The 57,671-nt window shown below is 68.9% G+C and carries 42 protein-coding genes, 1 tRNA gene and 3 rRNA genes (2 of these 46 running past the window's edge); 16 read left to right on the plus strand and 30 right to left on the minus strand.

What is annotated here, in order from left to right:
• On the minus strand, positions 1–343 hold the 5' end (the start) of the coding sequence (locus GTY58_RS13005; protein ID WP_010983920.1) for a response regulator transcription factor. The gene continues 344 nt to the left of window position 1, outside the view; only the first 343 of its 687 coding nucleotides appear in the window; its start codon is at positions 341–343; its stop codon lies beyond the left edge, outside the window.
• A gap of 312 nt (positions 344–655) precedes the next feature.
• Between GTY58_RS13005 and GTY58_RS13010 the strand changes: the two genes are divergently transcribed.
• The 8 genes from GTY58_RS13010 to GTY58_RS13040 all read left to right on the plus strand — a co-directional run bounded on the left by GTY58_RS13010 (position 656) and on the right by GTY58_RS13040 (position 7,335).
• Positions 656–1,432 carry an amino acid ABC transporter ATP-binding protein gene (locus GTY58_RS13010; RefSeq protein ID WP_010983921.1) on the plus strand — a complete coding sequence of 259 codons (777 nt, stop codon included), beginning with the start codon at positions 656–658 and terminating at the stop codon, positions 1,430–1,432.
• A gap of 116 nt (positions 1,433–1,548) precedes the next feature.
• Positions 1,549–2,382, plus strand: a complete 834-nt coding sequence (locus tag GTY58_RS13015; protein ID WP_010983922.1) for a glutamate ABC transporter substrate-binding protein — start codon at positions 1,549–1,551, stop codon at positions 2,380–2,382.
• A gap of 85 nt (positions 2,383–2,467) precedes the next feature.
• Positions 2,468–3,133 carry an amino acid ABC transporter permease gene (locus GTY58_RS13020; protein ID WP_010983923.1) on the plus strand — a complete coding sequence of 222 codons (666 nt, stop codon included), beginning with the start codon at positions 2,468–2,470 and terminating at the stop codon, positions 3,131–3,133.
• A complete protein-coding gene (locus tag GTY58_RS13025; RefSeq protein WP_010983924.1) occupies positions 3,130–4,035 on the plus strand; it encodes an amino acid ABC transporter permease in 906 nt (301 codons plus the stop codon). The genes GTY58_RS13020 and GTY58_RS13025 overlap by 4 nt, the downstream gene beginning before the upstream one ends.
• A 200-nt stretch (positions 4,036–4,235) precedes the next feature.
• The gene (locus tag GTY58_RS13030; RefSeq protein WP_010983925.1) at positions 4,236–6,101 is read left to right on the plus strand and encodes an FAD-dependent monooxygenase; all 1,866 of its coding nucleotides are present in this window, start codon (positions 4,236–4,238) and stop codon (positions 6,099–6,101) included.
• Positions 6,102–6,246: 145 nt separating this feature from the next.
• Entirely contained in the window at positions 6,247–6,318 is a 72-nt protein-coding gene (locus GTY58_RS41615) for a putative leader peptide (protein ID WP_324617296.1), read from the plus strand.
• Between the two features lie 73 nt (positions 6,319–6,391).
• Positions 6,392–6,937 (plus strand): cysteine dioxygenase, encoded by a 546-nt coding sequence (locus tag GTY58_RS13035; RefSeq protein WP_010983926.1) that lies wholly within the window; start codon positions 6,392–6,394, stop codon positions 6,935–6,937.
• On the plus strand, positions 6,934–7,335 hold the full coding sequence (locus GTY58_RS13040) for a rhodanese-like domain-containing protein (RefSeq protein WP_010983927.1): 402 nt from the start codon (positions 6,934–6,936) through the stop codon (positions 7,333–7,335). The genes GTY58_RS13035 and GTY58_RS13040 overlap by 4 nt, the downstream gene beginning before the upstream one ends.
• Before the next feature lie 137 nt (positions 7,336–7,472).
• Here the strand turns inward: GTY58_RS13040 and recX are convergent, their stop codons facing one another.
• A complete protein-coding gene (gene recX / locus GTY58_RS13045) occupies positions 7,473–8,420 on the minus strand; it encodes a recombination regulator RecX (protein ID WP_078234464.1) in 948 nt (315 codons plus the stop codon).
• Positions 8,421–8,423: 3 nt separating this feature from the next.
• Positions 8,424–9,557 carry a recombinase RecA gene (recA, locus tag GTY58_RS13050; RefSeq protein WP_010983929.1) on the minus strand — a complete coding sequence of 378 codons (1,134 nt, stop codon included), beginning with the start codon at positions 9,555–9,557 and terminating at the stop codon, positions 8,424–8,426.
• Between the two features lie 686 nt (positions 9,558–10,243).
• On the opposite strand from recA, the gene GTY58_RS13060 reads away from it, so the two are divergent.
• Complete coding sequence (locus tag GTY58_RS13060) at positions 10,244–11,053, plus strand: hypothetical protein (protein WP_237528781.1); 810 nt, start codon at positions 10,244–10,246, stop codon at positions 11,051–11,053.
• A 42-nt stretch (positions 11,054–11,095) separates the two neighbouring features.
• Here the strand turns inward: GTY58_RS13060 and GTY58_RS13065 are convergent, their stop codons facing one another.
• On the minus strand, positions 11,096–12,355 hold the full coding sequence (locus GTY58_RS13065; RefSeq protein ID WP_078234496.1) for an AI-2E family transporter: 1,260 nt from the start codon (positions 12,353–12,355) through the stop codon (positions 11,096–11,098).
• Between the two features lie 103 nt (positions 12,356–12,458).
• Positions 12,459–12,653 (minus strand): DUF3046 domain-containing protein, encoded by a 195-nt coding sequence (locus tag GTY58_RS13070; protein WP_010983932.1) that lies wholly within the window; start codon positions 12,651–12,653, stop codon positions 12,459–12,461.
• Between the two features lie 80 nt (positions 12,654–12,733).
• Between GTY58_RS13070 and GTY58_RS13075 the strand changes: the two genes are divergently transcribed.
• The gene (locus tag GTY58_RS13075; RefSeq protein WP_010983933.1) at positions 12,734–13,678 is read left to right on the plus strand and encodes a hypothetical protein; all 945 of its coding nucleotides are present in this window, start codon (positions 12,734–12,736) and stop codon (positions 13,676–13,678) included.
• Between the two features lie 33 nt (positions 13,679–13,711).
• On the opposite strand, the gene GTY58_RS13080 is transcribed toward GTY58_RS13075, so the two are convergent.
• From GTY58_RS13080 to GTY58_RS13090, 3 genes are all read right to left on the minus strand, one after another.
• The gene (locus GTY58_RS13080; protein WP_010983934.1) at positions 13,712–14,020 is read right to left on the minus strand and encodes an AzlD domain-containing protein; all 309 of its coding nucleotides are present in this window, start codon (positions 14,018–14,020) and stop codon (positions 13,712–13,714) included.
• The gene (locus GTY58_RS13085; protein WP_042493001.1) at positions 14,017–14,781 is read right to left on the minus strand and encodes an AzlC family ABC transporter permease; all 765 of its coding nucleotides are present in this window, start codon (positions 14,779–14,781) and stop codon (positions 14,017–14,019) included. Before GTY58_RS13085 ends, GTY58_RS13080 begins: the two co-directional genes overlap by 4 nt.
• 91 nt (positions 14,782–14,872) lie before the next feature.
• Complete coding sequence (locus tag GTY58_RS13090) at positions 14,873–15,769, minus strand: AraC family transcriptional regulator (protein ID WP_010983936.1); 897 nt, start codon at positions 15,767–15,769, stop codon at positions 14,873–14,875.
• A 214-nt stretch (positions 15,770–15,983) separates the two neighbouring features.
• On the opposite strand from GTY58_RS13090, the gene GTY58_RS13095 reads away from it, so the two are divergent.
• The 3 genes from GTY58_RS13095 (at position 15,984) to GTY58_RS13105 (ending at position 22,804) form a co-directional block, all read left to right on the plus strand.
• Entirely contained in the window at positions 15,984–20,960 is a 4,977-nt protein-coding gene (locus GTY58_RS13095) for an ATP-dependent helicase (RefSeq protein ID WP_010983937.1), read from the plus strand.
• Between the two features lie 203 nt (positions 20,961–21,163).
• On the plus strand, positions 21,164–22,006 hold the full coding sequence (locus GTY58_RS13100; protein WP_010983938.1) for a DNA-formamidopyrimidine glycosylase family protein: 843 nt from the start codon (positions 21,164–21,166) through the stop codon (positions 22,004–22,006).
• A 33-nt stretch (positions 22,007–22,039) separates the two neighbouring features.
• The gene (locus tag GTY58_RS13105) at positions 22,040–22,804 is read left to right on the plus strand and encodes an SDR family oxidoreductase (protein WP_010983939.1); all 765 of its coding nucleotides are present in this window, start codon (positions 22,040–22,042) and stop codon (positions 22,802–22,804) included.
• A gap of 192 nt (positions 22,805–22,996) precedes the next feature.
• Here GTY58_RS13105 and GTY58_RS13110 read toward each other — a convergent pair whose 3' ends face one another.
• The 10 genes from GTY58_RS13110 to GTY58_RS13155 form a co-directional block, all read right to left on the minus strand.
• Positions 22,997–23,275: a hypothetical protein gene (locus GTY58_RS13110; RefSeq protein WP_010983940.1), complete on the minus strand. Its 279-nt coding sequence runs from the start codon at positions 23,273–23,275 to the stop codon at positions 22,997–22,999.
• 201 nt (positions 23,276–23,476) lie between these two features.
• Positions 23,477–23,947 (minus strand): DNA starvation/stationary phase protection protein, encoded by a 471-nt coding sequence (locus tag GTY58_RS13115; protein ID WP_010983941.1) that lies wholly within the window; start codon positions 23,945–23,947, stop codon positions 23,477–23,479.
• A gap of 244 nt (positions 23,948–24,191) precedes the next feature.
• Complete coding sequence (locus GTY58_RS13120; RefSeq protein ID WP_010983942.1) at positions 24,192–24,569, minus strand: helix-turn-helix transcriptional regulator; 378 nt, start codon at positions 24,567–24,569, stop codon at positions 24,192–24,194.
• A gap of 109 nt (positions 24,570–24,678) precedes the next feature.
• Complete coding sequence (locus GTY58_RS13125) at positions 24,679–25,224, minus strand: CinA family protein (RefSeq protein WP_010983943.1); 546 nt, start codon at positions 25,222–25,224, stop codon at positions 24,679–24,681.
• A complete protein-coding gene (pgsA, locus tag GTY58_RS13130; RefSeq protein ID WP_010983944.1) occupies positions 25,221–26,069 on the minus strand; it encodes a CDP-diacylglycerol--glycerol-3-phosphate 3-phosphatidyltransferase in 849 nt (282 codons plus the stop codon). The genes GTY58_RS13125 and pgsA overlap by 4 nt, the downstream gene beginning before the upstream one ends.
• Positions 26,066–27,553 carry a 30S ribosomal protein S12 methylthiotransferase RimO gene (rimO, locus tag GTY58_RS13135; RefSeq protein ID WP_010983945.1) on the minus strand — a complete coding sequence of 496 codons (1,488 nt, stop codon included), beginning with the start codon at positions 27,551–27,553 and terminating at the stop codon, positions 26,066–26,068. The genes pgsA and rimO overlap by 4 nt, the downstream gene beginning before the upstream one ends.
• Before the next feature lie 111 nt (positions 27,554–27,664).
• Positions 27,665–28,534, minus strand: coding sequence for a helix-turn-helix domain-containing protein (locus GTY58_RS13140; protein ID WP_037650093.1), 870 nt, complete (start codon positions 28,532–28,534; stop codon positions 27,665–27,667).
• A gap of 264 nt (positions 28,535–28,798) precedes the next feature.
• Complete coding sequence (locus GTY58_RS13145; RefSeq protein WP_052082383.1) at positions 28,799–31,516, minus strand: DNA translocase FtsK; 2,718 nt, start codon at positions 31,514–31,516, stop codon at positions 28,799–28,801.
• 143 nt (positions 31,517–31,659) lie between these two features.
• Positions 31,660–32,346 carry a response regulator gene (locus GTY58_RS13150; RefSeq protein WP_010983948.1) on the minus strand — a complete coding sequence of 229 codons (687 nt, stop codon included), beginning with the start codon at positions 32,344–32,346 and terminating at the stop codon, positions 31,660–31,662.
• A gap of 274 nt (positions 32,347–32,620) precedes the next feature.
• Positions 32,621–38,110, minus strand: coding sequence for a HAMP domain-containing protein (locus GTY58_RS13155; protein ID WP_010983949.1), 5,490 nt, complete (start codon positions 38,108–38,110; stop codon positions 32,621–32,623).
• A gap of 388 nt (positions 38,111–38,498) precedes the next feature.
• Here GTY58_RS13155 and GTY58_RS13160 point away from each other — a divergent pair, with 388 nt between their 5' ends.
• Positions 38,499–41,246: a SpoIIE family protein phosphatase gene (locus GTY58_RS13160; protein WP_010983950.1), complete on the plus strand. Its 2,748-nt coding sequence runs from the start codon at positions 38,499–38,501 to the stop codon at positions 41,244–41,246.
• A 58-nt stretch (positions 41,247–41,304) separates the two neighbouring features.
• Here GTY58_RS13160 and GTY58_RS13165 read toward each other — a convergent pair.
• From GTY58_RS13165 to thyX, 8 genes are all read right to left on the minus strand, one after another.
• Positions 41,305–41,380, minus strand: a tRNA-Thr gene (locus GTY58_RS13165).
• Between the two features lie 83 nt (positions 41,381–41,463).
• Positions 41,464–42,126: a DegT/DnrJ/EryC1/StrS family aminotransferase gene (locus tag GTY58_RS13170; protein WP_037650087.1), complete on the minus strand. Its 663-nt coding sequence runs from the start codon at positions 42,124–42,126 to the stop codon at positions 41,464–41,466.
• 114 nt (positions 42,127–42,240) lie between these two features.
• Positions 42,241–42,357: ribosomal RNA gene (gene rrf, locus GTY58_RS13175) — 5S ribosomal RNA — on the minus strand.
• Between the two features lie 89 nt (positions 42,358–42,446).
• A 23S ribosomal RNA gene (locus GTY58_RS13180) occupies positions 42,447–45,570 on the minus strand.
• A gap of 312 nt (positions 45,571–45,882) precedes the next feature.
• Positions 45,883–47,408, minus strand: a 16S ribosomal RNA gene (locus GTY58_RS13185).
• Together the 16S, 23S and 5S rRNA genes form the textbook arrangement of a ribosomal RNA operon.
• A 615-nt stretch (positions 47,409–48,023) precedes the next feature.
• On the minus strand, positions 48,024–49,709 hold the full coding sequence (locus GTY58_RS13190; protein ID WP_010983952.1) for a ribonuclease J: 1,686 nt from the start codon (positions 49,707–49,709) through the stop codon (positions 48,024–48,026).
• Between the two features lie 128 nt (positions 49,710–49,837).
• Positions 49,838–50,737 (minus strand): 4-hydroxy-tetrahydrodipicolinate synthase, encoded by a 900-nt coding sequence (dapA, locus tag GTY58_RS13195; protein WP_010983953.1) that lies wholly within the window; start codon positions 50,735–50,737, stop codon positions 49,838–49,840.
• Between the two features lie 230 nt (positions 50,738–50,967).
• On the minus strand, positions 50,968–51,708 hold the full coding sequence (thyX, locus tag GTY58_RS13200) for an FAD-dependent thymidylate synthase (RefSeq protein ID WP_010983954.1): 741 nt from the start codon (positions 51,706–51,708) through the stop codon (positions 50,968–50,970).
• A 203-nt stretch (positions 51,709–51,911) separates the two neighbouring features.
• Here thyX and GTY58_RS13205 point away from each other — a divergent pair, with 203 nt between their 5' ends.
• Both GTY58_RS13205 and GTY58_RS13210 read left to right on the plus strand, forming a co-directional pair.
• Positions 51,912–52,151, plus strand: coding sequence for a hypothetical protein (locus GTY58_RS13205; protein WP_010983955.1), 240 nt, complete (start codon positions 51,912–51,914; stop codon positions 52,149–52,151).
• A 125-nt stretch (positions 52,152–52,276) separates the two neighbouring features.
• Positions 52,277–52,834: a hypothetical protein gene (locus tag GTY58_RS13210; protein WP_010983956.1), complete on the plus strand. Its 558-nt coding sequence runs from the start codon at positions 52,277–52,279 to the stop codon at positions 52,832–52,834.
• A 77-nt stretch (positions 52,835–52,911) separates the two neighbouring features.
• Here the strand turns inward: GTY58_RS13210 and GTY58_RS13215 are convergent, their stop codons facing one another.
• The 4 genes in view from GTY58_RS13215 to GTY58_RS13230 are tightly spaced (at most 24 nt apart) and all read right to left on the minus strand, a layout consistent with a single transcriptional unit that may run on beyond the window.
• Complete coding sequence (locus GTY58_RS13215; RefSeq protein ID WP_010983957.1) at positions 52,912–53,364, minus strand: hypothetical protein; 453 nt, start codon at positions 53,362–53,364, stop codon at positions 52,912–52,914.
• 5 nt (positions 53,365–53,369) lie between these two features.
• The gene (dapB, locus tag GTY58_RS13220) at positions 53,370–54,122 is read right to left on the minus strand and encodes a 4-hydroxy-tetrahydrodipicolinate reductase (protein WP_010983958.1); all 753 of its coding nucleotides are present in this window, start codon (positions 54,120–54,122) and stop codon (positions 53,370–53,372) included.
• 24 nt (positions 54,123–54,146) lie between these two features.
• Positions 54,147–55,526 (minus strand): pitrilysin family protein, encoded by a 1,380-nt coding sequence (locus GTY58_RS13225; protein WP_010983959.1) that lies wholly within the window; start codon positions 55,524–55,526, stop codon positions 54,147–54,149.
• Positions 55,523–57,671, minus strand: partial view of a polyribonucleotide nucleotidyltransferase gene (locus GTY58_RS13230; RefSeq protein ID WP_010983960.1) — the 3' portion only. The gene runs 68 nt beyond the window's last position; only the last 2,149 of its 2,217 coding nucleotides appear in the window; the start codon falls outside the window, past its right edge; its stop codon occupies positions 55,523–55,525. Before GTY58_RS13230 ends, GTY58_RS13225 begins: the two co-directional genes overlap by 4 nt.

The following is a 57,671-nucleotide window of genomic DNA, read 5'->3' on the forward strand; positions in this document are numbered from 1 at the left end:
CGTGGATACGGGCGAGCAGTTCTCCGGTGTCGTACGGCTTGACCACGTAGTCGTCGGCGCCGAGGTTGAGGCCGTGGATGCGGGAGCGTACGTCGGAGCGCGCGGTGACCATGATCACCGGGGTGCTGGTGCGCTTGCGTATCTTGCCGCAGACCTCGTAGCCGTCCTGGTCGGGCAGGCCGAGGTCGAGCAGGACGACGCCGAAGCCGGAGCTCTCGGGGACGAGCGCCTGAAGGGCCTCCTCGCCGTTGCGGGCGTGCGTGACGGCGAAGCCGTGCCGCGCCAGCACCGCGGACAGGGCGGCGGCGACATGGTTGTCGTCCTCTACGAGGAGCAGTCGCATCCCGGCCCCCTCCGGTTCATCGGTCGTACGGTCTCTGCTTGCACTCTGATAGCTCGGGTTCTGTACAAAAAGCGCGCACACGCGCGTGTGCACCATGGCAGTGACGCCGATGAATCAGGACGGCGTCAAGAGGGTTCTGGTTGCGGACGGCTTCCGTTATCCAGCCGGTACGCACCCTGAGCACACCCCTGCTACGACACGTGTCCGATTGCTACCGGATCGTGATGCTCAAGTTCCCCTCAGATGTAATGACGCTGGTCGTACGGCGTTACTACTGTCCTCCGAAACCGAGGAGGACGGAGCCAGTTAGCGATGACCGAAGTATCGGTGGCCAAGGACGCCGTGGCCGCGACCGACGAACTGGTCGTCCTGAAGAGCGTCAACAAGCACTTCGGCGCGTTGCACGTGCTCCAGGACATCGATCTGACCATCACCCGTGGTGAGGTCGTCGTGGTCATCGGGCCCTCCGGGTCCGGGAAGTCCACCCTGTGCCGCACCATCAACCGCCTGGAGACGATCGATTCGGGCGACATCAGGATCGACGGCAAGGCGCTGCCCCAGGAAGGCAAGGAGCTCGCCCGGCTGCGCGCCGATGTCGGGATGGTGTTCCAGTCCTTCAACCTCTTCGCGCACAAGACGGTGCTCGAGAACGTGATGCTGGGCCAGGTCAAGGTCCGCAAGGCCGACCGGAAGAAGGCCGAGGAGAAGGCGCGCGGTCTGCTCGACCGCGTCGGCGTGGGCACGCAGTCCGACAAGTACCCCGCGCAGCTCTCCGGCGGTCAGCAGCAGCGTGTCGCCATTGCCCGCGCACTGGCGATGGACCCCAAGGTCATGCTCTTCGACGAGCCGACCTCGGCGCTGGACCCCGAGATGATCAACGAGGTCCTCGAGGTCATGCAGCAGCTCGCGCGCGACGGCATGACCATGGTCGTCGTCACCCACGAGATGGGCTTCGCTCGTTCGGCTGCCAACCGAGTCGTCTTCATGGCCGACGGCCGGATCGTCGAAGAGGCTGTGCCGGATCAGTTCTTCAGCAATCCCCGCAGCGATCGGGCCAAGGACTTCCTGTCGAAGATCCTTCACCACTGAGGGCCTGCTCGAAGAGCCTTCACCACTGACGATCTGCGCCACCCGCCCCGCTCGTGCGGTGCGCGCCACCGGCGGCCCACCGCCGGTCTCTCTTCACCACACAAAGGATGTTCACCATGAAGCTCCGCAAGGTCACCGCAGCCTCGGCCGCCGTGCTCGCCCTCGCCGTCACGGCCACGGCCTGCGGCTCCGACGACAAGGACAGCAGCTCCTCCGGCGGCGACAAGAAGATCACCATCGGCATCAAGTTCGACCAGCCCGGCATCGGCCAGAAGACGCCGCAGGGCTACTCCGGCTTCGACGTGGACGTCGCCACGTACATCGCCAAGCAGCTCGGTTACAAGGCGGACCAGATCGAGTGGAAGGAGTCGAAGAGCGCCGACCGCGAGACCATGCTCCAGCGCGGTGACGTCAAATTCATCGCCGCCTCGTACTCGATCACCCCGGAGCGCCAGGAGAAGGTCGACTTCGCGGGCCCGTACCTGCTGGCCCACCAGGACGTCCTGGTCCGTGCCGACGACAACTCCATCAAGTCGCCGTCGGACCTCAACTCCAAGAAGCTGTGTTCGGTGACGGGCTCGACCTCGGCGCAGAACGTCAAGGACAAGCTCGCCCCGAAGGCCAACCTCCTGAAGTACCCGACCTACTCGGCGTGCCTGACCGGTCTGCAGAACAAGGCCATCGACGGGCTGACCACCGACGACTCGATCCTCGCCGGTTACGCCGCGCAGGCCAGCTTCAAGGGCAAGTTCAAGCTCGCCGGCTTCAAGATGACGAACGAGAACTACGGCATCGGCGTCAAGAAGGGCAGCGATCTCAAGGCGAAGATCAACACCGCCCTGGAGAAGATGGTCTCGGACGGTGCCTGGGAGAAGGCCGTGACGGCCAACTTCGGCCCGGCGAACTACAAGAACGAGCCCGCCCCGAAGATCGGCGACATCAAGAAGTGACGTAGGGCCCCAGGGGTGCGCCGTCCTCGGGGGACGGCGCACCCCCTCGCAAGGTCCCTCCACACACGCGGAAGCGCGGGAGATCGTGTTCGACTTTCTTGAAGGTTACGACCTGCTGGGAGCGTTCTGGGTGACGGTGAAGCTCACCGTCTTCGCAGGCGTCGGCTCCCTGATCTGGGGCACTCTGCTGGCCGCGATGCGGGTCGGTCCGGTGCCGCTGATGCGCGGTTTCGGGACCGCCTACGTGAACATCGTGCGGAACATCCCGCTGACCGTGATCATTCTGTTCACCTCGCTGGGCCTGAGCCAGACGCTGGGTGTCAATCTCGGCGCGGACACGTTCGAGACCATCAACTTCCGGCTCTCCGTGCTCGGTCTGATCGCCTACACCTCCGCGTTCGTGTGCGAGGCGCTGCGGTCCGGCATCAACACGGTGCCCGTCGGCCAGGCCGAGGCGGCGCGGGCCATCGGTCTGAACTTCACCCAGGTCCTCACTCTGATCGTGCTGCCCCAGGCGTTCCGTTCGGTCGTCGGCCCGCTGACGAACGTACTGATCGCACTGACGAAGAACACCACGGTGGCGGCCGCGATCGGTGTCGCGGAAGCGGCGGCGCTGATGAAGGAGATGATCGAGAACGAGGCTCAACTCATTCTGATCTCCGCGGTCTTCGCGTTCGGCTTCGTGTGCCTGACGCTGCCGACCGGTCTGATCCTCGGCTGGGTGAGCAAGAAGGTGGCGGTGAAGCGATGAGCTCGGTCCTGTACGACGCCCAGGGCCCGCGGGCCAAGCGGCGAAACGTTCTCTTCACCGTGGTGTTCCTGGTCGCGGCCGCCGCCGTCCTGTGGTGGGTGATCACCAGTCTCAACGACAAGGACCAGCTGGCCTGGGAGAAGTGGAAGCCCTTCTTCTCGAGCACCGAGGCCTGGACCACGTACCTCTGGCCGGGGCTGCAGAACACGCTCAAGGCCGCGGCCCTCTCCATGGTCATCGCGATGCCGCTCGGCGCGGTCCTCGGTATAGCCCGGCTCTCGGACCACAGGTGGGTACGTGTTCCGGTCTCGATCGTGGTGGAGTTCTTCCGGGCCATCCCGGTGCTGATCCTCATGATCTTCGGCGTCGCCCTGTATTCCGAGTACACGAACGTCAGCTCGGACGACCGTCCGCTGTACGCGGTCGTCACCGGACTCGTGCTCTACAACGCCTCGGTGCTCGCGGAGATCGTCCGGGCCGGCATCCTGTCGCTGCCCAAGGGCCAGTCCGAGGCCGCGATGGCGATCGGCCTGCGCAAGAACCAGGTCATGCGGTTCATTCTGCTGCCGCAGGCCGTCACGGTGATGCTTCCGGCGATCGTCAGCCAGCTCGTCGTGATCGTGAAGGACACGGCGCTCGGCGGCGCGGTCCTCACCTTCTCCGAGCTGCTCGCCTCGGTCGGCCCGATGAGCGGCTACTACGGCGCGAACACCATCGCCAGCTTCACGATCGTGGCCCTGATCTACATCGCGATCAACTTCTCCCTCACGACCTTCGCGAGCTGGCTGGAGGGGCGGCTGCGGCGCGGCAAGAAGTCGACGGGCGCCGTGCTCCCGCCGGCCGCGGTCGGCGGGGCCGAATCGACCGGCGCGGGCGGGGCCGGCGGGGGCATCGGCCTCTGACCGGTGGCCCAGGGAAGCCGCCTGACAACTGGTCAGGCATTTGACCCACACGGAGGCAGGTGGCGCGCTCGCCACTGCCTCCGTCGCTTGACGCAAGCACCGGCAATAGGTTGCATACGTTCTGTGATCGCGCACCCCGTTCCAACTGCCTGTTTCCCTAGGTCCCTCAGGACACCACTCCGGGCAGGGGGCAGCGCGCCGTGGACCCGGTGATCATCGTCGGAGCGGGGCCCGTGGGGCTGGCGCTCGCCCTTGCGCTGGCGCGCCAGGAGGTTCCGTCCGTGGTCCTCGACGAGGGTCCGGGCAACGACGAACAGCGGCCCGCGCGAACCGTCGTTCTGCGCGAGGACACCGCCGCGCTCATGGAACGGCTGACGGGTCTCCCGCTCGACGAGGCCGGGTTCCGTTGGGCCGGATGGCGGTCGATGCGGCGCAAGCAGGTGATGAGTGAGATCACGTTCGACGCGGACGGGTCCGGGGGGTCGGTGTACGGCTCTGCGGGCGTCGCCTACGGCTCCGGCGGTGCGGGGTACGGCTCGGCGGGCGCCGCGGGTGTCTCGGATCGCTCCATGGGCGGCTCCAGGAGGCCTGTGGACGACTCACGGGGGGCCGTCGGCGGCTCCAAGGGGTCCGCGGGCGACAACAGGGGGCCCGTGGGCGGCCCCAGGGGGCCCGTGGTCGGCTCTGGGCGTACCGCTGAAGGCGCTGAAGGGCCCGCCCCGCTGCACATCGCCCAGCACGTGCTGACGGGCGCGCTGCGGGCGGCCATCGCGACCGAGCGACTGGTCAAGGTCGCGGTGCGGAGCCGGCTGGACGCGATCGAGCAGGAGGCGTCCGGCCTCACGGCGCACACACGCGACCCGAAGGGGACCTGGTGGCGGGGCAGTTACCTGGTCGGCTGCGACGGACCGCGCTCGACGGTGCGCAAGCTCCTGGACATCCGCTTCCCGGGCCGTACCGCCGTTGAGCGACACGCCGTGGCGGCGCTGCATGCGGAACTTCCCTGGCCCGGTGAGGCGTTGTTGCACCGGATGCCGCCGTGGCGGACGTCGGGCCCCTCGGCCGGGGAGGTGACCGCACGCCCGCTGCCCGACGGCGTGTGGCGCCTGGACTGGCTGTTGCCGCCGGGCAAGGATCTGGTCACGCCCGAGCTGCTGGTGACCCGCGTCCGGGAGACGCTCGCGGGCTGGAGCGGAGGTCCCACACCTCCGTACGAGCTGCTCGACACGGGCGTGCACACCGTCCACCACCGGCTCGCCCGCCGCTGGCGGGCCGGCCGGGTCTTCCTCGCCGGTGACGCCGCGCACCTGCTCGGTGCGCTCGGCACACAGGGTCTCGACGAGGGCCTCAGGGACGCCGACAACCTCGCCTGGAAGCTGGCGCTGGCCTGGCATCACGGCCCGCACGAGCCGCTGCTCGACAGCTATCAGGCGGAGCGCCGTGCGGTCGTCGCGGCCCGACTGCGCGCCGCCGACCAGGCGCTGCCGGTGGTGCGCGGCGGCGGAGGGCTGCGCGCGTACGTGCCCGGCTCGGCCCGCGGACACGACGCGCTGCTCACGGACGGTCACCTGGGGCGCGGGGCACTGGGTACGCCGGGGTCGTACACCGATTCGCCGCTCGCGCCTGAGCGCGCGGACTCGACGGCCCCTGTGGACACGGCACCGGGTGCGCCGGTCGTCGATGTACGGGTGACGGCCGAGGACGGCTCCTTCGTACGGCTGCGGGACCGGCTCGGGCGGGGCGCGCTGCTCGTGGTATTGATCGCGCCGGGTACGGGTGTGTGGGAGCGCAAGCACTGGGTGTCGGCCGGGATCATGCCCCGGCTCGCGGCGGCGGTGACCGCGTTGCCGCATCCCGCCGAGCTGCTGGTCGCGGAGGGTTACCCGGGCGCGGCCGCGCACACCGTGCTCCTGGTACGGCCCGACGGGCACCTGGTCACGGCGCTGAGCGGGGTGCGGCCGGCCGACCTGTACGCGGCGGCGGAGGCGACGCTGGGCGGGCCTGCGGGGTCGGGGAGCAAGGCGGGGACCGAGACGAGGGCGGAGCGGGCGGCGACCGGGGGGTGACCGTGGCGCCGCCTCCGCGGGGGCCGCGGTTCATCTGGGCCCGCTCGCAGTGGGGACGCACGGTCACCGTGGGGTCCACATAGTGACTGTGAGTTTGACCGGCCTCTGCCGTCGTGGTGTACTCCGGATCGTGACCGACACCTGTGTGCGCCTGTGGCGGAGGGTCCATATGGACCTCGTCCGCTATGCGGGCTGCGTGTGTCGTCCGTCCAGCTGAATTCGCATCTTTACTTCCCGCGCGCCTCTCGTGTGCTGCCGCGCGCCCCTACGCGAACGCATGGACGGTACCCGTGTCTGTCTCTCCCTCCACCCCTGCCCCTGCCTCCGTCTCCGTCTCCGCTCAGGTCCCCACCCAGGCCGAGCTTCTCGACTTCGTACGCCGTTCCGCGGCCGACGCCGAGCTGATCGCCTCGCTTCCGCTGGATCCCGAGGGTCGCACCTGGGTGCGTCTGGAGGGCCCCGGCGGCAGCGAGGCCTGGCTGATCGGCTGGCCGCCCGGCACCGGCACCGGCTGGCACGACCACGCCGACTCGGTCGGTGCCTTCACCACGGCAGCGGGCGAGCTCAAGGAGAACTCCCTCGCCGTCCGGCTGCCCTCCGACGGCTGGAGGACGCTGGAACTCACCGAAGGGGTGGACCGTGAACGGCGGCTGCCGGCCGGCAAGGGCCGCTCCTTCGGCAACCACCACGTGCACGAGGTGCTCAACGACTCCACCGAGGAGCACGCGGTCTCGGTCCACGCCTACTATCCGCCCCTGCCGCAGATCCGCCGCTACAGCCGTACCGGTCAGGTGCTGCGCCTGGAGCACGTCGAGCGTCCGGAGGACTGGCAGTGAGCTCTTCCCATGAACGTCCCATAGGTATCGACGAGTTGCTGGAACAGGTCCGGAAGGGTCTCGACCGGGTGGAGGCGGCGGACGCGTACGAGGCCGCGCTGGCCGGCGATGCCCTGCTGGTCGACATCCGGTACGCGGCCCTGCGCGACCGCGACGGTCTGATCCCCGGCGCGCTGGTCGTCGAACGCAACGAACTGGAGTGGCGCCTCGACCCCCAGGGCAGCCACCGCGCCGCCGAGGCCACCGGCCACGACCTGCGCGTCGTGGTCGTCTGCAATGAGGGCTACGCGTCGAGCCTGGCCGCCGCGTCCCTGCGCCAGTTGGGCCTGCACCGGGCAACGGACCTGGTGGGCGGCTTCCAGGCATGGAAGTCGGCCGGGTTCCCGGTGACGGCCTAGCCCGAAGAGCGCCAGGGCATCGACGTCATGGGCCATGGGCGCGCTGGGTAGACATCGCGACGGGGGCCCTCTATCGGGGGGCCCTCTTCAGTAAGGGGCGTCCGCCTTCCCCTTCTCGCCCCCTTTGGCCCCCAGCGTCAGAACCCCTCGTCCCCCAAGCCTTCCGTGTCCTCCCCCTCTTCCTCCAGCGCCTGCCGAACCACCCGCAGAGCCATGCCCTCGGAGTAGCCCTTGCGGGCGAGCATGCCGGCGAGGCGACGCAGCCGCTTGTCGCGGTCGAGGCCGCGCGTGGAGCGGAGCTTGCGGGCGACGAGTTCGCGCGCGGTCGCCTCTTCCTGCTCGGAGTCGAGCTGCCCCACGGCCTCGTCGATCAGTGTGGAGTCCACGCCCTTTGTGCGCAGCTCTCGCGCGAGCGCCCGTCGGGCCAGGCCCCGGCCGTGGTGCCGGGACTCCACCCAGGCGTCCGCGAAGGCGCTGTCATTGATCAGGCCGACCTCCTCGAACCGCGACAGAACCTCGTCCGCCACGTCCTCGGGGATCTCGCGCTTGCGCAAGGCGTCCGCGAGCTGCTTGCGCGTGCGCGGGGTCCCGGTGAGCAGGCGCAGACAGATCGCCCGCGCCCGCTCAGCCGGGTCCCCTGGGGGCTCCCCCTTCTCGGCCCTCGACGAGGCAGGGGCGCCTCCGTCCTGTGGGTCACCGGCCGGCTCGCCGAACCCGCGCCGCCGGCCGCGCCCTCGTCCTCCTTGCGCACCGCCGCCATCGCGTGATGCGCCTTCGCCGCGGTCACCACGGAAGCCGCCGTCACCATGCCGACCGCCACGGCGGGACCGCGAACCGCGACTCTGCGAACCGTCGCCGTCCGCATCCCCGCCGTACGTACCACCGGCGCCGTATGCCTCCCGGGTCGTCCCGGATACCCCGTGAGCGCCGTACACCCCGTGAGCGCCGGATGCCTCGTCGTCGTACGGCTCGCCCTCGTCGTACGCCCCGTCGCCGCCCCCGACGGACCTCCCGTCGGCTCCGCTCCCCCGTCCCTGCGGCGCGACGGGGTACGCGTACTCGGCCCAGTCGGTTCGTCGTGTCATGGGCTAGCTCTTGGCCGCCGCGGCCTTGGACTTGGTGGTCTTGGCCGCGGGAGCGGACACCGTCTTCGCGGTGTCGTCCGTGGCAGCCGCGGCCGACGTGACCGCCGCGTCCGCGCCCGGCTCCGCCGTGGGCTCCTCCGGCCGTACGCCGACGCCCAGCTTCTCCTTGATCTTCTTCTCGATCTCGTTGGCGAGGTCGGGGTTGTCCTTCAGGAAGTTGCGCGCGTTCTCCTTGCCCTGGCCGAGCTGGTCGCCCTCGTACGTGTACCAGGCGCCAGCCTTGCGGACGAAGCCGTTCTCCACGCCCATGTCGATCAGGCCGCCTTCGCGGCTGATGCCCTGCCCGTAGAGGATGTCGAACTCGGCCTGCTTGAAGGGCGGCGCGACCTTGTTCTTGACGACCTTGACGCGGGTGCGGTTGCCGACCGCGTCGGTGCCGTCCTTCAGCGTCTCGATGCGACGGATGTCGAGCCGCACCGAGGCGTAGAACTTCAGCGCCCGGCCACCCGTCGTGGTCTCCGGAGAGCCGAACATCACGCCGATCTTCTCGCGGAGCTGGTTGATGAAGATCGCGGTGGTCTTCGACTGGTTGAGCGCGCTGGTGATCTTCCGCAAGGCCTGGCTCATCAGGCGGGCCTGCAGACCCACGTGCGAGTCGCCCATCTCGCCCTCGATCTCCGCGCGCGGCACCAGGGCGGCGACGGAGTCGATGACGATCAGGTCGAGCGCGCCGGAGCGGACCAGCATGTCCACGATCTCCAGAGCCTGCTCACCGTTGTCCGGCTGCGACAGGATCAGGTTGTCGATGTCGACGCCGAGCTTCTTCGCGTACTCGGGGTCGAGGGCGTGCTCGGCGTCCACGAAGGCCACCTGGCCGCCGGCCTTCTGCGCGTTCGCCACCGCGTGCAGCGTCAGGGTCGTCTTACCGGAGGACTCCGGGCCGTACACCTCCACCACTCGGCCGCGCGGCAGGCCGCCGACGCCGAGGGCGACGTCGAGCGCGGTCGACCCGGTGGGGATGACCTCGATGGGCTCATTCGGCCGCTCGCCCAGGCGCATCACCGCGCCCTTGCCGAATTGCCGTTCAATCTGTGCGAGCGCGGCGTCGAGCGCCTTCTCGCGGTCGGTTCCTGCCATGGGTTCCACCCGGTTTGCTTGAGTCGATCGCTTCACGTCAAAGACGCTAACGCCTGCCACTGACAATGCGCCCCGACGCCCGTCCGGCCTGTGGATAACTCGGGGACTTCTCCATCGAAACCGTGTCGAAATGCCCGTCGAGAGCCTCGCCGGAACCTCCATAAGAATGGATGTTCGATTTTCGTGTCAAGCGCACCACATGGCACTTCCGAGGGTACGTTCGCGGTCCGACAGCCCTCGGGAGCAGTCACCCGACACAGCGCCGACCGGAACGCCGAGACGGCCGCCGACGCCCCACCCGTCAGGCCGGGCCGCGACCGGCGGATCAGGCCAAACGTCGGATCCGCCGCACACAGACCCCGGCGAGTGCGACGGCGAGGCCGAGGAAGATGCCGGTCTCGGCCCACTGGAGGGCCCAGAAATGGTCGGCGGGCTGATAGATCACCCACTGCCGGTAACCGGCCTTGACGAGGACGGCGGTGCATAGAGATCGGCCAGATGCGGGCCGGTGGCCGCGAGGAGTGCGGCGAGCACGACGACGGCGCCGAACACCACCGCGGTCTGGGTACGGAGGTGGTGCCAGGTCGCTACTCCTCCGTGAGTCGCCGGGGCTACTCCTCCGGGCGTACGTCCATTGCCTTCGGCCGTACGACGACGACGTGGGTCCTGCGCACGAGGCTTGGGCCATGGAAAACCTGGTTTCCCCGGCGGTTCCGGGCGCCGCGTCGGCCGCGCGCAAGGGGCCCCGCCGAAGGTTCACGACGCGCCCGGCCGAACGGTTCTGCTACGCGACCGGTGCCCTTCTGGTTCTCTCGGGCCTGGCGCATCTGGTGGTCTTCGCCGTCGACGGCGGCCCCTGGGACGGGCCCGTCTCCTGGCGCAAGCCCGTCACGTTCGGGCTCTCCTTCGGGCTGACACTGGTCGCCGTCACCTGGGTCACGTCGTATCTGCGCGTCGGGGCGCGTCTGCGCACCGCGCTACTCGTCGTGTTCGCCGCCGACTGCGTCGTGGAGGTCGGCGGGATCACACTTCAGGCGTGGCGCCGTGCGCCCTCGCACCTCAACATGGAGACCGGCTTCGACACACTGGTCTCCATGACCCTCGCGGTGGGCGGCGGCGTCCTGGTGGTCGTGCTCTCGGTGTTCGCGGCCGCGGCCTTCCGGCACCGGCCCGAGGGCCCGGTGGGGATGCCGCTCGCGCTGCGCTCCGGGTTCGCGATCCTGGTCGTCGCTCTGCTGTCGGGCGCCGCGATGATCGCGCGCGGGGTGGTGCTGACCCGCACCGGCCACCAGGAGGCGGCGTACCACTCGACGGCCCCGCTCAAGCCGCTGCACGGGGTGAGCCTGCACGCCGTGCTCGTGCTGCCCGCGCTGGCCTCGCTGCTGTCCCGCACGCCCTGGAGCGACCCGCGGAAACAGCGGCTCATGTACGTGGCGGTCGGCGCCTACGCGGTGGCCGTCCTCGCGGCCGGGGTCTGGGCCGTCCTCACGTACTGAACGCCGGCGAGCGAGTGCCCCGCCTCGCGCGCCTCTCACCGCTCACCGGGACCCGTCCTCGGACTCGGCCGCCCGGCTGCGCCCCCACAGCCGACGCACGCGCCCGAGGGCACCGCCGGAGCCGGTTCCGGGGCCACGGCGCCGGTGCCCGTGCACGCGGGGGTCGTCCGTGACGTCGTACCGCTTCACGTACGCCCCGAGGAAGGCCTGAAGGGTGGCGACTGCGGGGATGGCGATCAGCGCCCCGACAGCACCCAGGAGCGCGGTGCCCGCGATGACCGACCCGAAGGCGACCGCGGGGTGGATGTCGACGGTCTTCGAGGTCAGCTTGGGCTGCAGCATGTAGTTCTCGAACTGCTGGTAGACCACGACGAAGATCAGCACCCACAGCGCGTACCAGGGATTCACGGTGAAGGCGATCAGCATCGGCAGGGCGCCCGCGAGATAGGTACCGATCGTCGGAATGAACTGCGAGACCAGGCCCACCCAGACGGCCAGCACGGGCGCGTACGGGATGCCCAGCGACTGCAGCAGGATGTAGTGCGCTATGCCCGAGATCAGCGCCATCAGGCCGCGCGAGTACAGATAGCCGCCGGTCTTGTCGACGGCTATCTCCCACGCGCGCAGCACCTCGGCCTGCCGGGCGGGCGGCAGCACGGAGCACAGGGCGCGCCGCAGCCGCGGCCCGTCGGCGGCGAAGTAGAAGGAGAACAGCGCGATCGTCAGCAGCTGGAAGAGGCCTCCCAGGACCTGCGCGGACACGTCCAGCACACCCGTGGCGCTGTTCTGGACGTACCTTCGCAGCCAGTCGGAGTGGACGAGGCTGTCCTGGATGTCGACCCGTCGGAGATCCGTGTGGAAGGTCGTGTTGACCCAGCTGATGACGGAGTCGAGGTAGTCGGGGAAGCCCTCGACCATCTTGATGATCTGGCCCGCGAGCATCGAGCCGAGCAGGGTGACGAAGCCCGCCGTCACGATCATGGCGCCGAGGAAGACGAGGAAGGTGGCCAGCCCTCTGCGCATTCCGTACCCGGCCATCCAGCTCACCGCCGGCTCGATGGCGAGCGCCAGGAAGAACGCGATGAGAATGTTGATCAGCAGGCCGGTGAGCTGGTGAAACGCCCAACTGCCGAACTGGAAGCCGGCGATAAGGGCGAGGGCGAGCACCATGGCACGCGGCAGCCAGCGCGGCATGCGTCCGCCCCGTCCGGCGGCGTCCCCGGCCGGTGGGTCTGCGGGCGGCGTCGTGCCGAACGGCGATACGTGCTGGGCGACCTTCGCGGTCTCATCTGTCGGGGCCACGGTGCAAGTCTCGCCCACGCCACCGACAACCGACTGCCACCCCCGGATCTTCATGACCGGAACGTCCCGACGCACGATCGGCACGCACTGATCACCAGGTCACTCAGCGGTTCTCCTGCGGAACGTTCATCGCCGTGCACACCGCGCGCCACACGTCCTTGGCCTCCCAGCCGGCCTCCAGGGCCTTGTCCACCGTGCGCCCACCCAACTCCGACATCACGTGATCGCGCGCGAAGGTCTCCGCGTACCCCGCGCCGAAGTGATCCGCCATCCGCTGCCAGAAGACCGTCAACCGCATGACTCCAGTATCCCGCCCCTGAGGGTGGGCCCTCGCCGGGACCGCTTGCCGAGAACGCTTTCCGTCCTACGGTCTGATCCATGGCCGAAACAGGAGCATCCCCACTCCCCCCGACGCCCTCGGCGCGCTCCCCGCTGTCCCGCGCCGAGCACTTCGTCTGGCTCACCGCGCGCGTGCTGGAGCAGCGCCGCTTCGCGTACCACTTCCTGGGTGGCACCGCCGACGCGGTGGAGACCGCGCTGGCCGCCTACCGCAACGAGGACGACGGGTACGGCCACGCGCTCGAGCCCGATCTGCGCGGCCCGGTCAGTCAGCCGTTGCACGCCGGGCACGCGCTGCGTGTACTGGACTCGATCGGGCGCTGCGGCGGGCAGCGGGTGGAGCGTGTGTGCCGGTATCTGACGTCCGTCTCGACGCTGGACGGCGCGCTTCCCGCGATCCGGCCCAGCCAGCGCGGCTATCCGACGGCGCCGTTCGTGCCGGTCGTCGACGATCCGCCCAGCGACCTTCTCGCCACCGGCCCGGTGGTGGGCCTGCTGCACCGCAACGAGGTGTGGCACGCCTGGCTGTTCCGGGCCACCGACTTCTGCTGGCAGGCCGTCGAGTCCCTGCGGAAGTCGCACCCCTACGAGGTCGAGGCGGCCGTGGCCTTCCTGGATTCGGCGCCGGACCGCCCCCGCGCGGAGGCGGCCGCCGACCGTCTGGGCCGTATGGTGCGCGAGCAGCGGCTCGCCGTCCTGGACCCGGAGCGCCTGGACGCGTCCCCCGTATCGCCCGGGTACGGGCCGGGCGAACATCACTTCCCGTACGACTTCGCGCGGACTCCGGGCTCTCTCGCGCGCGCGTGGTTCACGGACGAGGAGATGGCCCGCTCGCTCGACTTCCTGGCGGCCGAACAGCGGAAGGACGGCGGCTGGCCCATTCGCTGGCGCCAGTGGGCCCCCGGCACCGCTCTGGAGTGCCGCCCCATGGTGACGATCGAGGCGCTGCGCACCCTGAAGGCGTACGGACGGGCCATCGCCTGAGGGCAAAGCCGGGCCGGGCGGGGGTGCCGGCGCTCAGCCCGCCATCGCCCGCACGCCCGCCGTCACCACCACCGCCGCGGCGACGACCAGGAGGAACGGCGCACGCAGCACGAGCGCCACAGCGGCCGCGGCGAGACCGGCCGCCTTGGCGTCCAGCACCAGCGTGCGGCCGTCGGCGAAGGTCTGCTGGGCGGTGAGGGCGGCGAGCAGGGCAACGGGCAGCAGGGCCGCGAGCCGTCTGACGAGCGGCCGCTCCAGGACGCCCGCGGGGACCAGCAGGCCGATGAGCTTGACGGCGTAGCAGCCGACGGCGGTCGCGGCGATCGCGATCCAGATGTTCAACGCGCTTCCCTCCGGGTGTCGTGGGCGGAGGTCGCGTCACAGGCGGAGGTCCTCATGCGGCGCCCTTCTACGTAGAGGACGGTCGGGGCGGCCAGCGCGGCCACCAGGACCGGCACACCGGCGGGCAGTACGGGGAGCAGGCCGAGCCCCAGGAGGACGGCGATGCCCGCCACCGCCCGCTCCGCCGCGGTCTTCAGCATCGGCGCGAGCAGCGCCAGGAAGACCGCGGGCCCGGCCGCGTCCAGGCCCCACGCGTCGGTGTCGCCGATGGCCTGCGCACCGACCGCGCCGATCAGCGTGGTGAGGTTCCACAGCACGTACAGCGAGAGTCCGGTGACCGTGAAGCCGATACGGACGCTGCGCCGGGTGGGCTGGGCCAGCGCGACGGCGGTGGTCTCGTCGATGACCCACTGGGCGGCGAACGGGCGCACCGCGCGCGGGAGGGCCAGCAACTGCGACAGACGCAGCCCGTAGAAGGCGTTGCGCACACCGAGGAAGAAGGCTCCCGCGGCCGCCGCGAGCGGGTTGCCCCCGGCGGCGAGCGCACCCACGAGGGCGAACTGTGAGGCGCCGGTGAACACCAGGAGGCTGAGGGCGCAGGTCTGTAGCAAGGACAGCCCGCTGCCGGCCGAGGTCACCCCGAAGGCGAAGCCGGACAGTCCGACGGCGACCCCGACTCCCAGGGCGTCCCGGACGACGGCGGCGTCGGGTTTTCCGCCGTCCTCACTGCGTATGTCTGCGAGAGCTGTCTGTTCTGCCACGCCTCGGACGGTAGCCGCGGGCGCGCCCGTGGGTCTTGTACGTTCTTGCACGCTCCCGCGGCCGTGCCCGTACGCTCCCGCGGCGGTTCCCTCACACACCCGTGTCCATGTTCTTGCGCGCGCCCGTGCGGCCGTCCTCGCCACCGAGCACCGGACGGGCGTCGCTGCCGCGCTCCCGCTGATACGCGCCCGGGGGCACGCCGACGATCCGGGTGAAGTGGCGGTTGAGGTGCGGCTGGTCGGTGAAGCCGACGGCGACAGCCACTTCGGCAGGCGCGGTACCGGCGTCCAGGAGGCGGCGGGCACGGCGTACACGGGCGTCGGTCAGCCAGGTGTGGGGCGGCATGCCGTACGCCTCCCGGAAGGCGCGCAGCAAGGCGAAGGGACTGGCGCCGAGGTCGCCGGCGAGGCGCTCCAGGGTCGGAGGCTCGGCCATGCGCTCTTCGAGCACGGTACGCGCACGTACGGCGATGCCGGCACCTGCGCTACGGACCTCGCGCTGTGGCATCGGTCCCCCGTTCAGCCGGAGCAACCTGGTCACGGCAACCCGCAGCAGGGTGTCGGCGGCGAGCGCGTTGCCCTCGTCGGCGGCGCGGAGCACCTGGTGGACCAGGCCGGCCGCGTACGCGTCGTCGAGCACCGGGCTGGTGAAGCCGGGCGTGCCGCGGATCGAGGTGGTCTCGGCCGCGATCTCGGCCACCAGTTCCGGCGACGGGTAGACCGCCCCGTACCGCCAGCCCTCGGGGACGCCCGCGCGGCCGGTGTGCGGGGTGTCGGGGTTGACCAGCGCGAGGGCGCCCGGGCCCGCGTACTGGTCGGCGCCACCGTGATGGAAGACCTCGACGCCTTCGGCGATGGCCGCGATGACGAAGTTCTCGTGGGTGTGCCGTACGAAGATCTTCTCGATGTAGCTGGCCCGCAGCAGGTCGACACCGGGCAGTTCCGCGTACCGCCAGTGCCGTGCCCGCTCCTTCCCCGTGCCTGCCATGCCCTCATTCTCCGCCACCCGACGCACCCCGCTCGCGGCCCCAGCCACACCCCCCGGCCGCCCCTGAGCGGCCCACCTGGGCTGCCGAGGCGGACCACCCGCCGCCCCACACCCGCGCACGGCCCACCCCACGGCCAAACCGCTCACCCCACCCCCACTCGGACCATTGTCGCAGGTCAGAGCCGTTGTCAGTGCGTGGGTGCAACATGGACGCATGGTCAGTTCCACACACCGAGCCCTCGACGGCTTCTCGCCCGCGACCCGCGGCTGGTTCACGGGGGCGTTTCCCGCGCCCACCGCGGCTCAGGCCGGCGCGTGGCGTGCCATCGGCGAGGGCTCGGACGTGCTCGTGGTCGCCCCGACCGGCTCCGGAAAGACACTGGCCGCCTTCCTCGCCGCGCTCGACCAGCTGGCGTCCGCCCCGCCGCCCGCCGACCCCAGGAAGCGCTGCCGGGTGCTGTACGTATCGCCCCTGAAGGCCCTCGCGGTCGACGTGGAGCGAAATCTTCGCAGCCCGCTGACCGGCATCAGGCAGGAAGCTGTGCGCCTGGGCATGCCCGAGCCCGAGGTGAAGGTCGGCATCCGCTCAGGGGACACCCCGCCCGCCGAGCGCCGCGCGCTGTCCACCCGCCCGCCGGACATCCTGATCACGACCCCGGAGTCGCTGTTCCTGATGCTCACGTCGGCCACGCGGGACGCGCTGACGGGCGTGGAGACGGTGATCCTGGACGAGGTGCACGCGGTCGCCGGCACGAAGCGCGGCGCGCATCTCGCGCTCTCCTTGGAGCGGCTCGACGAGCTGCTGCCCAAACCGGCCCGCCGCATCGGCCTCTCCGCGACCGTGCGCCCGGTCGACGAGGTCGCCCGCTATCTCTCACCGCGGCGCAAGGTGGAGATCGTCCAGCCGAAGTCCGGCAAGGAGTTCGACCTCTCCGTCGTGGTCCCGGTCGAGGATCTGGGCGAGCTGGGCGGCTCCCCGGTCGCCGACGGCAGCGAGGGCGCCGAGCGGCCGTCGATCTGGCCGCACGTGGAGGAGCGGATCGCCGACCTCGTCCAGGCCCACCGCTCGACGATCGTGTTCGCCAACTCCCGCCGCCTCGCGGAGCGCCTGTGTAACAGGCTCAACGAGATCGCCTACGAGCGGGCCACCGGCGAGCCTTTGGACGAGCACCACGCCCCGGCCGAACTGATGGGCGGCTCGGGCGCGGCCCAGGGGGCGCCCGCGGTGATCGCCCGTGCCCACCACGGCTCGGTCTCCAAAGAACAGCGCGCGCTCGTCGAGGAGGATCTCAAGGCGGGCCGCCTGCCCGCGGTGGTCGCCACCTCCAGCCTGGAGCTGGGCATCGACATGGGCGCGGTGGACCTCGTCGTCCAGGTCGAGTCGCCGCCGTCGGTGGCTTCCGGCCTCCAGCGCGTCGGCCGCGCCGGCCACCAGGTGGGCGCGGTCTCCACCGGCGTCGTCTTCCCCAAGTACCGCGGCGACCTCGTCCAGGCCGCCGTGGTCACGGAGCGGATGCGCACCGGCTCCATCGAGTCCCTGAAGGTGCCCGCCAACCCCCTCGACGTGCTCGCGCAGCAGCTCGTGGCCATGGTGGCCCTCGACACCTGGCAGGTCGACGACCTGCTGACCACGGTCCGCCGCGCCGCTCCCTTCGCCTCGCTCCCGGAGTCGGCCTTCACCGCCGTGCTCGACATGCTCGCGGGCCGCTATCCGTCCGACGCCTTCGCGGAGCTGCGCCCGCGCGTGGTGTGGGACCGCGTCGCCGGCACGGTCACCGGCCGCCCGGGAGCGCAGCGCCTCGCCGTCACGTCCGGGGGCACGATCCCGGACCGTGGGCTCTTCGGGGTCTTCCTCGCCGGCGCGGACCCCAAGAAGGGCGGTGGCCGGGTCGGCGAGCTCGACGAGGAGATGGTGTACGAATCCCGGGTCGGGGACGTGTTCACCCTCGGCACCAGCTCCTGGCGCATCGAGGACATCACGCGCGACCGGGTCCTGGTCTCCCCCGCCCCCGGAGTCCCGGGCCGTCTGCCCTTCTGGAAGGGCGACCAGCTGGGCCGCCCGCTGGAACTGGGCCGCGCGCTGGGGGCGTTCCTTCGTGAGGTCGGCGCGCTCCCGAAGGACGACGCCCGGCTGCGGCTGCTGGCAGCCGGACTCGACGCCTGGGCCGCCGACAACGTCCTGTCGTACCTGGCCGAACAGCGCGAGGCCTGCGGACACGTCCCCGACGACCGCACGATCGTCGTGGAGCGCTTCCGGGACGAGCTCGGCGACTGGCGGGTCGTCGTGCACTCTCCCTTCGGTGCCCAGGTCCACGCCCCGTGGGCCCTCGCGCTGGGCGCCCGGCTCGCCGAGCGGTACGGCATGGACGCCCAGGTCATGCACGCCGACGACGGCATTGTGCTGCGGCTGCCGGACGCCGACCTGATGGGCCTGGACCTGCTCGACCAGGAGCCCCTGAAGGCCGGCGCCCCTCTGGACACAGCGGGCGCCGAGCAGGCGCCCATCGGTGCCGCGGACGTCGCCTTCGACAAGGGCGAGGTCAACCAGATCGTCACCGACCAGGTCGGCGGCTCGGCGCTGTTCGCGTCCCGGTTCCGTGAGTGCGCCGCCCGCGCGCTGTTGCTGCCGCGCCGCAGCCCCGGCAAGCGCACCCCGCTGTGGCAGCAGCGCCAGCGTGCGGCCCAACTGCTCCAGGTGGCCAGCGAGTTCGGCTCGTTCCCGATCGTCCTGGAGGCGGTCCGCGAATGCCTCCAGGACGTCTTCGACGTTCCGGGCCTCACGGAGCTGATGGGCGACATCGAGTCCCGCAAGGTCCGCCTGGTCGAGGTCACCACGCCGGAGCCGTCGCCTTTCGCCCGCTCCCTCCTCTTCGGATACGTCGCGCAGTTCCTCTACGAGGGCGACTCACCCCTCGCCGAGCGGCGCGCCGCCGCGTTGTCGCTGGACTCGCGGCTGCTGGCCGAGCTGCTCGGCCAGGCGGAGTTGCGCGAGCTGCTCGACGCCGATGTCCTGACGGAGCTGGAGCGCGAGCTCCAGTGGCTCACCGAGGACCGTCGCGTCAAGGACACCGAGGGCGTCGCGGACCGGTTGCGGCTGCTGGGCCCCTTGACCGACGCCGAGCTGGCCGAGCGCGGGGCCGAGCCGCAGTGGGCCCAGGAGCTGGCCGGGGCCCGCCGCGCCATCAAGGTCCGCATCGCGGGCACCGACCACTGGGCGGCGATCGAGGACGCGGGCCGACTGCGCGACGCCCTCGGCACAGCGCTGCCCGTCGGCGTCCCCGAGGCATTCACGGAGCCGGTCAAGGACCCGCTCGGCGACCTCCTCGCGCGGTACGCGCGCACGCACGGCCCGTTCACCTCAACGGCCGCTGCCGCGCGCTTCGGTCTCGGCGTGGCCGTCACCGAGGGCGCGTTGCAGCGGCTCGCGGCGGCCGGCCGGGTCGTCCAGGGGGAGTTCCACCCTGCGGGCATCGGCCAGGAGTGGTGCGACGCGACCGTGCTGCGCCGGCTGCGGCGCCGCTCCTTGGCCGCCCTGCGGCACGAGCTGGAGCCGGTTCCGCCCGCCGCGCTCGCGCAGTTCCTGCCGCAGTGGCAGCACGTCGGCGGCGGACATGGGCTGCGGGGCGTCGACGGCCTGGTGCGCGCGATCGAGCAGCTCCAGGGCGCCTCCGTGCCAGCGTCCGCCCTGGAGAAGCTCGTCCTGCCGTCACGCGTCTCGAACTACACGCCCGCGATGCTGGACGAACTCACCGCCGCCGGTGAGGTGGTGTGGGCCGGGGCCGGTTCACTGCCCGGCAAGGACGGCTGGGTCTCGCTGTACATGGCGGACGCGGCCCCCCTGCTCCTGCCCGCCCCGCACCCCTTGGAGCCGACCGCGCTCCACCAGTCGGTCCTGGACGCCCTGTCCGGGGGTTACGGCCTGTTCTTCCGGCAGATCACCGATCAGGTCCGGGCCACCACGCACCCCGACGCCACCGATCCCCAACTGGCGGACGTGATCTGGGACCTGGCCTGGACGGGCCGGCTCACGAACGACACGCTCGCGCCGATGCGTTCCCTGCTCGGCTCGGGCCGCACCGCGGGCTCCACCGCGCACCGCGCCAAGCGTGCCGTCCCGCGCGGGCGGTACGGCTCCCTGACGGCCACCGCGCGCCCCCAGTCCCGTACGGGCCCGCCGACCGTCGCCGGCCGCTGGTCGCTGCTGCCCGCTCTCGAGCCCGACACCACCGTGCGCGCCCACGCTCTGGCCCGCACCCTGCTGGACCGGCACGGGGTGGTGACCCGCGGAGCCGTCGCGGCGGAAGGCGTCGAGGGCGGCTTCTCGGCGACGTACCGCGTCTTGTCCGTGTTCGAGGAGAGCGGGCAGGCGCGCCGCGGCTATGTGGTCGAGGGGCTGGGCGCGGCGCAGTTCGCGATGGACGGCGCGGTGGACCGCCTGCGCGCGGCGGCGAACGCGCGGGAGAGGGACGAGACACTGCCCGGCCCGGACCGTTCGGACGGCTTCGCCGGGGGCGCCCCCCATCGGCTCGACGCGGCCCGTCCGTTCGCCCCTGCGGCGGCTCCCGGTTCCGGAGATGGTTTCCTCGACAGGTTCGACCCGCAGTTCGACTCCAACCTGGGCGCCTTCGCCGACCTCTCCGACACTGCCGACGCGCAGCCCGTCTCCAGCCACCCGGGGACGCAGGCAGCCCCCGGCCTCCCCGAGGTGCAGCCGGGTCCAGGCCTTCCCCGCGCGCAAGCCGGCCCCCGCTCCCCGTACGGCCAGGGTCTTCCCCCGAACCGCACTCGCTCCGCCGGCGCCTCCCGAGCCGTCGTCCTGGCCGCGGCGGACCCCGCGAACGCCTACGGCGCGGCCCTCTCCTGGCCCGAACCCCCGACCGGGGCGGGACACAAGCCGGGGCGCAAGGCGGGTTCCCTGGTCGTACTCGTCGACGGCGAGCTGGCGCTCTACATGGAGCGCGGCGGCAAGACGCTGCTGGCCTGGCCCTCCGACCCCGACGCCAAGACGACGGACGATCCCCGTCTACTGGCCGCCGCCGAGGCTCTCGCCGCGTCCGCCCGCGCGGGTTCCCTGGGCACGGTCACCGTGGAGCGGGTCAACGGCGCCTCGGCGCTCACCTCCCCGTTCGGCACCCTCCTGGAAGGAGCAGGCTTCATCGCGACGCCCCGCGGTCTGCGCCTTCGCGCGTGAGGACGAGGCACGGGAGGACAGACCACGGCAGAGCAGGCACCGGGACACGCCAGAGAGCGGCGGGACAGCGCGGCGCGGGCCCACGAGGCGCGGCGCAGGAGCACGGATCGCGGCGCGCGGCGCAGGCCCACGGAGCGCGGGACGGAGTGGCGGAGCAAAGCCGCTCGCGCCACGTCCGGCCCCCGGCATGCCACCCTTGAGCCATGCCCGAAGGCGACACCGTCTACCAAGCCGCGAGGCGTCTGCACAGCGCCCTCGCGGGCAAGGTACTGACCCGTTCCGACCTCCGGGTGCCGAAATTCGCCACGGCCGACCTCACCGGCCGCACCGTACTGGACGTCACCCCCCGCGGAAAGCACCTCCTCACCCGCATCGAGGGCGGCCTCACCCTGCACTCCCATCTGCGGATGGACGGTTCCTGGAAGGTGTACGCGCCGGGCCAGCGCTGGAGCGGCGGCCCCGCACACCAGATCCGGGCGATCTTCGGCACCGCGGACCGCACGTCCGTGGGCTACCGCCTCCCCGTCCTCGAACTGCTCCGCACCGCCGACGAACACCGCGCCGTCGGCCATCTGGGCCCCGACCTCCTGGGCCCCGACTGGGACCCCGACCGGGCTCGGGAGAACCTCCTCCGCGACCCGGCCCGCCCCCTCGGCGAGGCCCTCCTCGATCAGCGCAACCTCGCCGGCATCGGCAATGTCTACAAGAGCGAGCTGTGCTTCCTGCTCCGGGCCACTCCATGGCTCCCCGTCGGTGACCTCCCGGCCGAGCACCTCGCCCAACTCCCCGCCCTCGCCAAGAAACTCCTGGAGACCAACCGCGACCGCCCGGCGCGCAGCACCACGGGCCGCCGCGAGCAGAGGCTCTTCGTGTACGGCCGCGCACCCCGCCCCTGTCTGCGCTGCGGCACCCCCGTCCGGGTGGCCGACCAGGGCGACGGTTCCCGCGAGCGCCCCACCTACTGGTGCCCGGCCTGCCAGCCGGGGCCCACTCCGGCCCCGGGCGCCCACGCACGAAGGCCAAGCCGGCCACGTATCACTAATTGACGACCCGTCAGAAACCCTCGTACCGTCGATGTCATGCCCGTCAAGGCGTACGACCTCACCGGACGCACCGCATTCGTCACCGGCGCCGCCAGCGGCATCGGCCGGGCCTCGGCCGTACTGCTCGCGCAGGCCGGCGCCACCGTGCACTGCGCGGACCGCGACGAGCAGGGCCTGCACGAGACGGAGACCCTGATCAAGGGCGGGGGCGGCACCGCCCGCACCCACCACCTCGATGTCACCGACCGGGCGCGGCTGCACCAGGCCGTTGCCGGATGCGACCGACTCGACATCATGGCCGCGGTCGCCGGGATCATGCACAGCAGTCCCGTGCTGGAGACGCGGGACGAGGACCTCGACCGGGTGCTGAACGTGAACTTCAAGGGCGTGCTGTACGCCTGCCAGGAGGCGGCCCGGCGGATGATCGCGGACGGTACTCGCGGCAGCATTGTCACCATGGCCTCGGGAGCCGTCGACACCGGCGGCCCCGGACTGCTCTGCTACGGCGCGGCGAAGGCGGCCGTGGTCCAGCTGACCAAGACCCTGGCGACCGAGGTCGGCCGGCATGGCATCCGGGTCAACGCGGTGGCGCCGGGCTGGGTGCGTACGGCCATGACGGACCGCCATGACGGGGCGGCGCAGGCGCATACGGAGGCGTTCATGGCCAGGTTGTCACCGCTGGGCAGGGTCGGTGAACCGGACGACATCGCCCACGCGGTACTGCACCTGGCCTCCGACGCCTCCCCGTTCACCACGGGCCAGATCCTCCGGCCGAACGGCGGAGTGGCGATGCCCTGGTAGACCAGGCCCCGACGGCCGGGTCGCCCACCCCAAAACGGCGGCCTGGTCGCCAAACCCCAACAGCCCACACCCCAGCCCCAGCCCACAGGCACCATGCGGCGAATCCCCCGACACCCGCGAAGCCCCCACCTCCCCCGCGTCCAACCACGCGACAGGCGCCGCGACACTCCTCCAGCACCCAGCGCCACCGGGTCAGGCGCGCGGCGCGTCTCCCCCACGCCGCACCTCCGCGCGCCCTTCCCGCGACCTCCACTGCTGCCAGGACACCGCCCACTGGTCCGAGCCGGCCGCTCCTGCCACCCGGGCCTTCGGCACACAGTGCACCGGCAGCAGGCTCAGCCCCCACCCCCCGGCCACGACGGCTCCCTCCAGCACCCCGGAATCGGGCACCAGTACGAGCCGTAGTACCCCCCACCACCACAGCGCGCCGAGCGCCAGCGCCACCCCCCAGCGCGCTATTCGCCCAGCCATCGCCGCCTCCTCCAGCCCGACGCTAGACCGCGGCTCTCCCGCACCGGGAGGGCGCACCGACGGCACACCGGCGCACTGCCGCACCCGTCAACTCCGGCCCCTCGCACGGAGGGCGCGCCCGCCGGCCTCACCGCCGCGCACACGCGCCCCCTCCCGTACCCGCACACGCGCCGGTACCGCGGCCTTGCCGCGGCGCGCGGCTCACCCGTTCTCCGCCTGGAACATCCAGTGGTGCTTCTCCAGATCGGCGGTGATCCCGATGAAGATGTCCTGGCTCACGGGGTCCGCGTCCGCCGTCGACCCCACGCGCTCCCGCATACGCGAGATCACCGCGCCCAGCGCGGTGACCAGCATGCCCACCGCGTCCTTGTCCTGGATCCAGCCCGCGGCCGTCTCACCGATGCCACTGGTGTTCGCCACGGTCACGGCGCGGCCGTCCGGGGAGACACCCAGGGTCGCGGCGCGCTCGGCAACCGTGTCGGAGTGCAGCCTCGCGGTGTCGACGACGTCGTCGAGTTGCAGGTGAATGGAGCGGAAGCGCGGTCCGATGACGTTCCAGTGGACCTGTTTCGCCACGAGTGACAGATCCACCAGGTCGACCAGCGCACCCTGCAATGCCTCGGCCACGGTCTTCAGGTCCGCGTCGGGCAGCGGGCTCTTCACGACATACATCGGCGATCTCCGAATCCTCATGCGTCCGTCGTATGACCCGAGTACCCCGTATTTCCACCATGACCGCCTCGCCCCGCCCCGGCAAACGGGGCCGTCCGGCAACGCGAGAGCCCCGGCCACGCCTCTCCGGGGTTCCCGGAGAAGCCCCGGCCGGGGCTCTCGCACGAGCTCGTCGGCTCGTGCAGGTTCTTGCATGGGTCCTGCGCACTCAGCACGCGAATTCTCTCGCGCGCGCCCGTGAGTGTCAGGCGGCGACCACGTCCACTGCCTCTGTGGGCGCCTTGATCGTGACCCGTTCCGGTGGCACACCGGCGACGGACACGGAGTTGAGCATCGGGCGACGTACCGGTGTTGGTACCGGTTCGGTGGCCGCAGCCGACTGTGCCAGCTCGGCGAGGGCGAGCTCGTCGCTCACTTCCCGCATGAGCTCGGACATCCGTACGTCCAGCGCGTCGCAGATCGCGGAGAGCAGCTCGGAGGATGCCTCCTTCTGCCCCCGCTCCACCTCGGAGAGATAGCCGAGTGAGACTCGGGCGGACGAGGAGACTTCGCGCAGAGTACGGCCCTGGCGCTGGCGCTGCCGACGCAGCACGTCACCCAGCAGGCGACGGAGCAGAATCATCGGTGGCTCCCTCCTCGGACCGCGTAGCCGCATCCTTCACGCCCCACCGTACCGCCTTGCGCCGCGGCCGTGCGGGGAGCGATGTCGTGTTCACTCAGGGCTGTAAACATCAAGTCCCCCCGTTCTCTTCCGTATCCTGTGCCCGCTCATTCCCGGTCTGTTCGCCCGCGAGCTCCTTCAGGAGCAGTGCGAGTACGCTCCGTACACTCTCCATACGGATTTCCGCACGGTCGCCGTTCAACCGCAGGGACGCCACTTTCCCGCCACCGCTGGAACTCCCGGAGCCCGCGAAGGGCCCGTCGACGGCCACGAAAACCGTGCCGACCGGCTGTCCGTCCTGTGCCTCCGGCCCCGCGACACCCGTGGTGGAAATCCCCCAGTCCGCGCCCATGACCTTGCGGACGCCGACCGCCATCTGGGCAGCGACCTGCGGATCCACCGCTCCGCGCTCGGCCAGCAGAGTGCTGTCGACGCCGAGGATGTCCCGCTTCACATCGGTGGCGTACGCGGTCACCGAGCCACGGAAGCTCTTGGAGGCTCCGGGCGCCGCGGTGATCTCCGCCGCCACCAGGCCACCGGTCAGCGACTCGGCGACGGCGAGCGTCTCGCCCCTCACTCCGAGTAGTCGCAGCACTTCAGTGGCCAGGGAATTCACCGTTCCGCCTCCTCGGCCGCGGCTTTGCGCTCGGCGATTCCCTGCCTGCGCAGCACAATGGCCTGTCTCACATAGTCGAGCCCGGTGACCACGGTCAGGACGATCGCCACGCCCATCACCCAGAACCTCAGGGTCGCCAGGGGTCCCGTCAGCGCCAGCACGTACATCCCGACGGCCACGCCCTGGGTCAAGGTCTTCAGCTTGCCGCCGCGGCTCGCCGGGATGACCCCGTACCGGATCACGACGAAACGCAGCAGGGTGATCCCGAGCTCACGCCCGAGGATCACCCCGGTGACCCACCACGGCAGATCGCCGAGCCAGGACAGACAGATCAGTGCCGCACCCATGATCGCCTTGTCGGCGATGGGGTCGGCGATCTTCCCGAAGTCGGTGACCAGGTTGTACGTACGCGCCAGATGGCCGTCGAAGATGTCGGTGATCATGGCGACGGCGAAGGCCGCCCAGGCCCACGCGCGCCAGGCGGGGTCATAGCCGCCGTCGGCCAGCATGAGTGCCACGAAACCCGGTACGAGGACCAGGCGGAGCATGGTCAGCAGGTTCGCGACGTTCCAGACGCTGGCCTGGTTGACGGCCGCGGCGCCCAGCTTTCCGCCCCGCACCTGCCGCGTGCTCTCATGACCGGCGGAAGCTCCGCCCTGGGCGCCCTGTGTGCCGGCGGCGCCGTCATCCACGCTCTGCGCACCGGAGGAGCCGCCCGCCGCGTTCCTCGCGGTCATCGCGCCCGGAACGCCGGCGGCTCCCTTGGCCCCGGAGGCGCCCGCCGCGGAGGCCGCACCCCGTGCGCCGGCGGAACCGCCCGCCGCGGATGCCGGGACTCCGGTCATCTGCCCGCCTCCTCAGTACACACGAGCGACCCCGGGAGCGGCTCGGCCACGAGGTCGACACCTTCCGTACCGACCACCTTCGCCTCGACCATACGACCGACGGTCAGACCTTCGCCGCTCGTGAACAGCACCTGGCCATCCGTCTCGGGCGCCTGGTGCTCGGCGCGGCCGACGGCGCCCTCTTCGTCGTCGATGGACTCGACCAGGACGTGCACGGTCTCGCCGACCCGCTCCTCCGCGCGCTGCGCGACCAGTTCCTCGGCCAGCCGGGAGACCCGCGCAAGCCGCGCGGCGACGACGTCCTCGTCCAGCTTGTGGCCGTACGTCGCCGCCTCCGTGCCCTCCTCGTCGGAGTACCCGAAGACGCCGATCGCGTCCAGCCGTGCGCCCGTGAGGAACCGCTCCAGCTCCGCGAGGTCGGCCTCGGTCTCGCCGGGGAAGCCCACGATGAAGTTGGAGCGCACGCCGGCCTGCGGGGCCTTGGAGCGGATCGTGTCGAGCAGCTCCAGGAAGCGGTCCGTGTCACCGAAGCGGCGCATCGCGCGCAGCACGTCGGGCGCGGAGTGCTGGAAGGACAGGTCGAAGTAGGGCGCGATCTTCGGCGTGGAGGTCAGCACGTCGATGAGCCCTGGCCGCATCTCCGCGGGCTGGAGGTAGCTGACGCGGACGCGCTCGATCCCGTCCACCTCGGCGAGTTCGGGCAGCAGGGTCTCCAGCAGGCGGATGTCGCCCAGGTCCTTGCCGTACGAGGTGTTGTTCTCGGAGACCAGCATGACCTCCTTGACGCCCTGCTCCGCCAGCCAGCGCGTCTCACCGAGCACGTCACTGGGGCGCCGGGAGATGAAGGAGCCGCGGAAGGAGGGGATAGCGCAGAAGGAGCAGCGCCGGTCGCAGCCGGAGGCGAGCTTCACCGAGGCGACCGGGGAACCGTCGAGGCGGCGGCGCAGGGGTGCACGGGGGCCGGACTCGGGCGCCAGGCCCTCGGGCAGGTCCTCCGGCAGGCCCTCGGGGGCACCGTGCCCCGGAAGTGCCACGTCCGCGCCCGCGCTCTGCCGCTCCGCGGGGCTGATCGGCAGCAGCTTGCGGCGGTCGCGCGGGGTGTGGGCGGCGTGGATGCCGCCGTTCAGGATGGTCTGGAGGCGGTCGGAGATGTTCGTGTAGTCGTCGAAGCCGAGCACGCCGTCGGCCTCGGGGAGGGCCTCGGCCAGCTCCTTGCCGTACCGCTCGGCCATGCAGCCCACCGCCACGACGGCCTGGGTTCTGCCGTGTCCCTTGAGATCATTGGCTTCCAGGAGGGCGTCGACGGAGTCCTTCTTGGCGGCCTCGACGAAGCCACAGGTGTTGACGACGGCGACGTCCGCGTCCTCGGCGTCCTCCACGAGTTGCCAGCCGTCCGCCTCCAAGCGGCCTGCGAGCTCCTCCGAGTCCACCTCGTTACGGGCGCAGCCAAGGGTGACGAGTGCGACGGTACGGCGTTCAGGCATGGGCTCAAGACTACTTCGTCCCGCTGACAGCCCACGTCGACGGGGTTGGCCGATCTTGGCCAACCCCGTGTGCTCCCGCCCTTGATTGCCTGCTGTGCCCCTTCGGGCCCGTCATCCGGCCTGGGGGTCGCCCTTGGTGTATGTGAGGCGCTCCACCTGGCCGGCCTGGAACTCGTCCTGGATCTGCTTGCCGTTCACGAACAGCTGGACCGCGCCCGCGTCACCGAGGACGAGCTCGATCTTCTCCTTGTCCTGGAAGGTCTTGGAGTCGCCCTTCTCCAGGGTGCCGTCGAACAGCAGCCGGCCGTTGTGGTCCTTGGCGGAGATCCAGCTGCGGCCGTCGGCGGCGCTCACCTGGACGGTCACCTTGTCGCGGGGCGCGGCCGCGATGGCGCTGTCCGAGACGTCGGGCTTGGGGTCGACGGGCTTGGCCTTCTTGGGCGTGGGCGAGGCGGGCTTGCTGGTGCTCGGCGTGGAGCCCTCGGCGACCTGCGTCTTCGTGCCGTCGCCGCCGCCGCTCCCCTTGACGGCGGTGAACCCGACGAAGCCGATCACCGCGACGATCGCCGCGACCATGGCCGCGGTCCAGTTGGGCCCGCGCCGCTCCGGACGGATGCGCTCGGCCTCGAAGAGCGGGGCGGCCGGGGTCGGGGCGGGGCGCCCGCCGTGATCGGCGTCGTACTGGGCGAGCAGCGGCGCCGGATCGATGCGCACCGCGCGCGCGAGGGTGCGCAGGTGACCGCGCGCGTAGACGTCACCGCCACAGGGGGCGAAGTTGTCCTGCTCGATCGCGTGCACGATGGCGATGCGGACCCGCGTGGCGTTGCTGACGTCGTCGACGGTCAGCCCGGCCGCGATGCGCGCCTGCTGCAGAGCACGGCCGATCGAGGGGCGATCCGCCGCACGGGCGTCTTCACGATCGCTTTCGAACGGACGCTCGTCCTCAGGGGAGTTGCCGTCAGGGGAGTTGCCGATGGACACGGGGGCGCCTTTCGAGCGTGTAGCCACCTGTGCTGGAAGTTCAGTCTAGGGGGGGTACGAAAGGGTGGGGCAACCGGGCGGTAGGACTTTGTACGCCATCAGAATGGCCGGTCATCCTGATGCTGGGACATGCTCCTGCCCCTCCCTCAACTTGACGTACGCCGAAGGGAAACGGTTGCTCACAGATCCCTTACGGGTGGGTCACGTTCGCATACCCACGCACGACGCGCCCATTCCGTACGGCGTCCGGAATCGCCCGAATGCCTACGGCGCAGCCTCCCCGCGAATCACCGCGAGCACGCCATCCAGCTCGTCGGCCTTCACCAGAACGTCACGTGCCTTGGAACCCTCGCTCGGGCCGACGATGTTCCGGGACTCCATGAGATCCATGAGGCGCCCCGCCTTGGCGAACCCGACGCGCAACTTGCGCTGGAGCATCGAGGTGGACCCGAACTGCGTGGAGACCACCAGCTCGGCCGCCTGGCACAGCAGGTCGAGGTCGTCGCCGATGTCCTCGTCGATCTCCTTCTTCTGCTTGGTGCCCACGGTGACGTCGTCCCGGAAGACGGGCGCCATCTGGTCCTTGCAGTGCTGGACGACGGCCTCGACCTCGTCCTCGGTGACGAAGGCGCCCTGCATACGGGTGGGCTTGTTGGCGCCCATCGGCAGGAAGAGCCCGTCGCCCTTGCCGATCAGCTTCTCGGCGCCGGGCTGGTCGAGGATGACACGCGAGTCGGCGAGCGAGGAGGTGGCGAAGGCTAGCCGGGAGGGCACGTTCGCCTTGATCAGACCGGTGACGACGTCGACGGACGGCCGCTGCGTGGCGAGCACCAGGTGGATGCCGGCCGCGCGCGCGAGCTGCGTGATGCGCACGATGGCGTCCTCGACGTCGCGCGGCGCGACCATCATCAGGTCGGCCAGCTCGTCCACGATGACCAGCAGATACGGGTACGGCGACAGCTCGCGCTCACTGCCCTCGGGCAGCTTCACCTTGCCGTTCCTGATGGCCTCGTTGAAGTCGTCGATGTGCCGGTACCCGAACGCCGCCAGGTCGTCGTAGCGCAGGTCCATCTCACGCACGACCCACTGCAGCGCTTCGGCGGCCCGCTTGGGGTTGGTGATGATCGGCGTGATCAGGTGCGGGATGCCCTCGTACGCGGTCAGCTCGACGCGCTTGGGGTCGACGAGGACCATCCGCACGTCCTCGGGGGTCGCGCGGACCATGACGGACGTGATCAGACAGTTGATGCAGGACGATTTACCGGAGCCGGTCGCACCCGCGACGAGCAGGTGCGGCATCTTCGCGAGGTTGGCCATCACATAGCCCCCCTCGACGTCCTTGCCGAGCGCGACCAGCATGGGGTGGTCGTCCTCGGCGGCGTCCGCGAGGCGCAGCACGTCACCGAGGTTGACCATCTCGCGGTCGGTGTTCGGGATCTCGATACCGACTGCGGACTTGCCGGGGATCGGGCTGATGATCCGCACGTCGGGGCTGGCGACGGCGTACGCGATGTTCTTGGTGAGCGCGGTGATCCGCTCGACCTTCACGGCCGGGCCCAGTTCGACCTCGTAGCGCGTGACCGTCGGGCCGCGGGTGAAACCCGTGACGGCGGCGTCGACCTTGAACTCCATGAAGACGTTCGAGAGGGAGGCGACGACGGCGTCGTTGGCGGCGCTGCGCGTCTTGCCGGGGCCACCGCGCTCCAGAAGGTCGAGCGACGGCAGGGAGTAGGTGATGTCGCCCGAGAGCTGGAGCTGCTCGGCACGCGCGGGCAGGTCCCGCGTCTCGGCCGGCGGCGCCTTGGTGAGGTCCGGGACCCCCGCCTTCGACGCCTCCTTCCTGGGCGGCTTCACCGCCTTGGCGCGTGCGGCCGGTACGGGTGTCGTCTCCTCGTACCCGTCACGCTCCACGGTGACGCCCTGCGTCAGATCGGCGACCAGCGGGGAGGGCGGCATGCCGTGCAGGACGGCGCCGTCGAGGGCGGCAGCGGCGGCTGCGGCGACGTCCACGGCATCCATGGGCCGGTTCAGGTCGGGCTGCTGCCCGGCGGAGCGCCTGGGGCGGCTGCGGCGCTTGGAGAGTGCCTCCTGCTCGTCCCCGTCCGGGTCGTAGCCCGCGGGGGCGGGCCCGCGCCGCCGGGCGTTCGGGGGCAGCGCCTCGCGCCACTGCTCGTCGTAGCGCTCGTCGTCCTCGGCGAGTCCCTCTTGCGCGTCGTGGACGACGCCGAGCCTCACGCCGAGCAGCCGCAGCCGCTGCGGGATCGCGTTGACCGGGGTCGCCGTGACGACGAGCAGCCCGAAGACGGTGAGCAGGACGAGCAGCGGGACGGCGAGTACGTCACCCATCGTGTACGTCAGCGGAGTGGCCGCGCTCCAGCCGATGAGGCCGCCGGCGTCCCTTATCGCCTGCATGCCGTCGCTGCGCGCGGGCGCCCCGCACGCGATGTGGACCTGGCCCAGCACGCCGATGACGAGCGCGGACAGGCCGATCACGATGCGCCCGTTGGCCTCGGGCTTCTCCGGGTGCCGGATGAAGCGCACGGCGATCACCGCGAGCAGTATCGGCACGAGCAGGTCGAGCCGGCCGAAGGCACCGGTGACCAGCATCTCGACCAGGTCGCCGACGGGTCCGCGCAGATTCGACCAGGTACCCGCGGCGACGATCAGCGCGAGCCCGAGCAGCAGGAGCGCGAGCCCGTCCTTGCGGTGCGCCGGGTCGAGCCCCTTGGCGCCCTGCCCTATGCCGCGGAACATCGCTCCGACGGCGTGCGCGACTCCCAGCCACAGGGCGCGTGCGAGCTTGTACACGCCCCCGGTGGGATTGGGCGCCGGCTTCGGAGCGGGCTTCTTCGCCGCGACCTTCCTGGCGGGCGCCTTCCTGACGGCTGCCTTTTTCGCGGGGGCCTTCTTCGCCGGAGCCTTCGTCGGAACGGCCGCCTTCTTCGCGGGCGGCTTCTTGGCTGCGGGCTGACGTGAGGCCATGAGTGTGAGGTTACCGGTGGAGACGGCAGGGGACACGTGTGCCTCCCGCTTCACCCGTTCGTGTCGCCCTTGCCGGGGCGCGAAACTGACGCGGACTCATGAGAGCGGCGCGGGCCGAAGCCCGTCGCCGCACTCGCTCCCGATCAGTTCGGCGACGGCAGCGAGGGCGCTCCGCTCCCGGTGCCCGGCTCCAGGGCGTCCAGCGCCCTGCGCAGACCCGTGAGTTTGCGTTCGAGATGGGCGGCGGTCGCCACCGCGGCCGCATCCGCCGAGTCGTCGTCGAGCTGCTTCGACAGCGCCTCGGCCTGTTCCTCAACAGCCGCGAGCCGTGCGGAGAGTTCGGCGAGCAGTCCCGCCGGCTCCTTGGTCTCGCCGACGGCGACCTTGCCGCCACCACCCTCCAGCTGGAGCCGCAGCAGCGCCGCCTGCTCACGCAGTTGGCAGTTCTTCATGTACAGCTCGACGAACACCGAGACCTTCGCGCGCAGCACCCACGGGTCGAACGGCTTGGAGATGTAGTCCACCGCACCCGCCGCGTACCCCCGGAAGGTGTGGTGCGGCCCGTGGTTGATCGCGGTGAGGAAGATGATCGGGATGTCCCGGGTCCGCTCTCGCCGCTTGATGTGCGCGGCAGTCTCGAAACCGTCCATGCCCGGCATCTGGACGTCCAGCAGAATGACCGCGAAGTCGTCCGTGAGCAGTGCTTTGAGTGCTTCTTCCCCGGACGATGCCCGCACCAGTGTCTGATCGAGCGCAGAGAGGATGGCCTCCAGCGCCAGCAGATTCTCCGGCCGGTCATCGACCAGGAGGATCTTGGCCTTCTGCACCATGGCCCGCCCTCCTCGCCCCGGCATGGGGCCTCCCCTGTCCGCAGGACTTGGGGAAGCACCGGGCGCCGCCCCAGGGGACGACTCCCTTGCGCCGCCCGTCCTTGTGCCGGTCATGGTAGCCGCACCCCGCCTGTCGCCACACCCTGTCACCGCGATGTCACTGTGCACGTAGCAGAAACGTAGCGGGAGACCAGAAGGTTCCCCGAATCCCGCACTCCTACACGGCGTCCGACACACTCAGTCAGCAACTCCGTGTGAACGTTTCGCGTTCCCGTCACTCCGCACGCATCCACTGTTCCATCACGGTGAGCAGATGATCGGGGTCGACCGGCTTGGTCACATAGTCGGACGCTCCCGACTCGATGGCCTTCTCCCGGTCGCCCTTCATGGCCTTGGCGGTCAACGCGATGATCGGCAGTCCGGCGAACTGCGGCATCCGCCGGATCGCGGTGGTCGTGGCGTATCCGTCCATCTCGGGCATCATGATGTCCATCAGGACGACCGTCACATCGTCGTGCTGCTCCAGGACCTCGATGCCCTCGCGGCCGTTCTCGGCGTACAGCACCGAAAGACCGTGCTGCTCGAGAACGCTCGTGAGCGCGAAGACGTTCCGGATGTCGTCGTCGACGATCAGCACCTTCTCGCCGTCGAACCGGATCCCCCGACGCGGCTGCGGCGCCGGCTCCTGCTGCCCCGCGCCCACCCACTGCTCCTGCCCCTGGGCGGGCCTGCCCGGCAGCGCGGTCCGTTCCTCGGCCGCGGTCACCGCCCTGCGACGGCGCCTGAAGAGCGCGGCGGGCCCGTTCTGCGTGTCGCGGTACGACTTCACCTCGGCCGGCGTCTCGATGTCCGGCGCGGACAGCTCCGGCTCGGACGCCAGCAGCTCACCGACCTCCATCGTGGGCGCCATCTGGGCGTAACCCTGCGGCGGCAGTTCACTGGGGTGCAGCGGCAAATACAGCGTGAACGTCGAGCCGCGTCCCGGCTCGCTCGCCGCGTGGATCTCGCCGCCGAGCAGACGCGCGATCTCCCGGCTGATGGACAGCCCCAGACCCGTACCGCCGTACTTGCGGCTCGTCGTCCCGTCCGCCTGCTTGAACGCTTCGAAGATCACCCGCATCTTGCTGGCCGCGATGCCGATGCCGGTGTCGGTGACGGAGAACGCGATCAGACCGGCGTCCGCGTCCCGCAGCGAACCTGCCTCCAGGAGCTGCTCCCGGATGGCCACCGGTACGTCCGCGCCCGCGGGCCGGATGACCAGTTCGACCGCTCCGGAGTCGGTGAACTTCACCGCGTTCGACAGCAGGTTGCGCAGCACCTGAAGGAGCCGCTGTTCGTCGGTGTGCAGCGTGGCGGGCAGTTCCGGCGAGACCCGTACGGAGAAGTCGAGGCCCTTCTCCGCCGTCAGCGGACGGAAAGTGGCCTCTACGTAGTCAACGAGTTGGACGAGCGCGATACGCGTCGGCGACACGTCCATCTTGCCGGCCTCGACCTTCGACAGGTCGAGGATGTCGTTGATGAGCTGAAGCAGGTCGGAGCCCGCGCCATGGATGGTCTCGGCGAACTCGACCTGCTTCGGGGTGAGGTTCGAGTCCGCGTTGTCGGCCAGCAACTTGGCGAGGATCAGCAGGGAGTTGAGCGGCGTACGCAGCTCGTGCGACATGTTCGCCAGGAACTCGCTCTTGTAGCGCATGGAGACCGCGAGCTGCTCGGCACGCTCCTCCAGAACCTGCCGCGCCTCCTCGATCTCGGTGTTCTTGACCTCGATGTCGCGGTTCTGCTGCGCCAGCAGCTCGGCCTTCTCCTCCAGTTCGGCGTTCGACGCCTGGAGGGCCTTCTGCCGGTTCTCCAACTCGGCCGACCGCTCCCGGAGTTGCTCGGTCAGCTCCTGCGACTGCTTCAGCAGCACCTCCGTCTTGGTGTTGACGGAGATGGTGTTGACGCTCGTCGCGATCATCTCGGCGATCTGGTTCAGGAAGTCCTTCTGGATCTGCGTGAACGGTGTGAACGACGCCAGCTCGATGACGCCGAGCACATTCCCCTCGAAGAGCACCGGAAGCACGATGACCTGTGCGGGCGGCGCCTCGCCGAGCCCCGAGGAGATCTTCAGGTACCCGCTCGGCGCGTTCTCCACGAGGATCGTGCGCTTCTCCTGGGCGGCCGTCCCGATGAGCGCCTCACCGGGCCGGAACGACGTCGGCATGGAGCCCATCGAGTAGCCGTAGGACCCGCACATCCGCAGCTCGTACGCGTCCTCCTGCTCGGCGCCGCCCTCCCTGGCGTCGACCAGCGGCATGGCCAGGAAGAACGCTCCGTGCTGCGCGGACACGACCGGCGTCAGCTCGCTCATGATCAGCGAGGCCACGTCGTCGAGGTCGCGGCGCCCCTGCATCAGGGCGGAGATCCGGGCGAGATTGCCCTTGAGCCAGTCCTGTTCCTTGTTGGCGATGGTGGTGTCGCGCAGGTTGGCGATCATCTTGTTGATGTAGTCCTGAAGTTCCTGGATCTCGCCCGAGGCGTCCACGTCGATCTTCAGGTTCAGGTCGCCGCGGGTCACCGCGGTCGCCACGCGCGCGATGGCGCGCACCTGCCGGGTCAGGTTCCCGGCCATCTCGTTCACCGACTCGGTGAGGTCGCGCCAGGTGCCGTCGACGTCCCGCACGCGTGCCTGGCCGCCCAGCTGCCCCTCGGTGCCCACCTCGCGGGCGACTCGGGTGACCTCTTCAGCGAAGGACGACAGCTGGTCCACCATCGTGTTGATGGTGGTCTTCAGCTCCAGGATCTCGCCGCGGGCATCGATGTCGATCTTCTTGGTCAGGTCGCCCTTGGCGATGGCGGTGGTGACCATCGCGATGTTCCGCACCTGGCCGGTCAGGTTGGACGCCATGCCGTTCACGGACTCGGTGAGGTCCTTCCACGTACCGGCGACCCCCGGGACGTGCGCCTGCCCGCCGAGGATGCCGTCCGTGCCCACCTCGCGGGCCACCTTGGTGACCTGGTCGGCGAACGAACTCAGCGTCTTCACCATGGTGTTGAAGGTGTCGGCGAGCTGCGCGACCTCGCCGCGCGCCTCGATCGTCACCGTCCGGGTCAGGTCGCCGTTGGCGACGGCCGCGGCGACCTGCGAGATGTTGCGCACCTGCATGGTCAGGTTGTTGGCCATCAGGTTGACGTTGTTACTGAGGTCCTTCCAGATGCCCGTGACACCGGGCACGTGCGCCTGACCGCCGAGGATGCCCTCGGTGCCCACCTCGCGGGCCACCCGGGTCACCTGCTCGGCGAAGGACGACAGCTGGTCCACCATCGTGTTGACGGTGGTGACGAGTTCGAGGATCTCGCCCTTCGCGTCGACAGTGATCTTCTTCGACAGGTCACCCTTGGCGACCGCGGTCGTGACCTCGGCGATGTTGCGCACCTGAATGGTCAGGTTGTTCGCCATGAAGTTCACGGACTGGGTGAGGTCCTTCCAGGTGCCGGAGACACCCTGCACCTCGGCCTGTCCGCCGAGCATGCCCTCCGTGCCGACCTCGCGGGCCACCCGGGTCACCTGCTCGGCGAAGTTCGAGAGCTGGTCCACCATCGTGTTGAGGGTGTTCTTCAGCTCCAGGATCTCGCCGCGCGCGTCCACGTCGATCTTCTGCGACAGGTCACCCCGCGCCACCGCGGTCGCGACCTGCGCGATGTTGCGCACCTGGGCGGTGAGGTTGCCCGCCATGCCGTTCACGGAATCCGTCAGGTCGCGCCACACCCCGGCGACGCCCGGCACCTGCGCCTGACCGCCGAGCCGGCCTTCCGTGCCCACCTCGCGGGCGACCCGGGTCACCTGGTCGGCGAAGGCGGAGAGCTGGTCGACCATCGTGTTGATGGTGTTCTTCAGCTCCAGGATCTCGCCGCGCGCGTCCACGTCGATCTTCTGCGACAGGTCACCCCGCGCCACCGCCGTCGTGACCTGGGCGATCTGCCGCACCTGCGAGGTCAGGTTCCCCGCCATGAAATTGACGGAGTCGGTGAGTTCCTTCCACGTACCGGACACGCCGTCCACCCGGGCCTGACCGCCGAGGCGGCCCTCCGTACCCACGTCCCGGGCCATCCGCGTCACCTGGTCGGCGAAGGACGACAGCTGGTCGACCATCGTGTTGACGGTGTTCTTCAGCTGGAGCATCTCGCCGGAGACGTCGACCGTGACCTTCTGCGAGAGGTCACCGTTGGCGACAGCCGTCGTCACCTGGGCGATGTTCCGCACCTGGCCCGTCAGGTTCCGGAACGCCGTGTTGACGGAGTCCGTCAGGTCCTTCCACGTACCGGCCGCCCCCGGCACCTGCGCCTGACCGCCCAGCTCCCCCTCGACGCCGACCTCGCGCGCCACGCGCGTGACCTCGGCGCCGAACGACGACAGCTGGTCGACCATCGTGTTGACGGTGTTCTTCAGCTCCAGCATCTCGCCGGCCACGTCGACCGTGACCTTCTGCGACAGGTCACCGTTGGCCACGGCCGTCGTCACGGCGGCGATGTCCCGCACCTGAGTGGTCAGGTTCCGGAAGACCGTGTTCACCGAATCGGTGAGGTCCTTCCACGTACCCGCCGCACCCGGCACGTTCGCCTGCCCGCCGAGCCGCCCCTCCCCGCCGACCTCGTTGGCCACGCGGGTGACCTCGTCCGCGAATGTGCGCAGCGTCTCAGTCATCTGGTTGATCGTCTCGGCGAGCTGCGCGACCTCCCCGCGCGCCGACACGGTCACCTTCTGCGACAGGTCACCGTTGGCGACCGCGGTCGTCACCTGCGCGATCCCGCGCACCTGGGCCGTCAGGTTGCCGGCCATGAGGTTCACCGAATCGGTGAGGTCCTTCCACACGCCGGCCACACCGGGCACCTGCGCCTGACCGCCCAACTCACCCTCGGTACCCACCTCACGTGCGACTCGCGTCACCTCGGAGGAGAACGAGGACAGCTGGTCCACCATCGTGTTGACGGTGTTCTTGAGCTCCAGCATCTCGCCGGCCACGTGAACCGTGACCTTCCGGGACAGATCACCCTTCGCGACCGCCGTCGTCACGAGAGCGATGTCACGCACCTGAGCGGTCAGCCGGTACGCCATGGTGTTGACGGAGTCCGTGAGATCCTTCCACGAACCGGACATACCGCGCACCCGGGCCTGCCCGCCCAGCTTGCCCTCGGTGCCCACCTCGCTGGCCACGCGGGTGACCTCGTCGGTGAACGACGACAGCTGATCGACCAGGTTGTTGACCGTGCGCCCGACCTTCAGGAACTCACCGCGCAGCGGATGCCCGTTCCCGTCCGCCGCCTGCGCCCGCAGCTCCATCCGCGGCGACAGGTCGCCCTCGGCCACCGCGGACAGCACCCGGCTGACCTCGGAGACGGGCCGCGCGAGGTCGTCGACGAGCGCGTTGGAGTTGTCGATCGCGGCCGCCCACGAACCCTCGCAGGCACCCGACTCCAGCCGTTCCGTGAGCTTTCCCTCACGGCCGACCATGCGCCGCACCCGCGCCAGCTCACCGGTCAGATGCAGGTTGCGCTCGGCCACTTCATTGAAAACCGCCGCAATCTCGGACATCACGCCGTCGCCCGAGACTGTCAACCGTTTGCGGAAGTTGCCGTCCCGCATCGACACCAGGGCAGCCAGCAGCCGGTTCAGGGCTGCCGTATCCACCGCCGTGGTGCCGGTGCGCGGTTTGCGCTGGTTACTCAGGGACTGTCCGCCTTTCGCGCGCGTCTTAGTGCCCCGCGTCGCTGCGCCAGACTCCACTGTGTCCCTCCCGCAGGGTCGACCAATACTGCTGTGCGTGCTCGGCTTGCTGATACTTCTGATGATGCTTCTGCGCTTCTGCTCGGCCTGCCGCGTCCTAGTACTCGGCGCGCCAGGTGCTGCCGCCGGTCGTACACGGCAGACGCGCGGCCTGCCCCGGCCTTCCTACGAAGCCTGCCCAGTGTTTCACCCTGGTTGAACCAGGCCATAACAGTTCGGCAGCTTCGCACACGGTCCGCACACCCTCCGGAACGAAACAGTGGTGACCGGCATCCGCACGGACGGCGAAGGTAAGTAACCTTGCATGCGGCTGTCCAGCCGTGCCGGTCCGTCCGGCCTGGGCGGTGGCACGAGCACGAGCGGGCAGGCATCGGAGGGGCACCGCACCATGACCACCGGACTGCATCCCGGGGGACCACCCCAGGATCCCCGGCCGACGGGGAACCAGCCGCTGCCGAGGCAGGAGCGGGTCGGCGAGGCAGCCCTGCACGCCGACAACCGGACGAGGAGTTCTGTGATCACCGCGCGCGCGGCCGCCAGTTTCGATCCTGTCGGGCGATCGGTCGCGACCGCCCGCTCCTTCGTCCGCGACACCCTCCAGGGCTGGGGTTTCGCCGACATCGTCGACGACGCCGTGGTCCTCACCAGCGAGCTGGTCACCAACGCCGTGGTGCACGCGGGTACGTCCGCGGACGTGCTCTGTCTGCGCAGCGACGACGGCGTACGCATCGAGGTCGGGGACAGATATCCCGAACGCGAGATCCCCCTCCAGGCCGCCGCCGTCAACATGGGCAACCCCGACCGCGAGGGGGGCCGCGGCCTCCAGCTCTGCGCTGCCCTGGCCGGCCGCTGGGGCGTCGACTACACACCCACGCACAAACAGGTCTGGTTCCAACTGGACCTCCCCGAACGCCCGGTGGGCACCCGCACCGCCGGCCCGTCCCTCCCCGCCGAGCTCCTCCCGCTCGCCGACGGCCGGGTCCGTGTCGCCGTCGTCCAGATCGACCGAGCGGGCGCCATCAACGCGTGGAACGAGGACGCGGAGGAGCTCTTCGGGTACGCGGCCGAGCTGGTCATCGGCAAGCCCCTCACCGACCTTGCGGCCTGGCCCCACACCCCGGGCACCAGCACCGGCATCGTCGAGGCCCTCCAGCTGTCGCGCTGGGAGGGCAGTTACGGCGTCCGCGGCGCGAGCGGCCGCGTGATCCCCGTGTACGCCTCCCACCTCCGGGTGCGGGACACCGGCGGCGAACCGTCCACGGTCTGCCTCCTGGTACGCGAACACGAACGCGCCGTCCTCCAGACCCCGTTGCGCGGACAGTCCCCCGACGCGACGAACAGCGCCGAGGGCCAGGCCCTGGACCCGTTCGAGGTCTTCATCGGCTCCCCGGCCCCCGACGACCTCGACGGCCTGCTCCAGCGCACGGTGGAGCGCGCCCGCGACATGCTCGACGCCGACTCGGCGTTCCTGCTCCTGGCCACCGACGACGAGACGGAGCTGGAGGTACGAGCCTCGACGGGCCTCCCCTCGGCCCGCCAGCGCTTCGCCCGTGTCCCGGTCGACGCGGGCCCCGGCCGCTACGGGTCGGCCCGCATGCCGGCCGTCCATGACGACCTCACCGCCGTCCCCGGCGCGGTCCCCCTGCTCAGCGGCACGGGCATGCGTTCGGTCGTCACGGTCCCGCTGAAGGTCGAGGGCCGCCTCACCGGTTCGCTCGGCGTCGCGGCCGAGTCCCCGTCCCGGTACTCCAACGAGGAGGCCCTGCGCCTCCAGTTCGCCGCCGACCGCATCGCGCTCGCTGTGGAGTCCGCCCGGCTCGGCGAGCTGGAGCGCCTGCGCCGCGGTTCCCTGAGCTTCCTGGTGGAGGCCTCGGACCTCCTGGCGGGCACCCTGGACCGCGACCAGACCCTGGCTCTGATGGCCCAGATGACCATCCCGACCCTCGCCACCTGGTGCGCCGTCTACACGATCGCCGACCAGGCCTCGGAGCCGTACCTCTCCTACGTTCTCCACGAGGACGAGGACCGCATCGACGGCGTCAAGGCACTCCTGTCGAAGATCCCCCCGCCGGAGCCGATTCCGACGCCGGGCGCCCGCGTCTGGTCGGCCCCGGCACAGGCGGCTCACGAGGCGGCCCTGCGGACGTCCATGCGCAGCCTGGGCCTGGGCGAGCCCGCGACGGTGAGCTCCGGCATCGGTACGACCCTGGCGACGGCGTCCGCGGTGGGCGGCGAGACGGTCGTCCTCCCCCTGGTGGCGCGCAACCGCGTCATCGGCATGCTGACGCTGGGCAAGCCGTCGGACGAACACTTCCGCCAGGAGATCCTGGAGCTGGCCGAGGACTTGAGCCGCCGGGCCGCCCTGGCCCTGGACAACGCTCGCCTGTACTCGGAGCGCACGGCCATCAGCCAGTCCCTCCAGCGCAGCCTCCTGCCGCCGGATCTCCCGCACATCGAGGGCGTCGAGGTCGAGGTCATCTACCGCGCGGCCGGCGAGGGCAACGAGGTCGGCGGCGACTTCTACGACCTCTTCCCGATCCGCGACGGTGCGTACGGCTTCGCCATCGGCGACGTCTGCGGTACGGGCCCGAACGCGGCGGCGGTCACCGGCCTGGCCCGGCACGCCCTGCGTCTCCTGGCCCGCGAGGGCCTCAGCGGCCCGGCGGTGCTGGAGCGCCTCAACTCCGCGATCCTCGACGAGGGCGCCCGCAGCCGCTTCCTGACGCTCCTGTACGGGGAGTTGTGGCCTCAGGAGGACGGCAGCGCCCTCCTCAAGGTGGTCTGCGCCGGCCACCCGCTCCCGCTCCGCCTGCGCCAGGACGGCACGGTCGAACCGGCCGCCGAACCGCAGCCGCTCCTCGGCGTCATGGAGGACCTGGAGCTGTACGAGCAGACGGTGACGCTCGATCCGGGTGACGTCCTGCTGTGCGTCACGGACGGAGTCACCGAACGCCGCGAGGGCACCCGCATGTTGGGCGACGACGGACTGACGGACGTCCTCACCACGTGCACGGGCCTGACAGCGGGCGCGGTGGCGGCCCGCATCATGCGTGCGGTCGAACGCTTCGCCTCGGACGCCCCGTCGGACGACATGGCCATTCTCGCGATGCGTGTGGCGGGCCTGCAGAAGGACTGAAGGCCCGCCCCAGGGCACGAAAAAGGCCCCGCCCGGAAGGGCGAGGCCTTTTCTGCTGTGGAGCCCCCAAACGGAATCGAACCGTTGACCTTCTCCTTACCATGGAGACGCTCTGCCGACTGAGCTATGGGGGCCAGTCGCCTTCTCGAGGTTTCCCTCGCGGCAACGGAATAGATCATACCCCGAACAGAAGCGTGCTCCCAACACACCTGTTGGGTCAGAAGGCAGGCTGAAGGAGTCCGCCGAGCGCATTGCACGCGGAGACGATCCGCTGCATCTCGCGCTTTGTCAGCGACACGTCCACGGGCAGCGCCAATGTCTCGTCCGCGGCCCGCTCGGTCTCCGGCAGGCACACGTCCCGACGGAAGGCGGGCATGCGGTGTACGGGCGTCTTCACCGGCACCCGGCAGTCAACTCCCTTGGACCGCACGGCCCGCGCGAATGCGTCGCGGTCCGGGCGCCCGTTCCCGGGCACGCGCACGACGTAATGCTGATAGGTGTGCCCGTCACCGCCGTCCGGCGTCCACACCCCGTTCAACCGGGCATCGAGATAGGCGGCCCGCTCCCTGCGCTGCGCGATCTCGTCGTACGGCGCCTCGGACTCGCCCTGCTCGAGCACGAGAAGGCCGTGCCGCTGTCCGACACCGTGCAGCCGAGCGATGTCGGCCGGCCGGCCGAAGCGGTGTACGGCGATGACGGCCACGGTCCCCGAGGTCACGGCGGCCTCGACCGCCGCGGGGTCCAGGCAGTACGTGGCCGGGTCTATGTCCGCGAAGACGGGCGTCGCACCGGCCAGGGTCACGGCCTCGGCGACTTCGACGTTCCCGAAGGCCGGGACGATGACCTCGTCACCGGCTCCTGCGCCGGCGGCCTTGAGCATTCCAACGGTACCCATGATGCGGATGCTCGCCGCGCAACGTGAACTGCAAGTGACACACAACAAAAAAGAGCTGGTCCCTGAACCGAAGTTCAGGGACCAGCTCTTCTAAAATTTGTTCGGCGGCGTCCTACTCTCCCACAGGGTCCCCCCTGCAGTACCATCGGCGCTGTAAGGCTTAGCTTCCGGGTTCGGAATGTAACCGGGCGTTTCCCTCACGCTATGACCACCGAAACACTATGAAACTGTCAACCGCACCATCCCGTGACCATGGAATGGGGTTGTTCGTGGTTTCAGAACCAACACAGTGGACGCGAGCAACTGAGGACAAGCCCTCGGCCTATTAGTACCAGTCACCTCCAGCGGTTACCCGCCTTCCAGATCTGGCCTATCAACCCAGTCGTCTACTGGGAGCCTTACCCTCTCAAGGAGGTGGGAATACTCATCTCGAAGCAGGCTTCCCGCTTAGATGCTTTCAGCGGTTATCCCTCCCGAACGTAGCCAACCAGCCATGCCCTTGGCAGGACAACTGGCACACCAGAGGTTCGTCCGTCCCGGTCCTCTCGTACTAGGGACAGCCCTTCTCAATATTCCTGCGCGCGCAGCGGATAGGGACCGAACTGTCTCACGACGTTCTAAACCCAGCTCGCGTACCGCTTTAATGGGCGAACAGCCCAACCCTTGGGACCGACTCCAGCCCCAGGATGCGACGAGCCGACATCGAGGTGCCAAACCATCCCGTCGATATGGACTCTTGGGGAAGATCAGCCTGTTATCCCCGGGGTACCTTTTATCCGTTGAGCGACGGCGCTTCCACAAGCCACCGCCGGATCACTAGTCCCGACTTTCGTCCCTGCTCGACCCGTCGGTCTCACAGTCAAGCTCCCTTGTGCACTTACACTCAACACCTGATTGCCAACCAGGCTGAGGGAACCTTTGGGCGCCTCCGTTACTCTTTAGGAGGCAACCGCCCCAGTTAAACTACCCATCAGACACTGTCCCTGATCCGGATCACGGACCCAGGTTAGACATCCAGCACGACCAGACTGGTATTTCAACGACGACTCCACCCACACTGGCGTGCGGGCTTCAAAGTCTCCCAGCTATCCTACACAAGCCGAACCGAACACCAATATCAAACTGTAGTAAAGGTCCCGGGGTCTTTCCGTCCTGCTGCGCGAAACGAGCATCTTTACTCGTAGTGCAATTTCACCGGGCCTATGGTTGAGACAGTCGAGAAGTCGTTACGCCATTCGTGCAGGTCGGAACTTACCCGACAAGGAATTTCGCTACCTTAGGATGGTTATAGTTACCACCGCCGTTTACTGGCGCTTAAGTTCTCAGCTTCGCCAAACCGAAGTTTGACTAACCGGTCCCCTTAACGTTCCAGCACCGGGCAGGCGTCAGTCCGTATACATCGCCTTACGGCTTCGCACGGACCTGTGTTTTTAGTAAACAGTCGCTTCTCGCTGGTCTCTGCGGCCACCCCCAGCTCACCAAGTAAATTGGATCACCAGTGATGGCCCCCCTTCTCCCGAAGTTACGGGGGCATTTTGCCGAGTTCCTTAACCATAGTTCACCCGAACGCCTCGGTATTCTCTACCTGACCACCTGAGTCGGTTTAGGGTACGGGCCGCCATGAAACTCGCTAGAGGCTTTTCTCGACAGCATAGGATCATCCACTTCACCACAATCGGCTCGGCATCAGGTCTCAGCCTTAATGCGCGACGGATTTACCTATCGCACGGCCTACACCCTTACCCCGGGACAACCACCGCCCGGGATGGACTACCTTCCTGCGTCACCCCATCACTCACCTACTACCACCTTGGGTCAGCGGCTCCACCACTCCCCTTTGCCCGAAGGCTCCAGGGCGGCTTCACGGCCTTAGCATTAATGGGCTCGATGTTTGACGCTTCACAGCGGGTACCGGAATATCAACCGGTTATCCATCGACTACGCCTGTCGGCCTCGCCTTAGGTCCCGACTTACCCTGGGCAGATCAGCTTGACCCAGGAACCCTTAGTCAATCGGCGCACACGTTTCTCACGTGTGTATCGCTACTCATGCCTGCATTCTCACTCGTGAACCGTCCACCACTGCCTTCCGGCGCGGCTTCACCCGGCACACGACGCTCCCCTACCCATCACAGCACCCGTTGGGGCTATACGCTGCAATGACACGACTTCGGCGGTACGCTTGAGCCCCGCTACATTGTCGGCGCGGAATCACTAGACCAGTGAGCTATTACGCACTCTTTCAAGGGTGGCTGCTTCTAAGCCAACCTCCTGGTTGTCTGTGCGACTCCACATCCTTTCCCACTTAGCGTACGCTTAGGGGCCTTAGTCGATGCTCTGGGCTGTTTCCCTCTCGACCATGGAGCTTATCCCCCACAGTCTCACTGCCGCGCTCTCACTTACCGGCATTCGGAGTTTGGCTAAGGTCAGTAACCCGGTAGGGCCCATCGCCTATCCAGTGCTCTACCTCCGGCAAGAAACACACGACGCTGCACCTAAATGCATTTCGGGGAGAACCAGCTATCACGGAGTTTGATTGGCCTTTCACCCCTAACCACAGGTCATCCCCCAGGTTTTCAACCCTGGTGGGTTCGGTCCTCCACGAAGTCTTACCTCCGCTTCAACCTGCCCATGGCTAGATCACTCCGCTTCGGGTCTTGAGCGCGCTACTAAATCGCCCTATTCGGACTCGCTTTCGCTACGGCTTCCCCACACGGGTTAACCTCGCAACACACCGCAAACTCGCAGGCTCATTCTTCAAAAGGCACGCAGTCACGACGCACCGAGTAAACTCGATGCGCGACGCTCCCACGGCTTGTAGGCACACGGTTTCAGGTACTATTTCACTCCGCTCCCGCGGTACTTTTCACCATTCCCTCACGGTACTATCCGCTATCGGTCACCAGGGAATATTTAGGCTTAGCGGGTGGTCCCGCCAGATTCACACGGGATTTCTCGGGCCCCGTGCTACTTGGGTGTCTCTCAAACGAGCCGCTGATGTTTCGACTACGGGGGTCTTACCCTCTACGCCGGACCTTTCGCATGTCCTTCGCCTACATCAACGGTTTCTGACTCGTCTCACGGCCGGCAGACCGTAAAAGAGAGATCCCACAACCCCGTATACGCAACCCCTGCCGGGTCTCACACGCATACGGTTTGGCCTCATCCAGTTTCGCTCGCCACTACTCCCGGAATCACGGTTGTTTTCTCTTCCTGCGGGTACTGAGATGTTTCACTTCCCCGCGTTCCCTCCACATACCCTATGTGTTCAGGTATGGGTGACAGCCCATGACGACTGCCGGGTTTCCCCATTCGGAAACCCCCGGATCAAAGCCTGGTTGACGGCTCCCCGGGGACTATCGTGGCCTCCCACGTCCTTCATCGGTTCCTGGTGCCAAGGCATCCACCGTGCGCCCTTAAAAACTTGGCCACAGATGCTCGCGTCCACTGTGCAGTTCTCAAACAACGACCAACCACCCGTCACAACCCGCCGAAGCAGATCTTTACCGGGGCCGGCACTGAAGGCAGCCATGATCGGCCGTACCCTCAGACACCCAACAGCGTGCCCGACACCCTCGCCCTCCCATGTTCGCTTTCCACGCCGAAGCAGTACTTGCCAACCTGAGCAGGTCGAGTGTGCCGAATAATCAACGTTCCACCCTTGAGCAACCAGCATCAGACAGTCGCTGATGTACTGGCCTCTGACCTCACCCCGAAGGGATCGGTAAGAAGTGCTCCTTAGAAAGGAGGTGATCCAGCCGCACCTTCCGGTACGGCTACCTTGTTACGACTTCGTCCCAATCGCCAGTCCCACCTTCGACAGCTCCCTCCCACAAGGGGTTGGGCCACCGGCTTCGGGTGTTACCGACTTTCGTGACGTGACGGGCGGTGTGTACAAGGCCCGGGAACGTATTCACCGCAGCAATGCTGATCTGCGATTACTAGCAACTCCAACTTCATGGGGTCGAGTTGCAGACCCCAATCCGAACTGAGACCGACTTTTTGAGATTCGCTCCACCTTGCGGTATCGCAGCTCATTGTATCGGCCATTGTAGCACGTGTGCAGCCCAAGACATAAGGGGCATGATGACTTGACGTCGTCCCCACCTTCCTCCGAGTTGACCCCGGCGGTCTCCTGTGAGTCCCCATCACCCCGAAGGGCATGCTGGCAACACAGAACAAGGGTTGCGCTCGTTGCGGGACTTAACCCAACATCTCACGACACGAGCTGACGACAGCCATGCACCACCTGTACACCGACCACAAGGGGGGCACTATCTCTAATGCTTTCCGGTGTATGTCAAGCCTTGGTAAGGTTCTTCGCGTTGCGTCGAATTAAGCCACATGCTCCGCTGCTTGTGCGGGCCCCCGTCAATTCCTTTGAGTTTTAGCCTTGCGGCCGTACTCCCCAGGCGGGGAACTTAATGCGTTAGCTGCGGCACCGACGACGTGGAATGTCGCCAACACCTAGTTCCCACCGTTTACGGCGTGGACTACCAGGGTATCTAATCCTGTTCGCTCCCCACGCTTTCGCTCCTCAGCGTCAGTAATGGCCCAGAGATCCGCCTTCGCCACCGGTGTTCCTCCTGATATCTGCGCATTTCACCGCTACACCAGGAATTCCGATCTCCCCTACCACACTCTAGCTAGCCCGTATCGAATGCAGACCCGGGGTTAAGCCCCGGGCTTTCACACCCGACGTGACAAGCCGCCTACGAGCTCTTTACGCCCAATAATTCCGGACAACGCTTGCGCCCTACGTATTACCGCGGCTGCTGGCACGTAGTTAGCCGGCGCTTCTTCTGCAGGTACCGTCACTTTCGCTTCTTCCCTGCTGAAAGAGGTTTACAACCCGAAGGCCGTCATCCCTCACGCGGCGTCGCTGCATCAGGCTTTCGCCCATTGTGCAATATTCCCCACTGCTGCCTCCCGTAGGAGTCTGGGCCGTGTCTCAGTCCCAGTGTGGCCGGTCGCCCTCTCAGGCCGGCTACCCGTCGTCGCCTTGGTGAGCCACTACCTCACCAACAAGCTGATAGGCCGCGGGCTCATCCTGCACCGCCGGAGCTTTTAACCCTCACAGATGCCTGCGAGAGTATTATCCGGTATTAGACCCCGTTTCCAGGGCTTGTCCCAGAGTGCAGGGCAGATTGCCCACGTGTTACTCACCCGTTCGCCACTAATCCACCCCGAAGGGCTTCATCGTTCGACTTGCATGTGTTAAGCACGCCGCCAGCGTTCGTCCTGAGCCAGGATCAAACTCTCCGTGAATGTTTTCCCGTAATCGGGACGACACCACGAGAGCGGAACAGCCGGGCGGAATAAGCCCAGCCGTTCACAGCGTCCTCGCTGTGCGCCTACCGAACAACGTCGGCAGGACTTTTTCAAAGGAACCTCGTCCCAGCCGATCGGCCGGAGACGGGGTATCAACATATCTGGCGTTGATTTTTGGCACGCTGTTGAGTTCTCAAGGAACGGACGCTTCCTTTGTACTCACCCGAGAGACTCTCTCAGGCTTTCCTCCGGGCGCTTCCCTTCGGTCTTGCGTTTCCGACTCTATCAGACCGTTTTCCGATCCGATTTCCTCGGCGCTTTCCAGGTTTCCGCTTTCGCGTTTCCCTTTCCGGCGGTTCCGATTCTATCAGACTGTTTTCCGGTCTGATTTCCTCGGTGCTTTCCAGGTTCTCGCTTTCGCGATTCCCTTTCCGGCGGCTCCGACTTTATCAGAGGTTCTGAGTCGGATTTTCCGTCCCGCTCGGGGTTCCTGACGCACAGTCGCATCGGGTTCCCCCTCGGGCGGAGCCGTAAACGTACTGGAGCGGGGCGCCCCGATGCAAATCGAGGAGCCCCGCTCCGGGTTCACGCGTACGAGCGGTCGTACGAGGGTCAGACCTCGACCACGACCGGCAGGATCATCGGCCGGCGCCGGTAGGTGTCCGAGACCCACTTGCCCAGTGTGCGGCGGATGAGTTGCTGCAGCTGGTGGGGCTCCATGACCCCGTCCTGAGCGGACCTCTCCAGCACTTCGGCGATCTTCGGGATGACGTCGCCGAACGCGGAGTCGTCGATGCCGGAGCCACGGGCCTGGATGTGGGGACCACCAGTGATCTTTCCGGTGGACGCGTCCACGACCAGGAAGACCGAGATGATCCCCTCGTCGCCGAGGATCTTGCGGTCCTTGAGCGCGGGCTCGCCGACGTCGCCGACCGAGAGGCCGTCGACGTACACGTATCCCGCCTGGACCTTGCCGGTGATCTTGGCCTTGCCCTCGACCAGGTCGACGACGACGCCGTCCTCGGCGATCACGATGCGGTCGTGCGGGACGCCGGTGAGAGCGCCCAGCTCGGCGTTGGCCCGCAGATGGCGCCATTCGCCGTGGACCGGCATGAGGTTGCGTGGCTTGCAGATGTTGTAGAAGTACAACAGCTCGCCGGCCGAGGCGTGGCCCGAGACGTGCACCTTGGCGTTGCCCTTGTGGACGACGTGCGCGCCCCAGCGGGTCAGGCCGTTGATCACGCGGTAGACCGCGTTCTCGTTACCGGGGATGAGCGACGACGCGAGGATGACCGTGTCGCCCTGGACGATGCGGATCTGATGGTCCCGGTTGGCCATGCGTGACAGAGCCGCCATCGGCTCGCCCTGCGAGCCCGTGCAGACCAGCACGATCTCGTGCTCCGGGAGGTCGTCCAGCGTCTTGACGTCCACGACCAGGCCCGGCGGAACCTTCAGATAGCCCAGGTCCCGGGCGATGCCCATGTTGCGGACCATCGAGCGTCCGACGAAGGCGACCCGGCGGCCGTACTCGTGCGCCGCGTCCAGGATCTGCTGGATGCGGTGGACGTGGCTGGCGAAGCTCGCCACGATGATCCGCTTGCGGGCGCCCGCGAAGACGTTGCGCAGCACGTTCGAGATGTCGCGCTCGGGCGGGACGAAACCCGGGACCTCCGCGTTCGTCGAGTCCGAGAGGAGGAGGTCGATGCCCTCCTCACTCAGCCGCGCGAACGCGTGGAGGTCCGTCAGACGGTTGTCCAGCGGGAGCTGGTCCATCTTGAAGTCGCCCGTGTGGACGACCATGCCGGCCGGAGTGCGGATGGCGACCGCCAAGGCGTCCGGAATGGAGTGGTTGACGGCGACGAACTCGCAGTCGAACGGGCCGATGCGCTCGCGGTTCCCCTCCGCCACCTCAAGGGTGTACGGACGGATGCGGTGCTCCTGGAGCTTCGCCTCGATGAGTGCGAGGGTCAGCTTGGAGCCGATCAGCGGGATGTCCGGCTTCTCCCGGAGGAGGAACGGGACGCCGCCGATGTGGTCCTCGTGGCCATGGGTGAGGACGATGCCCTCGATGTCGTCGAGGCGGTCCCTGATGGACGTGAAGTCCGGCAGGATCAGGTCGATTCCGGGCTGCTCCTCCTCGGGGAAGAGCACTCCGCAGTCGACGATCAGCAGGCGACCGCCGTACTCGAAGACGGTCATGTTGCGGCCGATTTCGCCGAGACCGCCCAGCGGGGTGACCCGAAGGCCGCCCTTGGGGAGCTTCGGCGGCGGGCCGAGTTCAGGATGCGGATGACTCAAAAGACTCTCCTCACCATGCGCGCCACGTACCGGTAAGGCACGTGGCGCGCATGACGTTCGTGCAAAAGCAGTTGTTGGTGTGGGGTGCAGGCACGTGAGCCCTGCGTATTCAGTTGTGAAGTCTGGTGTTAGAGCTGTACCCCGCCGGCGGCAAGATCGATCTTGAGCTGAGCGGTCTCCTCGGGCGAGAGCTCGACCATGGGGGCGCGCAGCGGTCCGGCGGGCAGGCCCTGGAGGGCGAGGGCGGCCTTGGTGGTCATGACGCCCTGGGTGCGGAACATACCGGTGAACACCGGCAGCAGCTTCTGGTGGATCTCCAGCGCCTTCTGGACGTCCCCGCCGATGTACGCCTCCGCCATCGCGCGCAGCTCGGGCGTGACCACGTGGCCGACCACCGAGACGAAGCCGACGGCACCCACGGACAGCAGCGGGAGGTTCAGCATGTCGTCGCCGGAGTACCAGGCCAGACCCGAGCGGGCGATCGCCCAGCTCGCGCGGCCCAGGTCGCCCTTGGCGTCCTTGTTGGCGACGATCCGCGGGTGCTCGGCGAGCCGGACCATCGTCTCGGTGCTGATCGGTACGCCGCTGCGGCCGGGGATGTCGTAGAGCATCACCGGCAGCTCGGTCGCGTCGGCGATCGCCGTGAAGTGCCGGTACAGGCCCTCCTGCGGGGGCTTGTTGTAGTACGGCGTGACGGTCAGCAGGCCGTGCGCGCCGGCCTTCTCTGCCGCGCGCGCCAGCTCGATGCTGTGGTGCGTGTCGTTCGTGCCGACGCCGGCGACGATGTGGGCTCGGTCGCCGACCGCCTCCAGGACGGCTCGTACGAGATCCGATTTCTCCGCGTTGCTGGTGGTCGGGGACTCGCCGGTGGTGCCGTTGATGATCAGGCCGTCGTTGCCTGCGTCCACCAGGTGGGCAGCGAGCCGCTGCGCGCCGTCGAGGTCGAGTGCGCCGTCCGCCGCGAAGGGCGTGACCATGGCGGTGAGGACCCGCCCGAAGGGGGTCTGCGGAGTGGAGGTCGGAGCCATGGGTAACACGCTACTCGCTGCTCAACATGGGGTCTGCCCTCGGGGGACGCGACAAGTCGTGACAAATGCGGAGCCCGGCACTGCCTGCTCGGGGGTTCAAGCAGTGCCGGGTCCGTTTGATCAGGCTAGATGAACTTCCCGAAATGCCGCAATACGGACACTTCGCCGGGCTGGCCGCACATCTGTGCCCGACACGGGGACTGAGGCGCGTGCAGAGCGGTCTGGGTGCGTTACGGCGCCACGCGCCCGTTCGTGTTGAAGGCCGCGTACGTCAGCGGCATGAGCTTGGCCCACTCCGCCTCCATCTTCTCGCCGACCATCTCGATCTCCCGCTGCGGGAAGGACGGCACCTTGGCCAGCTCGTGCTGGGTGCGCAGGCCGAGGAAGTGCATCAGCGAGCGGGCGTTGCACGTGGCGTACATCGAGGAGAAGAGGCCGACGGGGAGGACCGCGCGGGCGACCTCGCGGGCGACGCCGGCGGCGAGCATCTCCTGGTAGGCCTCGTACGCCTGACGGTACGAGTCCTCCATGACGCGGCCCGTGAGCTCCTGCTGTGCCTGGGTGCCCTCGACGAAGACGTACTTGCCGGGGCGGCCCTCCTGGACCAGCTTGCGGGACTCCCCCGGGACGTAGAAGACCGGCTCGAGCTCCCTGTACCGGCCCGACTCCTCGTTGTACGACCAGCCCACCCGGTGTCGCATGAACTCGCGGAACACGAAGATGGGGGCGCTGATGAAGAACGTCATCGAGTTGTGCTCGAAGGGGCTGCCGTGCCGGTCCCGCATCAGGTAGTTGATCAGGCCCTTCGAGCGCTCCGGGTCCTTCTTCAGCTCGTCCAGGGACTGCTCGCCGGCGGTGGAGACGCGGGCGGCCCACAGCACGTCCGAGTCGGCCGCGCTGTGCTTCACCAACTCGACGGTGACGTCGCTGCGGAAGCTGGGCTTGAGGTCGTCGGCGGGGGTGTCGGTCACGGCTTGGAGGGTCCTTCCCATCACATCTCTCGGGCGGCGCCCACTCTACGGCCCGGCACTGACAACGGGGCGTTCGGTGCCGTGCCGCGACATTCCTCGCCGAACTTCTGCGAATTCGGCGAAACTGGGCACCTCTTGGGGCGTTCGTTCGTCTGTATGGGTGACAGTGATCCGTTCGAGCCTCCAGAGGAGAAGCACACCCCATGTTCCGTCGGCGCGAGCCCGTTCCGTTCGCCTTCATCGCCGAAGCCGACAAGTTCCGCAGCAATGTCACCCCGCCGCCCCGCCAGCGGGCGTCCGCCGGTCAGACGGCCGGGCGCTGGCTCCTGGGACTCACCGTGATCGCCGGGCTCGTGGGCGCGCTGGTCGTCGGGATGCCTTCGCTGTCACTCGACCAGTCACCTGCGACGACGCAGCATTCCGAGGCGTCCCGGGGGCACTGACGCCCGTCCACCGCCCGAGTGGCGCGGGGAGGCACCCCCATGGCCCCCCAAGGGTGGTGAGCAAGGACACGGCTCGATAACCTCACCGGGCACAGCCCATGAATGGAATTGAGTGAGGATGAGTCGTGCCCCTGCCCTTCCTGACGGCCGACCGCACGTTTGACGAGGCGGCGGACGACCTCCCGCTGCCCTACGACGACCGCGACCGCTGGCGGCGCCCGTACCGGCCAGGTCCCTGGCGGGTGGGCATGGCCGCACTTCTGCTCCTGCTCGCGTCGTACGTGCTCGCCGCGGCGGTCGTCATCGCGCTCACCGGCACCGCCTCAGGCGCCGGAGCGGTCCTGGGGATCGCGGCCGTCGTGATCGCCTGCGCGCTGCGGATGCTGCGCATGGGCGTCTGGGTGAGCGCGCGCGGAGTGCGCCGGGTCGGCTTCCTGCGTACGGGCACCACGCCGTGGGAGCAGGTCGTCGCGGTGCGCACGGTTCAGCAGCCGGTGCGCTGGCTCGGGCTGCCGCGCACGGTTCAGGGGCAGGCGCTGATCCTCGTACGTGGGGATCGTGCCCCCGAGGACCAGCCGTCGCTGCTGACCACGCACGGCGCCGACTTCCTGGCGCGTGCGGCGGCCTTCGACCGGGCGGCCGACGCGGTCGAGGCCTGGGCGTCGGAGTACGGGCGGAGCTGAGCCGAGGCGAACGTGTGTTTGAGGGGCCGGTCCGCACTCGCGGGCCGGCCCCCGACGCGTTCCGGGGTCGAAAGGGCTCAGGCCTCGACCGGCCTTCCCTCGTGGAGCGCGATGGCGCGCTGCATCGCCTTGCGGGCCCGCGGGGTGTCGCGGGCGTCGTGGTAGGCGACGGCGAGACGGAACCAGCTGCGCCAGTCGCCCGGGGCGTCCTCGGTCTCGGCCTTGCGGCGGGCGAAGACCTCGTCGGCCGAGTCCCGGTCGATGCGGCCGCCCGGCGTGCGCCTCAGCTCGTCGACGGGCAGGCCGCCCTCGGCGTCGAGCTCGGCGGCGAGCGCGTTGGCCTTCCGGACGAACTGCGTGTTCTTCCAGAGGAACCAGACACCGATGACCGGCAGGATCAGCACCGCGACACCGAAGGTGACGGTGACCAGGGTGCCGTTCTGGATCAGGAGCACACCGCGGCTGCCGACCAGGACGAAGTAGACGACCAGGACGGCGGCCGTGACGGCGTACGTGATTTTGGCGCGCATGTCCGTCAGTTCAGGTCCAGGAAGTGCTCCAGGCCGAACGTGAGGCCGGGAGTGGTGACGACACGGCGGGCGCCGAGCAGGATGCCCGGCATGAAGCTGCTGTGGTGCAGCGAGTCGTGGCGGACGGTGAGGGTCTCGCCCTCGGCGCCGAGCAGCACTTCCTGGTGCGCGAGCAGGCCGCGCAGGCGGACCGCGTGCACCGGGACACCGTCGACGTTCGCACCGCGGGCACCGTCCAGGGCCGTCACCGTGGCGTCGGGCTGCGGAGCGCTGCCCGCCTTGCGGCGGGCCTCGGCGATGAGCTGGGCGGTGCGCGTGGCCGTGCCGCTGGGGGCGTCCACCTTGTTCGGGTGGTGCAGCTCGACGACCTCGACGGACTCGAAGTACGGCGCCGCGAGCTGCGCAAACTTCATGGTCAGCACGGCCCCGATGGAGAAGTTGGGCGCGATGAGCACACCCGTCTCCGGCGACTGGGCCAGCCAGCCCTTCAGCTGCGCGAGGCGGTCGTCGGTCCAGCCCGTCGTACCGACCACGGCGTGGATGCCGTGGCGTACGCAGAAGTCGAGGTTGCCCATCACCGAGGCCGGCGTGGTCAGTTCGACGGCGACCTGGGCGCCGGTGTCGGCCAGCGTCTCCAGTTTGTCGCCTCGGCCGAGGGCGGCCACCAGTTCCATGTCCTCGGCTGCCTCGACGGCTCGTACCGCCTCGGATCCGATGCGGCCCTTGACACCGAGGACCGCCACGCGCAACTTGCTCATGTTCTTGATTCCTTAGTCGAGGACTTACGCGACCGCTTCGTGCAGACGGGACGCCTGCTTGTCCTTGAGCGGGCCGATGACCGACAGCGAGGGCCGCTGTCCCAGGATGTCGCGGGCGACCGAACGGACATCGTCCGGGGTGACCTCGGTGATCCGGGCCAGCATGTCGTCGACGGACATCTGCTCGCCCCAGCACAGCTCACTCTTGCCGATACGGTTCATCAACGCACCGGTGTCCTCCAGGCCGAGGACCGTGGAGCCCTTGAGCTGGCCGATGGCGCGGGCGATCTCGTCGTCGGACAGGCCGTGCTCGGCGACGTGGTCGAGTTCGTCCCGGCAGATCTTCAGCACGTCGTGGACCTGGCTCGGGCGGCAGCCCGCGTACACGCCGAACAGGCCGCAGTCGGCGAAACCCGAGGTGTACGAGTACACGCTGTAGGCCAGGCCGCGCTTCTCGCGGACCTCCTGGAACAGGCGCGAGGACATGCCGCCGCCGAGCGCCGTGTTCAGTACGCCAAGGGCCCAGCGGCGCTCGTCGGTGCGGGCGAGACCCGGCATGCCGAGGACGACATGGGCCTGCTCGGTCTTGCGGCCGAGCAGCTCGACGCGGCCCGCGGTGCGGATGGCGCGGCGGCCGTCGCGCGGGGCGATCGGGGTGGCGTCCGGCTGCTTCAGGGCGCCCGCCTTCTCGAAGGCGGCGCGGACCTGTCGTACGACCTTGTTGTGGTCGACGTTGCCCGCGCACGCGACCACGAGGTGGGTCGGGTCGTAGTGCTTCTTGTAGAAGCGGCGGATGCGGTCCGCGGTGAGGGCGTTGACCGTGTCGACCGTGCCGAGGACCGGGCGGCCGAGCGGGGTGTCGCCGAGCATCGTGTGCGCGAACAGGTCGTGCACACAGTCGCCCGGGTCGTCCTCGGTCATCGCGATCTCTTCGAGGATCGCGCCGCGCTCGACGTTGACGTCCTCTTCGAGGATGAGCGAGCCGGTCAGCATGTCGCAGACCACGTCGATGGCGAGCGGCAGATCGGTGTCGAGCACGCGCGCGTAGTAGCACGTGTACTCCTTCGCCGTGAACGCGTTCATCTCGCCGCCGACCGCGTCGAGGGCCGACGAGATGTCCAGGGCGCTGCGCTTGTGCGTGCCTTTGAAGAGCAGGTGCTCCAGGTAGTGCGTCGCGCCGTTCAGCGTGGGCGTCTCGTCGCGGGAACCGACGTGGGCCCAGATCCCGAAGGTCGCCGAGCGTACCGAGGGCAGCGTCTCGGTGACGATGCGCAGGCCGCCCGGGAGGGTGGTCTTGCGGACCGTACCGATGCCGTTGACGCCCTTGACGAGGGTTTGGGTACGGGCGACGGCCCGCGCCTCCGAGGAGGTGCGGGCCGTCGCCGTGGAGCTACGAGACGTCACTTGTCGGTGTCGTCCTTCTTCTCGTCGTCGCCTTCGCCCTCGACCACGGGGATGAGGGAGAGCTTGCCGCGGGAGTCGATCTCGGCGATCTCGACCTGGACCTTGGCGCCCACACCGAGCACGTCCTCGACGTTCTCCACGCGCTTGCCGCCGGCGAGCTTGCGGATCTGCGAGATGTGCAGCAGACCGTCCTTGCCCGGGAGCAGCGACACGAACGCACCGAAGGTGGTCGTCTTGACGACCGTGCCCAGGTAGCGCTCGCCGACCTCCGGCATGGTCGGGTTGGCGATGCCGTTGATCGTGGCGCGGGCGGCCTCGGCCTGCGAGCCGACCTGGGCACCGATGTAGATGGTGCCGTCGTCCTCGATCGTGATCTCGGCGCCGGTGTCCTCCTGGATCTGGTTGATCATCTTGCCCTTGGGGCCGATGACCTCACCGATCTTGTCCACGGGGATCTTGACGGTGATGATCCGCGGGGCGTTCGGGGACATCTCGTCCGGCGTGTCGATCGCTTCCATCATCACGTCGAGGATGTGGAGGCGGGCGTCGCGGGCCTGCTTGAGGGCCGCGGCCAGGACGGAGGCCGGGATGCCGTCCAGCTTGGTGTCGAGCTGGAGGGCGGTCACGAACTCCTTGGTGCCGGCGACCTTGAAGTCCATGTCGCCGAAGGCGTCCTCCGCACCGAGGATGTCGGTGAGGGCGACGTAGTGCGTCTCGCCGTTGATCTCCTGGGAGATCAGGCCCATGGCGATACCGGCGACGGGGGCCTTCAGCGGCACACCGGCGTTCAGCAGCGACATGGTGGAGGCGCAGACCGAGCCCATGGACGTCGATCCGTTGGAGCCGAGGGCCTCGGACACCTGACGGATCGCGTACGGGAACTCCTCGCGCGTCGGCAGGACCGGCACGATCGCGCGCTCGGCGAGCGCGCCGTGGCCGATCTCGCGGCGCTTCGGGGAGCCGACGCGGCCGGTCTCGCCGACGGAGTACGGCGGGAAGTTGTAGTTGTGCATGTAGCGCTTGCGGGTCACCGGGGAGAGGGTGTCCAGCTGCTGCTCCATACGGAGCATGTTCAGGGTGGTGACGCCCAGGATCTGGGTCTCACCACGCTCGAACAGCGCCGAGCCGTGCACACGCGGGATGGCCTCGACCTCGGCGGCGAGCGTACGGATGTCCGTGACGCCTCGGCCGTCGATGCGGACCTTGTCCTTGATGACGCGCTCGCGCACCAGGGACTTGGTCAGCGAGCGGTACGCGGCGGAGATCTCCTTCTCGCGACCCTCGAACTGCGGGAGCAGCTTCTCGGCGGCGATCTCCTTGACGCGGTCCAGCTCGGCCTCGCGGTCCTGCTTTCCGGCGATGGTGAGCGCCTGGGAGAGCTCGCTCTTGACCGCGGCGGTCAGGGCCTCCAGGACGTCGTCCTGGTAGTCGAGGAAGACCGGGAACTCGCCGGTCGGCTTGGCGGCCTTCGCGGCGAGGTCGGCCTGAGCCTTGCAGAGCACCTTGATGAAGGGCTTCGCGGCGTCCAGACCGGCGGCGACGACCTCCTCGGTCGGCGCCTCGGCGCCGCCCGCGACCAACTGGATGGTCTTCTCGGTGGCCTCGGCCTCGACCATCATGATCGCGACGTCGCCGTCCTCCAGGGCGCGGCCCGCGACGACCATGTCGAAGACGGCGTCCTCGAGCTCGGTGTGCGTCGGGAACGCGACCCACTGGCCGTTGATCAGCGCGACGCGGACGCCGCCGATCGGGCCGGAGAAGGGCAGGCCGGCCAGCTGCGTGGACGCGGACGCGGCGTTGATCGCGACGACGTCGTACAGGTGGTCGGGGTTGAGCGCCATGATCGTCGCGACGACCTGGATCTCGTTGCGCAGGCCCTTCTTGAAGGACGGGCGCAGCGGGCGGTCGATCAGGCGACAGGTGAGGATCGCGTCCTCGGAGGGACGGCCCTCGCGGCGGAAGAAGCTGCCGGGGATCTTGCCGGCGGCGTACATCCGCTCCTCGACGTCCACCGTGAGGGGGAAGAAGTCGAGATTTTCCTTGGGCTTCTTGGAGGCGGTGGTGGCCGACAGCACCATGGTGTCGTCGTCCAGGTACGCGACGGCGGAGCCGGCGGCCTGCTTGGCCAGGCGGCCCGTCTCGAAG

It is taken from the genome of Streptomyces sp. SID5469 (genome assembly GCF_009862865.1).
GTDB lineage: Bacteria > Actinomycetota > Actinomycetes > Streptomycetales > Streptomycetaceae > Streptomyces > Streptomyces avermitilis.

Coding starts and splice junctions, on each gene's coding strand:
- GTY58_RS13010 (WP_010983921.1), top strand. CDS start 656: ATGACCGAAGTATCGGTGGCCAAGGACGCCGTGGCCGCGACCGACGAA.
- GTY58_RS13015 (WP_010983922.1), top strand. CDS start 1,549: ATGAAGCTCCGCAAGGTCACCGCAGCCTCGGCCGCCGTGCTCGCCCTC.
- GTY58_RS13025 (WP_010983924.1), top strand. CDS start 3,130: ATGAGCTCGGTCCTGTACGACGCCCAGGGCCCGCGGGCCAAGCGGCGA.
- recX (WP_078234464.1), bottom strand. CDS start 8,420: ATGACACGACGAACCGACTGGGCCGAGTACGCGTACCCCGTCGCGCCG.
- recA (WP_010983929.1), bottom strand. CDS start 9,557: ATGGCAGGAACCGACCGCGAGAAGGCGCTCGACGCCGCGCTCGCACAG.
- GTY58_RS13060 (WP_237528781.1), top strand. CDS start 10,244: ATGGAAAACCTGGTTTCCCCGGCGGTTCCGGGCGCCGCGTCGGCCGCG.
- GTY58_RS13070 (WP_010983932.1), bottom strand. CDS start 12,653: ATGCGGTTGACGGTCTTCTGGCAGCGGATGGCGGATCACTTCGGCGCG.
- GTY58_RS13075 (WP_010983933.1), top strand. CDS start 12,734: ATGGCCGAAACAGGAGCATCCCCACTCCCCCCGACGCCCTCGGCGCGC.
- GTY58_RS13090 (WP_010983936.1), bottom strand. CDS start 15,769: ATGGCAGGCACGGGGAAGGAGCGGGCACGGCACTGGCGGTACGCGGAA.
- GTY58_RS13095 (WP_010983937.1), top strand. CDS start 15,984: ATGGTCAGTTCCACACACCGAGCCCTCGACGGCTTCTCGCCCGCGACC.
- GTY58_RS13100 (WP_010983938.1), top strand. CDS start 21,164: ATGCCCGAAGGCGACACCGTCTACCAAGCCGCGAGGCGTCTGCACAGC.
- GTY58_RS13105 (WP_010983939.1), top strand. CDS start 22,040: ATGCCCGTCAAGGCGTACGACCTCACCGGACGCACCGCATTCGTCACC.
- GTY58_RS13110 (WP_010983940.1), bottom strand. CDS start 23,275: ATGGCTGGGCGAATAGCGCGCTGGGGGGTGGCGCTGGCGCTCGGCGCG.
- GTY58_RS13115 (WP_010983941.1), bottom strand. CDS start 23,947: ATGTATGTCGTGAAGAGCCCGCTGCCCGACGCGGACCTGAAGACCGTG.
- GTY58_RS13120 (WP_010983942.1), bottom strand. CDS start 24,569: ATGATTCTGCTCCGTCGCCTGCTGGGTGACGTGCTGCGTCGGCAGCGC.
- pgsA (WP_010983944.1), bottom strand. CDS start 26,069: ATGACCGGAGTCCCGGCATCCGCGGCGGGCGGTTCCGCCGGCGCACGG.
- rimO (WP_010983945.1), bottom strand. CDS start 27,553: ATGCCTGAACGCCGTACCGTCGCACTCGTCACCCTTGGCTGCGCCCGT.
- GTY58_RS13145 (WP_052082383.1), bottom strand. CDS start 31,516: ATGGCCTCACGTCAGCCCGCAGCCAAGAAGCCGCCCGCGAAGAAGGCG.
- GTY58_RS13150 (WP_010983948.1), bottom strand. CDS start 32,346: ATGGTGCAGAAGGCCAAGATCCTCCTGGTCGATGACCGGCCGGAGAAT.
- GTY58_RS13160 (WP_010983950.1), top strand. CDS start 38,499: ATGACCACCGGACTGCATCCCGGGGGACCACCCCAGGATCCCCGGCCG.
- GTY58_RS13170 (WP_037650087.1), bottom strand. CDS start 42,126: ATGCTCAAGGCCGCCGGCGCAGGAGCCGGTGACGAGGTCATCGTCCCG.
- dapA (WP_010983953.1), bottom strand. CDS start 50,737: ATGGCTCCGACCTCCACTCCGCAGACCCCCTTCGGGCGGGTCCTCACC.
- GTY58_RS13205 (WP_010983955.1), top strand. CDS start 51,912: ATGTTCCGTCGGCGCGAGCCCGTTCCGTTCGCCTTCATCGCCGAAGCC.
- GTY58_RS13215 (WP_010983957.1), bottom strand. CDS start 53,364: ATGCGCGCCAAAATCACGTACGCCGTCACGGCCGCCGTCCTGGTCGTC.
- dapB (WP_010983958.1), bottom strand. CDS start 54,122: ATGAGCAAGTTGCGCGTGGCGGTCCTCGGTGTCAAGGGCCGCATCGGA.